This is a genomic window from Curtobacterium flaccumfaciens, from assembly GCF_013359815.1.
GTDB classification, from domain to species: Bacteria; Actinomycetota; Actinomycetes; order Actinomycetales; family Microbacteriaceae; genus Curtobacterium; species Curtobacterium flaccumfaciens.
Genome location: NZ_JABMCF010000040.1, coordinates 57,070 through 112,263 on the forward strand (window position 1 = coordinate 57,070; position 55,194 = coordinate 112,263).

58 protein-coding genes and 1 riboswitch (2 of these 59 cut by a window edge) are annotated in these 55,194 nt (G+C 72.3%); of the genes, 30 read left to right on the forward strand and 28 right to left on the reverse strand.

All coding sequences use genetic code 11. The features are described 5' to 3' along the window. A protein-coding gene (locus tag HP445_RS14035; RefSeq protein WP_128779636.1) for a DEAD/DEAH box helicase crosses the window boundary here: on the reverse strand, positions 1-3,079 show its 5' portion. The gene continues 344 nt to the left of window position 1, outside the view; 3,079 of the gene's 3,423 nt are visible here — the first part of the coding sequence; its start codon is at positions 3,077-3,079; its stop codon lies off the left edge, out of view. 436 nt (positions 3,080-3,515) lie between these two features. On the opposite strand from HP445_RS14035, the gene HP445_RS14040 reads away from it, so the two are divergent. Then, positions 3,516-4,517: an AraC family transcriptional regulator gene (locus HP445_RS14040; protein WP_128779637.1), complete on the forward strand. Its 1,002-nt coding sequence runs from the start codon at positions 3,516-3,518 to the stop codon at positions 4,515-4,517. Positions 4,518-4,563: 46 nt separating this feature from the next. Here HP445_RS14040 and HP445_RS14045 read toward each other — a convergent pair whose 3' ends face one another. Continuing rightward, on the reverse strand, positions 4,564-5,976 hold the full coding sequence (locus tag HP445_RS14045) for an amino acid permease (protein ID WP_110865115.1): 1,413 nt from the start codon (positions 5,974-5,976) through the stop codon (positions 4,564-4,566). A gap of 168 nt (positions 5,977-6,144) precedes the next feature. On the opposite strand from HP445_RS14045, the gene HP445_RS14050 reads away from it, so the two are divergent. Continuing rightward, positions 6,145-6,645, forward strand: coding sequence for a DUF427 domain-containing protein (locus HP445_RS14050; RefSeq protein WP_071247210.1), 501 nt, complete (start codon positions 6,145-6,147; stop codon positions 6,643-6,645). A gap of 93 nt (positions 6,646-6,738) precedes the next feature. Here HP445_RS14050 and HP445_RS14055 read toward each other — a convergent pair whose 3' ends face one another. Continuing rightward, complete coding sequence (locus tag HP445_RS14055; RefSeq protein WP_128779638.1) at positions 6,739-7,071, reverse strand: hypothetical protein; 333 nt, start codon at positions 7,069-7,071, stop codon at positions 6,739-6,741. A gap of 90 nt (positions 7,072-7,161) precedes the next feature. On the opposite strand from HP445_RS14055, the gene HP445_RS14060 reads away from it, so the two are divergent. From HP445_RS14060 to HP445_RS14070, 3 genes are all read left to right on the forward strand, one after another. After that, positions 7,162-7,542 (forward strand): DoxX family protein, encoded by a 381-nt coding sequence (locus tag HP445_RS14060; protein ID WP_128779639.1) that lies wholly within the window; start codon positions 7,162-7,164, stop codon positions 7,540-7,542. Beyond that, positions 7,542-8,012, forward strand: coding sequence for a DUF6264 family protein (locus tag HP445_RS14065; RefSeq protein ID WP_241660337.1), 471 nt, complete (start codon positions 7,542-7,544; stop codon positions 8,010-8,012). Before HP445_RS14060 ends, HP445_RS14065 begins: the two co-directional genes overlap by 1 nt. 96 nt (positions 8,013-8,108) lie before the next feature. Further along, positions 8,109-8,543, forward strand: coding sequence for a hypothetical protein (locus tag HP445_RS14070; RefSeq protein ID WP_128779640.1), 435 nt, complete (start codon positions 8,109-8,111; stop codon positions 8,541-8,543). Positions 8,544-8,547: 4 nt separating this feature from the next. Here the strand turns inward: HP445_RS14070 and HP445_RS14075 are convergent, their stop codons facing one another. Both HP445_RS14075 and HP445_RS14080 read right to left on the reverse strand, forming a co-directional pair. Further along, positions 8,548-9,168, reverse strand: a complete 621-nt coding sequence (locus HP445_RS14075; RefSeq protein ID WP_128779641.1) for a hypothetical protein — start codon at positions 9,166-9,168, stop codon at positions 8,548-8,550. A gap of 305 nt (positions 9,169-9,473) precedes the next feature. After that, the gene (locus tag HP445_RS14080; RefSeq protein WP_071404196.1) at positions 9,474-10,928 is read right to left on the reverse strand and encodes an APC family permease; all 1,455 of its coding nucleotides are present in this window, start codon (positions 10,926-10,928) and stop codon (positions 9,474-9,476) included. 97 nt (positions 10,929-11,025) lie between these two features. Here HP445_RS14080 and HP445_RS14085 point away from each other — a divergent pair, with 97 nt between their 5' ends. Next, positions 11,026-11,454, forward strand: coding sequence for a DUF6892 domain-containing protein (locus HP445_RS14085; protein WP_111023826.1), 429 nt, complete (start codon positions 11,026-11,028; stop codon positions 11,452-11,454). Positions 11,455-11,503: 49 nt separating this feature from the next. Here the strand turns inward: HP445_RS14085 and HP445_RS14090 are convergent, their stop codons facing one another. After that, positions 11,504-12,115, reverse strand: a complete 612-nt coding sequence (locus HP445_RS14090; RefSeq protein ID WP_128779642.1) for a uracil-DNA glycosylase — start codon at positions 12,113-12,115, stop codon at positions 11,504-11,506. After that, positions 12,112-13,314, reverse strand: coding sequence for a glycosyltransferase (locus tag HP445_RS14095; RefSeq protein WP_111030293.1), 1,203 nt, complete (start codon positions 13,312-13,314; stop codon positions 12,112-12,114). The genes HP445_RS14090 and HP445_RS14095 overlap by 4 nt, the downstream gene beginning before the upstream one ends. A gap of 110 nt (positions 13,315-13,424) precedes the next feature. On the opposite strand from HP445_RS14095, the gene HP445_RS14100 reads away from it, so the two are divergent. Beyond that, on the forward strand, positions 13,425-13,616 hold the full coding sequence (locus tag HP445_RS14100; protein ID WP_146245006.1) for an antitoxin VbhA family protein: 192 nt from the start codon (positions 13,425-13,427) through the stop codon (positions 13,614-13,616). Then, positions 13,613-14,212 (forward strand): Fic/DOC family protein, encoded by a 600-nt coding sequence (locus HP445_RS14105; RefSeq protein WP_163343783.1) that lies wholly within the window; start codon positions 13,613-13,615, stop codon positions 14,210-14,212. The genes HP445_RS14100 and HP445_RS14105 overlap by 4 nt, the downstream gene beginning before the upstream one ends. A gap of 14 nt (positions 14,213-14,226) precedes the next feature. On the opposite strand, the gene HP445_RS14110 is transcribed toward HP445_RS14105, so the two are convergent. Beyond that, the gene (locus tag HP445_RS14110) at positions 14,227-15,051 is read right to left on the reverse strand and encodes a DUF429 domain-containing protein (RefSeq protein ID WP_175330819.1); all 825 of its coding nucleotides are present in this window, start codon (positions 15,049-15,051) and stop codon (positions 14,227-14,229) included. 124 nt (positions 15,052-15,175) lie between these two features. Between HP445_RS14110 and HP445_RS14115 the strand changes: the two genes are divergently transcribed. After that, positions 15,176-15,841, forward strand: a complete 666-nt coding sequence (locus tag HP445_RS14115) for a G5 domain-containing protein (protein ID WP_128779645.1) — start codon at positions 15,176-15,178, stop codon at positions 15,839-15,841. Positions 15,842-15,979: 138 nt separating this feature from the next. Next, complete coding sequence (gene ligD / locus HP445_RS14120; RefSeq protein ID WP_128779646.1) at positions 15,980-17,002, forward strand: non-homologous end-joining DNA ligase; 1,023 nt, start codon at positions 15,980-15,982, stop codon at positions 17,000-17,002. A gap of 17 nt (positions 17,003-17,019) precedes the next feature. Here ligD and HP445_RS14125 read toward each other — a convergent pair whose 3' ends face one another. The 3 genes from HP445_RS14125 to HP445_RS14135 all read right to left on the reverse strand — a co-directional run bounded on the left by HP445_RS14125 (position 17,020) and on the right by HP445_RS14135 (position 18,508). Beyond that, a complete protein-coding gene (locus HP445_RS14125; protein WP_155896788.1) occupies positions 17,020-17,163 on the reverse strand; it encodes a hypothetical protein in 144 nt (47 codons plus the stop codon). After that, positions 17,160-17,321, reverse strand: a complete 162-nt coding sequence (locus HP445_RS14130) for a hypothetical protein (protein WP_163343780.1) — start codon at positions 17,319-17,321, stop codon at positions 17,160-17,162. Before HP445_RS14130 ends, HP445_RS14125 begins: the two co-directional genes overlap by 4 nt. Positions 17,322-17,464: 143 nt before the next feature. Further along, on the reverse strand, positions 17,465-18,508 hold the full coding sequence (locus tag HP445_RS14135; RefSeq protein ID WP_128779647.1) for an ATP-dependent DNA ligase: 1,044 nt from the start codon (positions 18,506-18,508) through the stop codon (positions 17,465-17,467). Between the two features lie 157 nt (positions 18,509-18,665). Here HP445_RS14135 and HP445_RS14140 point away from each other — a divergent pair, with 157 nt between their 5' ends. Beyond that, positions 18,666-19,709, forward strand: coding sequence for an MBL fold metallo-hydrolase (locus tag HP445_RS14140; protein ID WP_164941083.1), 1,044 nt, complete (start codon positions 18,666-18,668; stop codon positions 19,707-19,709). Between the two features lie 21 nt (positions 19,710-19,730). Here the strand turns inward: HP445_RS14140 and HP445_RS14145 are convergent, their stop codons facing one another. The 4 genes from HP445_RS14145 to HP445_RS14160 all read right to left on the reverse strand — a co-directional run bounded on the left by HP445_RS14145 (position 19,731) and on the right by HP445_RS14160 (position 25,293). Then, the gene (locus HP445_RS14145; RefSeq protein ID WP_111039496.1) at positions 19,731-20,363 is read right to left on the reverse strand and encodes an FMN-dependent NADH-azoreductase; all 633 of its coding nucleotides are present in this window, start codon (positions 20,361-20,363) and stop codon (positions 19,731-19,733) included. A gap of 141 nt (positions 20,364-20,504) precedes the next feature. After that, positions 20,505-22,115 carry a putative Ig domain-containing protein gene (locus HP445_RS14150; RefSeq protein WP_128779649.1) on the reverse strand — a complete coding sequence of 537 codons (1,611 nt, stop codon included), beginning with the start codon at positions 22,113-22,115 and terminating at the stop codon, positions 20,505-20,507. Between the two features lie 253 nt (positions 22,116-22,368). Beyond that, entirely contained in the window at positions 22,369-24,210 is a 1,842-nt protein-coding gene (locus HP445_RS14155; protein WP_128779650.1) for a hypothetical protein, read from the reverse strand. A gap of 180 nt (positions 24,211-24,390) precedes the next feature. Beyond that, positions 24,391-25,293, reverse strand: coding sequence for a LysR substrate-binding domain-containing protein (locus HP445_RS14160; RefSeq protein WP_111047392.1), 903 nt, complete (start codon positions 25,291-25,293; stop codon positions 24,391-24,393). A 105-nt stretch (positions 25,294-25,398) separates the two neighbouring features. Here HP445_RS14160 and HP445_RS14165 point away from each other — a divergent pair, with 105 nt between their 5' ends. Both HP445_RS14165 and HP445_RS14170 read left to right on the forward strand, forming a co-directional pair. Next, positions 25,399-28,881 (forward strand): proline dehydrogenase family protein, encoded by a 3,483-nt coding sequence (locus HP445_RS14165; protein WP_128779651.1) that lies wholly within the window; start codon positions 25,399-25,401, stop codon positions 28,879-28,881. Between the two features lie 224 nt (positions 28,882-29,105). Further along, a complete protein-coding gene (locus HP445_RS14170; protein ID WP_128779652.1) occupies positions 29,106-29,546 on the forward strand; it encodes a VOC family protein in 441 nt (146 codons plus the stop codon). A gap of 5 nt (positions 29,547-29,551) precedes the next feature. Here the strand turns inward: HP445_RS14170 and HP445_RS14175 are convergent, their stop codons facing one another. Then, positions 29,552-29,995 carry an acyl-CoA thioesterase gene (locus HP445_RS14175; protein ID WP_111023777.1) on the reverse strand — a complete coding sequence of 148 codons (444 nt, stop codon included), beginning with the start codon at positions 29,993-29,995 and terminating at the stop codon, positions 29,552-29,554. Continuing rightward, positions 29,992-30,600, reverse strand: coding sequence for a QsdR family transcriptional regulator (locus tag HP445_RS14180; RefSeq protein WP_128779653.1), 609 nt, complete (start codon positions 30,598-30,600; stop codon positions 29,992-29,994). Before HP445_RS14180 ends, HP445_RS14175 begins: the two co-directional genes overlap by 4 nt. Before the next feature lie 59 nt (positions 30,601-30,659). On the opposite strand from HP445_RS14180, the gene HP445_RS14185 reads away from it, so the two are divergent. Continuing rightward, positions 30,660-31,841 carry an acyl-CoA dehydrogenase family protein gene (locus HP445_RS14185; protein ID WP_128780113.1) on the forward strand — a complete coding sequence of 394 codons (1,182 nt, stop codon included), beginning with the start codon at positions 30,660-30,662 and terminating at the stop codon, positions 31,839-31,841. A 21-nt stretch (positions 31,842-31,862) separates the two neighbouring features. Here the strand turns inward: HP445_RS14185 and HP445_RS14190 are convergent, their stop codons facing one another. Together HP445_RS14190 and HP445_RS14195 are read right to left on the reverse strand one after the other, a co-directional pair. Then, positions 31,863-33,941 (reverse strand): S9 family peptidase, encoded by a 2,079-nt coding sequence (locus tag HP445_RS14190; protein WP_128779654.1) that lies wholly within the window; start codon positions 33,939-33,941, stop codon positions 31,863-31,865. After that, complete coding sequence (locus tag HP445_RS14195) at positions 33,938-34,834, reverse strand: patatin-like phospholipase family protein (RefSeq protein ID WP_128779655.1); 897 nt, start codon at positions 34,832-34,834, stop codon at positions 33,938-33,940. The genes HP445_RS14190 and HP445_RS14195 overlap by 4 nt, the downstream gene beginning before the upstream one ends. 113 nt (positions 34,835-34,947) lie before the next feature. Here HP445_RS14195 and HP445_RS14200 point away from each other — a divergent pair, with 113 nt between their 5' ends. Both HP445_RS14200 and HP445_RS14205 read left to right on the forward strand, forming a co-directional pair. After that, entirely contained in the window at positions 34,948-35,757 is an 810-nt protein-coding gene (locus tag HP445_RS14200) for a GAF domain-containing protein (RefSeq protein WP_128779656.1), read from the forward strand. A 41-nt stretch (positions 35,758-35,798) separates the two neighbouring features. Next, positions 35,799-35,984, forward strand: a complete 186-nt coding sequence (locus HP445_RS14205; protein WP_027465208.1) for a hypothetical protein — start codon at positions 35,799-35,801, stop codon at positions 35,982-35,984. Positions 35,985-36,093: 109 nt separating this feature from the next. Here the strand turns inward: HP445_RS14205 and HP445_RS14210 are convergent, their stop codons facing one another. Together HP445_RS14210 and HP445_RS14215 are read right to left on the reverse strand one after the other, a co-directional pair. Beyond that, complete coding sequence (locus HP445_RS14210) at positions 36,094-37,125, reverse strand: NADPH:quinone reductase (RefSeq protein WP_128779657.1); 1,032 nt, start codon at positions 37,123-37,125, stop codon at positions 36,094-36,096. A 50-nt stretch (positions 37,126-37,175) separates the two neighbouring features. After that, the gene (locus tag HP445_RS14215) at positions 37,176-37,538 is read right to left on the reverse strand and encodes a winged helix-turn-helix transcriptional regulator (protein ID WP_071247254.1); all 363 of its coding nucleotides are present in this window, start codon (positions 37,536-37,538) and stop codon (positions 37,176-37,178) included. A gap of 108 nt (positions 37,539-37,646) precedes the next feature. Here HP445_RS14215 and HP445_RS14220 point away from each other — a divergent pair, with 108 nt between their 5' ends. Then, a complete protein-coding gene (locus HP445_RS14220) occupies positions 37,647-38,294 on the forward strand; it encodes an NAD(P)-dependent oxidoreductase (protein ID WP_111033793.1) in 648 nt (215 codons plus the stop codon). A gap of 177 nt (positions 38,295-38,471) precedes the next feature. On the opposite strand, the gene HP445_RS14225 is transcribed toward HP445_RS14220, so the two are convergent. Continuing rightward, the gene (locus tag HP445_RS14225) at positions 38,472-39,794 is read right to left on the reverse strand and encodes an MFS transporter (RefSeq protein ID WP_128779658.1); all 1,323 of its coding nucleotides are present in this window, start codon (positions 39,792-39,794) and stop codon (positions 38,472-38,474) included. Between the two features lie 136 nt (positions 39,795-39,930). Here HP445_RS14225 and HP445_RS14230 point away from each other — a divergent pair, with 136 nt between their 5' ends. Continuing rightward, entirely contained in the window at positions 39,931-40,788 is an 858-nt protein-coding gene (locus HP445_RS14230; protein WP_017886578.1) for a LysR substrate-binding domain-containing protein, read from the forward strand. 168 nt (positions 40,789-40,956) lie between these two features. On the opposite strand, the gene HP445_RS14235 is transcribed toward HP445_RS14230, so the two are convergent. After that, entirely contained in the window at positions 40,957-42,207 is a 1,251-nt protein-coding gene (locus HP445_RS14235; RefSeq protein WP_128779659.1) for a hypothetical protein, read from the reverse strand. Between the two features lie 97 nt (positions 42,208-42,304). On the opposite strand from HP445_RS14235, the gene HP445_RS14240 reads away from it, so the two are divergent. Then, complete coding sequence (locus tag HP445_RS14240; RefSeq protein ID WP_111023756.1) at positions 42,305-43,273, forward strand: aldo/keto reductase; 969 nt, start codon at positions 42,305-42,307, stop codon at positions 43,271-43,273. 142 nt (positions 43,274-43,415) lie between these two features. Here HP445_RS14240 and HP445_RS14245 read toward each other — a convergent pair whose 3' ends face one another. Then, a complete protein-coding gene (locus tag HP445_RS14245) occupies positions 43,416-44,051 on the reverse strand; it encodes an NADPH-dependent F420 reductase (RefSeq protein ID WP_128779660.1) in 636 nt (211 codons plus the stop codon). Between the two features lie 75 nt (positions 44,052-44,126). Here HP445_RS14245 and HP445_RS14250 point away from each other — a divergent pair, with 75 nt between their 5' ends. The 4 genes from HP445_RS14250 (at position 44,127) to HP445_RS14265 (ending at position 45,966) form a co-directional block, all read left to right on the forward strand. Beyond that, entirely contained in the window at positions 44,127-44,423 is a 297-nt protein-coding gene (locus tag HP445_RS14250; RefSeq protein WP_111023751.1) for a GNAT family N-acetyltransferase, read from the forward strand. A 21-nt stretch (positions 44,424-44,444) separates the two neighbouring features. Further along, positions 44,445-44,906 carry a VOC family protein gene (locus HP445_RS14255; RefSeq protein WP_128779661.1) on the forward strand — a complete coding sequence of 154 codons (462 nt, stop codon included), beginning with the start codon at positions 44,445-44,447 and terminating at the stop codon, positions 44,904-44,906. A gap of 83 nt (positions 44,907-44,989) precedes the next feature. Beyond that, positions 44,990-45,460: a MarR family winged helix-turn-helix transcriptional regulator gene (locus tag HP445_RS14260; protein ID WP_051596672.1), complete on the forward strand. Its 471-nt coding sequence runs from the start codon at positions 44,990-44,992 to the stop codon at positions 45,458-45,460. Then, positions 45,457-45,966, forward strand: a complete 510-nt coding sequence (locus tag HP445_RS14265) for a metallophosphoesterase family protein (RefSeq protein ID WP_128779662.1) — start codon at positions 45,457-45,459, stop codon at positions 45,964-45,966. Before HP445_RS14260 ends, HP445_RS14265 begins: the two co-directional genes overlap by 4 nt. 104 nt (positions 45,967-46,070) lie before the next feature. Here the strand turns inward: HP445_RS14265 and thiD are convergent, their stop codons facing one another. The 3 genes from thiD to thiM all read right to left on the reverse strand — a co-directional run bounded on the left by thiD (position 46,071) and on the right by thiM (position 49,239). Continuing rightward, complete coding sequence (gene thiD, locus HP445_RS14270) at positions 46,071-47,633, reverse strand: bifunctional hydroxymethylpyrimidine kinase/phosphomethylpyrimidine kinase (RefSeq protein WP_128779663.1); 1,563 nt, start codon at positions 47,631-47,633, stop codon at positions 46,071-46,073. After that, positions 47,630-48,376: a thiamine phosphate synthase gene (thiE, locus tag HP445_RS14275; protein ID WP_128779664.1), complete on the reverse strand. Its 747-nt coding sequence runs from the start codon at positions 48,374-48,376 to the stop codon at positions 47,630-47,632. The genes thiD and thiE overlap by 4 nt, the downstream gene beginning before the upstream one ends. Further along, positions 48,373-49,239 carry a hydroxyethylthiazole kinase gene (thiM, locus tag HP445_RS14280; protein WP_175330822.1) on the reverse strand — a complete coding sequence of 289 codons (867 nt, stop codon included), beginning with the start codon at positions 49,237-49,239 and terminating at the stop codon, positions 48,373-48,375. The genes thiE and thiM overlap by 4 nt, the downstream gene beginning before the upstream one ends. Next, a riboswitch (TPP riboswitch) is annotated at positions 49,228-49,323 on the reverse strand. It overlaps the preceding gene by 12 nt. A 68-nt stretch (positions 49,324-49,391) precedes the next feature. Here thiM and HP445_RS14285 point away from each other — a divergent pair. From HP445_RS14285 to HP445_RS14305, 5 genes are all read left to right on the forward strand, one after another. Continuing rightward, the gene (locus HP445_RS14285) at positions 49,392-50,288 is read left to right on the forward strand and encodes an NUDIX domain-containing protein (protein WP_128779665.1); all 897 of its coding nucleotides are present in this window, start codon (positions 49,392-49,394) and stop codon (positions 50,286-50,288) included. Between the two features lie 103 nt (positions 50,289-50,391). Further along, positions 50,392-51,138 (forward strand): phosphotransferase enzyme family protein, encoded by a 747-nt coding sequence (locus HP445_RS14290; protein ID WP_027465222.1) that lies wholly within the window; start codon positions 50,392-50,394, stop codon positions 51,136-51,138. Continuing rightward, positions 51,135-52,211 (forward strand): winged helix DNA-binding domain-containing protein, encoded by a 1,077-nt coding sequence (locus tag HP445_RS14295; protein ID WP_128779666.1) that lies wholly within the window; start codon positions 51,135-51,137, stop codon positions 52,209-52,211. Before HP445_RS14290 ends, HP445_RS14295 begins: the two co-directional genes overlap by 4 nt. Positions 52,212-52,322: 111 nt before the next feature. Next, positions 52,323-53,252, forward strand: a complete 930-nt coding sequence (locus HP445_RS14300; RefSeq protein WP_111040227.1) for a J domain-containing protein — start codon at positions 52,323-52,325, stop codon at positions 53,250-53,252. Between the two features lie 100 nt (positions 53,253-53,352). After that, the gene (locus HP445_RS14305) at positions 53,353-53,730 is read left to right on the forward strand and encodes a hypothetical protein (protein ID WP_175330823.1); all 378 of its coding nucleotides are present in this window, start codon (positions 53,353-53,355) and stop codon (positions 53,728-53,730) included. On the opposite strand, the gene HP445_RS14310 is transcribed toward HP445_RS14305, so the two are convergent. After that, positions 53,724-54,086 carry an RNA-binding S4 domain-containing protein gene (locus tag HP445_RS14310; RefSeq protein WP_071405402.1) on the reverse strand — a complete coding sequence of 121 codons (363 nt, stop codon included), beginning with the start codon at positions 54,084-54,086 and terminating at the stop codon, positions 53,724-53,726. The genes HP445_RS14305 and HP445_RS14310 overlap by 7 nt on opposite strands. A gap of 33 nt (positions 54,087-54,119) precedes the next feature. On the opposite strand from HP445_RS14310, the gene HP445_RS14315 reads away from it, so the two are divergent. After that, positions 54,120-54,377 carry a hypothetical protein gene (locus HP445_RS14315; protein WP_241660338.1) on the forward strand — a complete coding sequence of 86 codons (258 nt, stop codon included), beginning with the start codon at positions 54,120-54,122 and terminating at the stop codon, positions 54,375-54,377. A gap of 421 nt (positions 54,378-54,798) precedes the next feature. Then, positions 54,799-55,194, forward strand: partial view of a hypothetical protein gene (locus HP445_RS14320; protein ID WP_128779667.1) — the beginning only. It continues 762 nt past the right edge of the window; 396 of the gene's 1,158 nt are visible here — the first part of the coding sequence; its start codon is at positions 54,799-54,801; its stop codon lies beyond the right edge, outside the window.

Below are 55,194 nucleotides of genomic sequence, written 5' to 3' on the forward strand. Positions count from 1 at the left end.
TGCGGGTGGAGCCGTCGAGGTACTCGTAGCCGATGCCCCGGGCGTCGAGGGCGTCGGACACCATCCGCAGGAACGAGGTGAACTGGCTGAACACCAGGGCGCGACGCCCCTCTGCCGCGAGCTGTTCGAGTTCGTCGAGCAGCAGGTCGAGCTTGGCGGAGGGGATCGGGGTCGAGCCCGACGTGACGTCCGAGTCCGACGACGACGACCCGGACGACACCAGCGCCGGCGACAGCGCGAGCATCCGCAGCAGCGTCAGCGACCGGAACACGATCATCCGGTTCTTCGACAGGTCGTCGATCAGGTCGAGGACCTTCAAGCGCTCCCGGTTCAGCGTGCGCTCGTACAGCTCCCGGTGCGCGGGGTCGAGCGTGACCCGGACGACCTGCTCCTGCTTCGGCGGCAGGTCGGCCGCGACGGCTTCCTTCGTGCGGCGGAGCATGAGCGGCCGGATCCGTCGGCGCAGCCGCCCGGTGAGCTCCTGCCGGGCCTCGCCGCGGAGTTCGGGCGAGGCGAGGGGCTTCACGTAGTCGTCGCCGAACCGGGTCCAGGTGGACAGCAGCCCGGGCGCGACGATGTGGAACAGCGCCCACAGGTCCGTCAGCCCGTTCTCGAGCGGGGTGCCGGTGATCGCGAACTTCACCGGTGCCTGCAGCTCCGAGGCCACGCGGTGGGTCTGGGACTGCGGGTTCTTCACGAACTGGGCCTCGTCGAGCACCAGCGCCGACCACGGCAGGTCGGTCCAGGCGCGGGCGTCGAGTCGGAGCAGCGCGTACGAGGTGACGACGATGTCCGACGCTGCGGCGGTCCGGGCGACGAGCCCCGGGTCCTTCAACGACGTCGAGGTCACCGTCGCGACCCGCAGCGACGGCACGAACTTCGCTGCCTCGGCGGCCCAGTTGCCGACGACCGAGGTCGGGGCGACGACCAGGAACGGGGGCGCGTCGGGCTCCGCGTCACGACGGGCGGCGACCATCGCGAGCACCTGCAGCGTCTTGCCGAGGCCCATGTCGTCGGCGAGTACCCCACCGATGCCGTGCGTCACCAGGAACGACAGCCACGCGTACCCGGCGTGCTGGTACGGCCGCAGGTCGGCGTGCACGGTGTCCGGCACGGGGACGTCACCCGGGGGAGTCGCCCCGAGCAGCCCCGAGGTGATCGCCTGCCACCGCTCGTCGTGCGAGGTCTCGTCGGCCAGCAGGTCGAACTCGGTCCACAGCCCGGCGTGCAGCGGTGTGACGGCGATCGGCTGGTCGGGCTCCCACTCGTCCAGGTCGCGGGCCTCGTCGATGAGCTCCTTGAGCCGGTCGAACGCGGGGTCGGCCAGCGACAGGTACGAGTTGTCGACGAGCTTGAGCCGTCGCTGCCGACCCGCGAGCGCGGTGAGCAGCGGCGTGAAGGGGATCTGCTTGCCGTTGACGCTGACGATGATGCCGAGGTCGAACCAGTCGTGCTTGTCCGACGGCATCGTCGTGACACGGATGTGCGGCCGCCCGCTCAACCGCTCGTAGTCGAGCCGCTCGCCCTGCACGACCGTGCGGACGCCGTGCGACGGCAGCTCGGGCAGGAACTCGTTCGCGAACACCGCGACGTCGGCCCCGTCGACGGTGCCGTCCTGGAACCAGTCCAGCCCGCCACCGGGTCCGGCAGTGCGGACGGGAGGCCCGGCCTGCGTCGCGTCGTCGGCCGGCGTCGTCGACGCGGTCGGCTCCACCGCCACGGCCGGGTCCGCGACGGGATAGTCGCCGGTGCCCGTCGGATCGTCGGCGGCACGGAGCCCGGACAGGTCGGGGAGCGGGCCGTGCAGGGACACCGGGTCCTTCCGGCCGTCGACGTGCCAGCGCCAGTGCAGGTGCACGCGGTCGTCGGTGCGCGGGGCGCGGGCCGGCTCGAAGGTCGCGGTGAGCACGAGCTCCGGCGGGGTGCGCTCCGGCAGCTCCACCGAGCCGTCGGAGCTGACCAGGCCGAGGGCACCACGCAGCCGGGGTGACCAGTCGGCCAGGAACTCGTCGACCTCGGCGGTCGGCACGGTGATCCGGGTGCCCTCGACGAGCATGCGGCGCTGGTCCTCGGGCACCGGTGCCGGGGTCGGGGCGACGGCCACTGTGAACTCGGGGCTCTCGCGGAACACGTAGACGCCGTGGTCGCCGATCATCCGCGCCGCTCCGGGCACCACGGGCCGGCCGTCGAGCACGGCACTCGCGCCGATCACCACGGCGTCGTCATGCCGGGCGACGTCGAGCAGCACCTGGGCCTGCGTGCCGAGCACCGCACCGCCCTCGCGCTTGCCGGTGACGAACTCGATGTCGAGCGCCGCGGCCTGCTGCAGGAGCGGCCAGAGCAGGGGGCTCCGGAAGTCGTCGAGGTGCAGCCAGTCGCTCTCACCCGGCAGGCCCGCGAGCTGCCCGGCGCGGTGCAGGGCGGCGAGCTGGAGGAACCAGGCGTGCTGCTCGGCACCGACGCCGAGCCGGTTCTGCGAGTAGGGGAGCGTGCCCCAGGTCAGCTGCCCGCGCACCCAGTTGCCGGCGTCGCTGCGGGTCACCGGACGGACCCCGAGCCGCACGCTGCGGGACGGCGCCGGCAGGGCGCGGCCGGCGGCACGGGCGCGCGAGGCGAGCTTGGCGGGGACCGCGTCACGCAACTCGAACTGCAGTCCCATCCGGGTGCCCTGCGGGGTGGGCGCCCGCTCGTCGTCACCGGCGAGGCGGGCGAGGTCGTGCCTCCAGTCCGAGGGCGGCGGAGCCGGCGTTTCCGGGCGTGGGCCGGCGTTCGCGGCGAGGGCGCGGGCGTTGATGGTGAGGAGCGCGGCCGCGACGTGCTTGCAGTCGCCGCCGAGCGGGCAGCTGCAGGTGCTGCGGACCGGGCGGACGAAGTCGCCGCGCGCCGGGGTGGTGTCGACGCGGAGTTCGTACGGGTCGTCGGCGGTGCCGGACACGACCGCGGTGACCGTGCCGTCGTCGTCGTGCCAGGTGGCGTCGTCGACCAGGCCGGCGCGGACGACGTCGCGTGCGCGGCCGAAGGTCTGCGGCCCCACGAAGCGGATGACGTCGACGGCGTCGATCATCGGGGCAGCAGGCACGGGACCATCGTGCCAGTCGCCACCGACGATCCGGGCCGCCACCCTGTGCGACGGACATCTGACAGGACTACCGTCCAACTCGGAGCGCGACGACTGTGGTCCAAGGAACCGATTGGAAACGCATGCCGGACCGACTGCGGTGGGTACGCGACTCAGCCGACCACTGGAACGGATGGATCGACGCCGAGGTCGTGTGCGACATCACCCGGACGGACACGTACACCGTCGATTCCCCGGACCACTCGTTGACCGGCGGGCACTCGTCCTTCGAGAGCGCCGCCGCTCAAGTGCACGGCTGGGTTCGCTGGACCGGCCGTTAGGCCGCAGAGCGCAACCCGGTTGTACGTCCACCCACTGCTCCCTAGCGTGAGAGGGCAGGCCGGGGACCACCCGGAGGTGACCACACCGCTCTGCTCCAGGAGAGAGAGGTGTTCCCATGACCGACACGACGGAGTCGCAGGCGCCCGCTCCGGGTTCCGATCCTGCTGCACGGCCCGCCCAGCCACGTTCGCTCGTCGCCGTGGCCGGCCAAGACACCGACGAAGCCATCAGCTCGCTCGCCGGCATGTACGCGGGCAAGGCCTGGTACTCCCGAGCCCTCGACCAGGACTACTGGTTCAAGTACGTCGGTGTCGGTGACGAACGGCTGAGCGTCCGCCGTTCCCAGATGCACGGCTACCTGCGCGGTGACGTCGCCACCGAGGGCGAGGTCGTCGTCCAGTGGCTCGAACGCGGCGAGGCCCGCGTCGACGTCGGCCGCGACGAGGTCCGCATGCAGCCCGGCGTCCCGACGCTGTTCCCCGTCGAGCGCCGCTTCGAGATGGAGTACCAGGACTGGGACCAGCGCCTGGTGCACCTGCGCCGTGACCTGGTGCTCGACGTCGCCGCCGAGGACCACCTGGTCGACGGCACCATGGCGTTCGACACCACGGCCGCGCCGAACCTGACCGCCGTCGGCCTGTGGCGGACCGCCGTGTCCGGCGCGCTCCGTGCGCTGCGCGAGGAGGGCGACGAGTCCCTCGCCTGGCACGAGGCGCAGCGTGACGTCGCCCGGGCCCTGTTCCGCATGTACCCGCTGCAGGCCGAGCGGTTCCCCGCGGGCTACGGCACCCGGAGTGACGGACGGCTCCGTGCAGCGGTCGAGTTCATCCAGGCACACGCCCACGAACCGCTCACCGTCGCCGACATCGCGCAGGCCGCGGGGCTGAGCATCCGAGGGATCCAGGAGTCGTTCCAGCGGGCGTTCGAGCGCTCGCCGATGACGTACCTGCGCGAGGTGCGGCTCGGACGGGTGCACGAGGAACTGCGGATCCTGGACCCGCAGGCCACCTCGGTGGCGGACGTCGCCCGGCGGTGGGGCTTCGCGCACATGGGGCGGTTCGCCTCGGTGTACGCGAACCGGTTCGGGGAGTACCCGCGGGACACGTTGCGGCGCTGAGGGGCGTGGGCGTGGGCGTGGGCGCTGCCGGCGTCGGCTGCCGCGCTCAGCGCTTCGCTGGCTCGGCCAGCTTGCTGTGCTTCCGCGAGTACCCGAAGTACACGCCGAGCCCGATCGCGAACCAGATCGCGAACCGCACCCACGTCTCCCACTGCAGGAACGTGACGAGCCACAGCGACGCGATGACGCCGATGATCGGGATGACCGGCATGAACGGCAGCCGGAACTGGCGGTCCAGGTCAGGCTGCCGATAGCGCAGCACCACCACAGCCGAGCACACCACCACGAACGCGAGCAGGATGCCGATGTTCGTGAGCTCCGCGACGACACCGATCGGCAGCACCCCGGCCAGGATCGCCGACGCGATGCCGAGGATCCACGTCACCCGGGTCGGCACGTGCCGCTTCGGGTCGGTCTTCGCGAACCACTTCGGCATCAGGCCGTCACGGCTCATCGAGAACCAGACGCGCGAGGCACCGAGCATGAACGTCACCAGCACCGTGACGATGCCGACGATGGCACCGATCGCGATGACGTTGGCGACACCGCCGAGCCCGACCGACGCGAACGCCGACGAGAAGCCCGACGCCGGGTCGATGTCGGTGTACTTCTGCATCCCGGTGAGCACGAGCGTCGCCAGGACGTACAGCACCATCGAGATGCCGAGGGACAGCAGGATCGCCTTCGGCATGTGCTTGCGGGCGTCGGTGGACTCCTCGGCCGCGGTGGACATGGCGTCGTAGCCGAACACGGCGAAGAACACGGTCGCGGCACCGGTCATCACGCCGCCGAAGCCGAACGGGAAGTACGGGGAGTAGTTCGCGCTGTTGATGTGGAACACGCCGAGCACGACGATGAGCACGACGAGCGCCACCTTGATGCCGACGGCGACGAACTCGAACCGGGCGGCGCTCCGGATGCCGCGCGTGAGCACGAACGCGGTGAGCAGGCACAGCGCGATCGCGAAGACGTCGATCACGTGGCCGTCACCGGTACCGGGTGCGCCGAGCATCCAGGCCGGCAGGTCGATGCCGAACTGACCGACCAGGAACCCGACGTAGCCGGAGATGCCGATCGCGACCACCGCCACGATCGCGGTGTACTCGAGCAGCAGGTCCCAGCCGATGAACCACCCGACGATCTCGCCGAGCACCGCGTAGCCGTACGTGTACGCGCTGCCGGCCTTCGGGATGAGCCCGGCGAACTCGGCGTACGACAACGCGGCGGCGGCGCTCGCGACCCCGGCGACCAGGAAGCTGATCAGCACCGCGGGTCCGGCGACGCCGTTCGCGACGGTGCCGGCGAGGGTGAAGATGCCGGCGCCGATGATGCCGCCGATGCCGATCGCGGTGAGCTGCCACAGGCCGAGGTGCCGTTTCAGGCCGCCCTCGCCCCCGGCCTCGTCATCGATCGTGTCGATGGGCTTCCGTCGGAACAGGGTGCGTGTCGTCGTCGTCACCCGCCCATGGTGCACCCGGAGACGATCGTGCGCACGGGCGACGTTTCGCGCTGGGCGACACTTCCCGCGCCGCCGGACCCGCGAACTGTCGCTCAGCGCGAAAGAACGGCCCGACCCGCCCGCGCACGCACGCGGCTGCACCGCAGGCACCGGGCGTACACCTGGAGCATGCGCCACCCGAAGAGGACCGAGCCTGGCCCCGGCCAGGAGTCCGTCTGGGACTATCCCCGCCCGCCCGCCGTCGAGCGGGTCACCGCACGCGTCGTCGTCCGTCTCGGCGGTACGGTCGTCGCCGACACGACCGACGCCGTCCGCGTGCTCGAGACCTCGCACCCGCCGGTCTACTACCTGCCGATGGCCGACCTGGCCGAGGGTGCGTTGGTCAAGGCACCGGGTTCGAGCATGTGCGAGTTCAAGGGCCTGGCGCGCTACTTCGACGTCGTCGGCGGTGACGGGACGGTCGCGAGCCGCGCCGCCTGGAACTACCCGACGCCCGTGCCCGGCTACGAGTCGCTGCGGGAACGCGTCGCGATCTACCCGTCGGCGATGGACTCGTGCGAGGTCGGTGGCGAACGGGTCCAGGCGCAGGACGGCGACTTCTACGGCGGCTGGATCACGGCGGACATCGTCGGACCGTTCAAGGGCGCGCCCGGCACGCTCGGCTGGTGACCCGGCGTCGTCGGGCGGGGCGGCCCTGACCCGGACCGACCCGTTCCGCGCGCGACGGGGCGGACCCGACCCGGGCCTCCCGGCCGGACCGCGTCAGCGGTTGGCGTACGGCGACCAGAACGGCGGCGGGAACGTGCCCCCGGTCACGATCACCAGCACCTGCCAGATGAGCATGACGAGCCCGACGCTCCCGATCACGATGCCGATCCACGACCACACCTGCACGGCCCGGCGACGACCGGCGATCCGGATCGCCCGCCAGCCACTGAGCACGCAGACCAGCCCGAACACCGCACCGAGCAACACGTGCTGCACGGTCGACTGCGCGGGCACGATGATGCCGAGGTAGAACGCGACCGGTCCGAGCACCACCGCGAAGGTCGCCGGAGCTGCCGGCGGTTCGTGGTCTCGAGCGACTGCTCCCATGGACCGCATGTTAGCGAGTGAACCTCGCTTCGAACACGTCCGAGTCGCGCAGCGCGGGCACCCGGTCGCGGGAACGGGCACCATGGAGGCATGCGTTCCTTCTTCCGCGTCCTGCTCGGCCTGGCCCTCGTCGTCGCGGGCACGAGTCACCTCACCTTCGCGCGCAAGGAGTTCACGGCGCAGGTGCCCGAGTTCGTCCCGCTGGACGACGACACGACGGTGCTCGCGTCGGGGGTCGCGGAGATCACGCTCGGCTCGGCCCTGGTGCTCGCCCCGAAGCCGGCCCGCCGCTTCGTCGGCTCGGTCGCGGCGCTGTTCTTCACGGTGATCTTCCCCGGCAACCTGTCGCAGTGGGTCAACCGTCGCGACGCCTTCGGTCTGGATAGCGACGCGAAGCGCTTCGTCCGCCTGTTCGGTCAGCCCGTCCTCATCGCGCTCGCCCTCTGGTCGACGCGCGGCCGGCGCTCCTGATGGGCGCGCCCGCGCGGCAGACCGGCCCGGCCCCCGGGACGGGTCCTGGGGCGGGTCCTGCGTCGGGTCCCGATCCGCTCGGGTCCGGCCCGGCGCGCTTCGGTCGGGAGGCCCGGCACCCCCTGGCAGGACGCGCTCGCGTCGCGGACGTGGTCGCGTCCACCGCGCTGCTCGTCGTGCTCACGGTCGGTGCGTTGGCAGCGGGGTGGGGGATCAGGCTCATGTCGCTGGCGTTCGTGTCGTGCGCGGCGCCGGGCAACACCTGCAACGAGACGCTGGGTGACTCGGTCGTCGTCGTGGGACCGATCATCGTGGCTGCGGTGCTGGTCGCGACGATCGCGGTCTGCGTCCTGCGGCTCGTGCGACGTCGGCTGACCTGGCCGGTGGTGCTCGTCGGCATGGCGGCGATCGTCGCGGTGTTCTTCGCCTCGCTGCTGCTCGTCGACAGCTCGGTCACGCACGGCATCTGAGGGACTCTTCCCTCACAGGCTGGGTTCGTGGAGCGGCTCTCCACAGACCCCGGACCGCGCCTCGGGCGGTGGCTTCCGGTTCGCCACGCTGGAGCCATGCCTGACACCGAGATGCTCGACCGCCTGATCCGTGAACCCGTCCGCACCGACGACGACGTCGTCCGACTCGTCGAAGCCGTCGTCGAACGGCCGCTGCGCCCACAGTGCTGGGTGCTGTTCCTCGACGACCGCGGGATGTCGATCCCGTTCCTGCTGCCGATCGCCGACCTGCCGTACTCCCCGGACGAACACGTCGACGACTTCGCGGCCCTGATCGCCGACATCGTGGCGCAGCTCGGGGCCGTCGACGTCGTGCTCGTGTGGGAACGCCCCGACGCCGACCGGCTCTACCCGGTGGACTGGGAGTGGGTCGACGCCTGCGCATGTGCCCTCGACGAGCAGTCGGTCCGGCTCCGGGCCCAGGTCGTCGTGCACTCCGGGGGAGCCGCGATCGTCGAGTTCGACGAGGAGACGCAGGCGGTGGCCTCGTGAGCGGTCAGCCCTGGGGAGCGGCGTCCGGCACGTCCTGGCCGGTGAGCTCCTCGACGATCGCCTTCGCCTGCGGCCACGACTTCGCGTAGTGGTCCGGGTCGGAGTTGATCTGCACCGCGTGCGCCATCTGCGTCGGGCTCATCGTCTTCCAGCCGGGGACCTTCACGAGCTTCGTGTAGAACATCGTCGCGGCCTTGTACGGGTCCATCCGCTGCTCGTACGTGCCCCAGGCGCCGTTGTCGCGCTGCTGGAACAGGCCGCGGCTGTCCGGGCCCGCGGCGTCGCCGTGGTCCAGGTTCACCAGGCTCGACTCGCCGATCGCGGTCATCACCCCGACGGCCTGCGTGTGGGGGCCGATGCCGAGCGCCTGGGCGGCTTCGATCACGTGTGCGGCGTTCACCAGGCGGTCCTGGCAGAAGCCGCCGACGGGGCCGGCCGGCACGACCATCCCGCCGATCGTCTTCGAGGCGACGGCCGGGCACGCGGGCGTCGGGGTGGCGGCGCTCGACTTCGCGATGCCGGCGAGCGAGTTGACCGCGATCACCACGAGGACGACCACGCCGATGCCGACCGCCACGATCCCGGCGCCGAACACCGAGGCGAGGGTGATGCCGACACGGCGCATGACGGGACCTCTCGAGGGGCTGGGCGGGTGCTGGGCGGGCGGAGCGGGAAGAGCAGCACGAGCGTACGGGCGCCTCCTGGGAAGCCTGCGGCGGCCCGCCGTGATCGCACGCTTCACCAGTGACGGTTCTGGTGCACGAAGCGGGGGCTTCGCGAACCAGAACCGTCACGGGTCGTTCGTGCACCGCAGTCAGCGCTCGCGTCGACCGTCCTGCCGACCCCGACGCAGGCGCCAGCCTCCGGCGGACAGGGACAGCGCGGCGATCACCGCGATGACGACGGTCCAGATGACACTGGTCGCGTCCATCAGACGTCGCGGTGGTCGTGCGGCGGGCGCTGCACCTTCGTCGGCTCCGTCACGAGTCCGGTCGGGGCCTTCTCGGCCTGCTTCCGTCCGTGGGTGAACCAGGTCAGGATCCAGAGCAGCACGCCCAGGGCCAGCAGCGCGCCGGCGATCTGGTACTGCTGCGGGTCACGACCGGACGAGAACGGCAGGACGAGCCAGAGGCACGTGATGATGCCGATGACCGGGATGATGACGCCCGCGCGGAAGTGCTTGTGGTCGACCTTGTCGCGGCGCAGCACGAGCACGGTCACGTTCACGACGGCGAACACCGTCAGCAGCAACAGCGAGGTTGTGCCACCGAGGACGACGACGATGGGGGAGTCGGGGTCGAGCGAGACCCACCCGATCAGCAGCAGCGAGATGAGCGTGGTGAAGACGATCGCGGTCGACGGGGTGCGACGGGCGGGGGAGATGCGGGACAGGAAGCCCGGCAGCACGCCCTGCTTGCTCATGCCGTAGAGCAGGCGCGACGCCATCATCATGTTGATCAGGGCCGTGTTGGCGACGGCGAACATCGAGATGAAGGGCAGCAGGTCGGCGATCGGGAAGTCCGGCGCGGCGGTCTGCACGACGGTGACGAGCGGGGTCTCGTTGCCGGCCAGCTCACCGATCGGCACGACGGCCACGGCGCAGATCGACACGAGGACGTAGATCACCGCGGTGATGCCGAGGCCGGTGAGCATGATCTTCGGGAAGATGCGCGAGGGGTCCTTGGTCTCCTCGGCCATGTTGACCGAGTCCTCGAACCCGACCATCGCGAAGAACGCCAGCGACGTCGCGGTGCTGATCGACAGCAGCAGGGACTTGTCCTCCGGCGTCTCGAACATCACGACCCGCGAGAAGTCCGCGTTGCCGCCCGCGATCGCCCAGAACCCGATCAGGATCACCATGACGAGACCGGACAGCTCGACGAGGGTCAGCACGACGTTCGTCTTGACGCTCTCGCTCACCCCGCGGAAGTTGATGAACATCACCGCGAGCATGAAGCCCATCGCGATGAGCATCACCACGCCGTTCGGCAGCTCGATGCCGAACCCGGCGCCGAGGTTCGCCGCGAACGCCCGCGATGCCGTCGACGCCGACGTGATCCCGGAACACATCACGATGAACGTCACGATGAAGGTGACGAAGTGGATGCCGAACGCCTTGTGCACGTAGAGCGCGGCACCGGCGGTCTGGGGGTACTTCGTCACGAGTTCGAGGTACGAGAACGCCGTCAGCAGCGCGACCGCGAACGCGATGAGGAAGGGGAGCCACGCTGCCCCGCCGACCTCGGCCGCGACCTGGCCGGTGAGCGCGTAGACACCCGTGCCGAGGATGTCGCCGACGATGAAGAGCAGCAGGAGCTTGGGACCGATGACCCGGCGGAGCTCGTGCTGCTCCTGCTGTGGGCGGTCCGTCTTGGTGGTGGCCATGCGTCACCCTTGCGCGCTGGATGCCTTTCTGTCCAGTCCCACAGGAAGGTTTCTCGCGATCGCAACACGGTCCCTCGGCGACGGATACGCTCCGGCCATGGACCAGCAGTCGAACACCACCGAGGAGCCCATCGAGTTCGCGGACTTCAACGCGAAGCTCCTGGTGCTCGACGTCCTCTGCTACGACCTCGACGTCCTCGACCCCTACGACCCGGACGCCGAGGACGAGACCGACGAGGACCTCGACGTCGACGGGCAGGACGACCGAGCGCGCGAGTACTACGACGACCTCGACCTGCTGCCGTCGCACCTGTCGCTCGTCACCGAGATCACCGTGGACTCCGACCTCGAGGTCCTGCAGGACGTCCACCCCGGCTGGGACGGCTCGGACGACCGCTTCGACCCGCAGAACTGGGACGACCTGCTCGACCTGCCGGAACTCCGCACCGTGTACGCCGCCGCACCACTGCCCGCCCACGTCGCCGAGCGGCTCGCGACCAAGGGCATCGAGGTCCGCTCCGCCTGACCGGGACGCGACCGGGACGCGACCTGGACGCACCGGGGCGGACGGACGGCTAGCGGTCCAGCACCCGCAGCTGCTCGGTGAACTGCGTCGCGCCGCCCTGCGCCGGGTGCCGCACGGCGGTCGCCGCGATGCCGGCCAAGGCGAGTGCTCCCTGCGCCTTGCGACCGACGGCGACCACCCGGACCCGCTCCACGCCGCCGAGGGCTTCCAGCAGCGCGAGGGCGACGGGCGCGCCCGAGCGGACCTCGGCGGGTCGGGGCGTCCGGTTCGTCAGCCGGTCCGGGGCCACGAAGGGGTGGTGCGGGAAGATCGCCCACGCCACCGGGAGAGCACCGCGCCAGCCGTCCAGCGCAGCGTGCACGACGCGCGACGAGGCCTCCCACGGTGCCGTCGGCTCCGGTGGCACGCCGTACTCGGGTCCGAGTTCGCGCATGTTCGTGAACGGGACACCCGTGTTCGTCATCCCGCGCCACCCCGGGGCCTCGGCCACGAGCAACGTGTCGGCCCCCGGCCCGGACTGCTCCAGGTACCGCGTGAGGTTCGCCCGGCGGAGTCGTCCCTCGGCCGATCCGACGTCGTAGAGCGCCTCGGCGTCCGACTCGACGGGCACGGCGTCGAGCGCCGCCCAGAACGCGGCGAACCGGCCGCCCGTCCCGCTCACGAGCGCCCGAGCACCCGGCGGTAGACGTCCTCGAGTCCCGCGGCCGACCGCTCCCAGCTCAGGCGCTCCGCGTGCTCCCGACCCGCAGCGGCGAGCCCGGCGGCGTACGGCGCATCCGTCAGGATCCGCTCGATCTCGGCTGCCCACTCCTGCGGGTCACGGGACTCGAGCACGACGCCCGTCTCCCCGTCGACCACGGCCTCACGCAGGCCCCCGGCAGCCGCGGCCACGACCGGCACCCCGGAAGCGGAACCCTCGAGCGCGACGAGCCCGTACGTCTCGGAGTGTGACGGCACGAGCACGGCTGCCGCGCCACGGAACAGGAACGCCAGGTCGGCACGCGACTGCGGCCCGATGAAGGTGACGTGGTCGGCGATGCCCCGCGCATCGGCGAGCCGACGCAGTTCGTCCACGTAGTCGCCCGCCTCACTCGAGACGTCGCCCGCGATGACCAGGGTGGGGCGGGCCTCCAGGCTGATGTCCGCGATCGCCTCGATCGCCAGGTCCAGGCCCTTGAGGGGCTGCACGCGCGCCGCTGCGACCACGTAGGGGGTGGCGGCGCGGCGCGCGCCGACGGCGGCGGGGCGGAAGACGGAGCCGTCGACCCCCGGCGGCACGATCCAGATGCGGGCGTCGTCGCCGCCGAGCCGGGTGCGCACGGTCGAGGCCTCTGCCTCGGACACCACGACGACGGCGTCCGACTCGCGTGCGAGCAGTTCCTCGCCGGCGATGCGGCCGGCGGACTCGGGTCGTTCGCCCTCGGACAGCGGCGTGGCCGGATCGGCGGCGATGGAGTGGAACGACTGCACGTGGGGGATGCCGCGCTCGCGGGCGACGGGCAGCGCGGCCGCGCCGGAGAACCAGTGGTGCGAGTGCAGGACGTCGAACGGCCCGAGCTGCTCCAGCTCGTGGCGGAACGGTTCGATGAACGCGTCGTGCTCGCCCTTCGGCACCGGCTCGGCCGGCCCGGCGGACAGGAACCGCAGGCACACGCCCGGCACGAGCGACACCGAGTCCGGCTGCGTCGGGGCGGACCGGCGCGTGATGATGTCCACGTGGTGGCCCAGATCGGCCAGTGCCTCGGCCTGGTGCCGGACGACGACGTTCATGCCGCCGACCTCGCCCGAACCGGGTTCGTCTCCGGGGGAGGTGTGCAGCGACACCAGCCCGATGTGCAGGGGTTCGGTCGTCGTGCTCACCGCTCAACCCTAGCCGCGCGGCCTCCGCTGCGACGGGCGCGCGGGCGCCACCACGACGGGCCGTCCTGGCGGGTCTGGAACACGTGCGCGCCCCGGCGTAGCATTGGTGCATGCCCAAGCGAATGGTTCGGACCGTCTCCGGCTCGGAGCGCGTCAAGCGGACGCGCGCCGTCGCTGCGGTGATCCACTCCGGGCGACTCGAAGGCTTCAAGGACAACCCCGAGTGGATCCGGTACATGGACCGCTTCGCGAAGGGCGAGATCAGTCGCGAGGAGCTCCGGGCTTTCGCGCACCGTCGGTGAGTCCTCGACCCGACGGCGGGTACTACGACGACCAGTACGTCCTCCGCAACAAGTTCGGGGCCACGAGCCGTGATCAGCTCGCGGAACTCGAGGTCCCTGAGGTGCAGGACCGAGAGTTGGACCTCCTGCTCGGTGAGGTTCCCGGACTCGCGGGGCTCCTGCCATCGGAACGGGTGCGCCGTATCCACGCCCATCTCTTCCAGGACGTCTACGTCTGGGCAGGTGAGTACCGGCTCGACGGCATTGCGAAGAACCCTGACGAACCGTTCCTGGCACCTGAACTGATCCCCGCACGGATGGCCCGACTGGACGATGAGCTCGCTTCGCCCCGGATGCCGGAGCGCCCTCTGGACTTCTTGACCGAGCAGTTCGCGACGCTCAACTACATCCATCCCTTCATGGAGGGCAACGGGCGAACCCAGCGGGAGTTCTGGCGCGAGTACGCGGCCGAGCGCGGTGTCGTGCTCGACTGGCGGAGGGTCACGACGAATGAGAACCATCACGCCGCCCGCCGGTCGATGCTCGGTGACTTGCAACCCCTTCGCGAACTCCTCACGAAGGTGATCTGCACGGCGGCAGCAACGGGCGAGATCTGATCCTTCTCGCGCCGTCAACGCTGCGACGGGCGCGCGGGCGCCACCACGACGGGCCGGCGGCCCGCCTCGTCCAGCGGGTCGTTGGGGAGGCCCGGATCACCTCCCAGGATCTGCACGCGCTGGTCGCCGTGTCGCTCCCAGAACGCCGCCGTCCACGCGCACAGCGCCCCGTCGAGCAGGTCCTCGCGGTGCTTGTGCGTCGGACCGTGCAGCACCGACCGGTCGGCGAGCCGCTGCGTCAGCGGGTGGGAGTCGAGCAGCAGTGGCGGGTCGAGCGGGGTCTCGCGCAGCCGCCGGACCAGTTCGTCGAAGGCCTCGGCGCGACGGGCACGGGCCTCGGCGGCGGGGATCCGCAGGTCGAGTCGCTTGTAGCGGGGGCGTTCGACGTCGTAGCCGAGTTCCTCCACCCCCACCAGCGTCGTGTACGGGTAGCACTCGAACATCGCTGGACCGGTCCGTGCCCGCATGGCGTCCGTGTCGGAGACATAGTCGACGCCCAGCTCGGTCAGCCGGTCGAGCAACGCCGAGCCGGCGCTCGCCGCAGACGCCTGGTTGGTCGGGTTCGCCGCGACCTTCCACCGGCCGTACCGCTGCCCGACCTGCCGCTCGGACTCGCGGATGCCCGTCGGGTTCGTCACGACGAGCGAGGCGTCCACGGCGATCAGGGATCGTGGCCCGAGGTGCTCGGCGATCCAGTCCGTGACGGCGTCGACCCCGCGGGCCCACCCGGCGTCGGTGATCGTGCCGTCGTGGTCCATCGCCATCAGCCCGGTCTCGTTCGCGGCCTTCCGCTCGGAGCCGAGCCCCCACGCCAGGTCGATGCCGAGGTACGCGTTCACTCGCCCATCCTGCCCGGCGGCCGGTTCATCCTCACAGCGCGGCTGCCCCGGAGTGGGGGTGCAGCGGTCGACGGAGCACGGGGCACCCTGGACCGTCGTACCGAACACGAGGGGATGTCGCAGGATGCGCTGGTCAGCACTACCGACGAAGGCGAAGGCTTCGGTCGTCGTCGCGATCGCAGCAGTGATCTGGGTCGGGGGCGTGGGCACCGCCGGTGCTGTGGTGGGCGCCGCCGTGACGAGTGCGAGCCAGGACTCTGCTTCTCCGCGAGCCGTCGCCGACGTCGCCACGACCCCCACACCCATTGCGACGCCGACCCCGACCCCGACGCCGACCCCGGTCGTCGAGGTGTCGGAGGTCTCGAAGGACTTCCCGATCCACTTCCGGAAGACCACCATCGACGATCCGACCCTGGCGAAGGGGCAGACGCGGCTGCAGACGGCGGGTGTCGACGGCGTGCTCACCCGCACGTACCGCGTGACCACCACCGACGGCGTCGAGACGGACCGAGTCCAGGTGTCCAGGACCGTGTCGACGGCACCGGTGCCCGAGGTGACCGCGGTCGGGTCGTACGTCGAGCCGGCTCCGGCTCCCGCGCCTGCGCCAGCTGCTCCTGCTCCCGCGCCCGTCGAGCAGGCGCCGGCACCGTCGCAGGACTTCATCACGCCCGGGGCGTTCTGCGCCGATGCGCAGGCCGGTGTCGTCGCGCAGGCGGCGAACGGCAATTCGTACACCTGCGGCGGCAAGGGTCCTGACGCGAACGGTCACCTGCACTGGAACGTCATGTGAGTGCTGCCCGCACGACACCGGTGTCCGCGCGCTGAACACCGGCGTGCGCGTGTTCGACCAGGGAACACCGGTGTCTTGCGGGAACAAGAGCGGTCCCGGCTGCGGGCGGGCGGCCGCCACGCGTGTACGGTCCGCTGCATGGCGAGCGAAGCGACAATGGTGCGGGTGCCGGGGCCCGACGGTGACCGTGAGGTCCGGATCAGCAGCCCCTCGCGGGTGCTCTGGCCCAAGGCGGGCATCACGAAGCTCGACCTCGCGGAGTACCTCGTGACGGTGGGCGACGCCTTCGTCCGGGCGAACGGGGACCGGCCGATCTCGCTGCAGCGGTTCCCCGGCGGCGTCGACGGCGAGCAGTTCTTCTCGAAGAACCCGCCCAAGGGTGCGCCCGACTACGTCCGCTCGGTGACGGTGACCTACCCGAGTGCCCGGTCGCACCCGCAGCTCGTGATCGACGAGCCGGCCGTGGCGGTGTGGGCCGCGCAGATGAACACGGTGGTGTTCCACCCGTGGGCCTCTCGTGCCGAGGACAGCGACCACCCGGACCAGCTCCGCATCGACCTCGACCCGCAGCCCGGGACCGATTTCGGCGACACCGTGCCGGTGGCCGAGGAGCTGCGGAAGGTCCTCGACGAGGTCGGCCTGAGCACCTGGATCAAGACGAGCGGCAACCGCGGCCTGCACGTGTTCGCGCCGATCCGCCCCGAGCACGAGTTCCTCGAGGTCCGGCACGCGGTGATCGCCGCGGCTCGCGAGCTCGAACGCCGGATGCCCGACCGGGTCACGACGGCGTGGTGGAAGGAGGAGCGAGGACAGCGGATCTTCGTCGACTTCAACCAGGCGAACCGCGACCGCACGATGGCGGGCGCCTACAGCCCCCGAGCTCTCGCACACGCTTCGGTGTCGACGCCGATCACCTGGGACGAACTGCGCACCGCGGACCCGACGACCTTCACGATCCGCACGGTGCCGGAGCGGCTGCGGACCACCGGCGACCCGTGGGAGTCGATGGGGGAGCAGCCGGGCAGCATCGCGCCGCTGCTCGAGTGGTGGGAGCGTGACCTGGCGAACGGCGAAGGGGAGCTGCCGTTCCCGCCGGACTTCCCGAAGATGCCGGGGGAGCCACCGCGCGTGCAGCCCTCGCGGGCGAAGAAGCCGGGCTGAGGCCCAGCGGCCGAACCTCAGGCTGCGGAGGAGACGTCCCGCTGACGATCCGGGTCCTCGACGCGCGTGGTGTGCGTCGGCAGCCCGATGCTGGCGGTGTGCAGGCGGGTGAGCCGCGACCAGGTGCCGCGGTGCACGTCGGTGATGCCGTCGACGATCACGAGCCGAGTCCGACCGTGACGAGTGCGAGCGCCGTGGCGGTCACGCCGGCGATGGCGCTGATGACCGCGCTGAGCTGCAGGACGCGCTGGCGCCGTGCCTCTCGGACTTCTGTGAAGGGGCTCCGCCGAGGGTGGCGGACAAGCGTGCTGGTGCTCATGTCGACCGCTTTCGATCCGGGCGCCCGGACTGGACGCCTCGTGCTGCTGAGATCATCCTGGCACGGCATCGCTAGTTCGGCTAACTACTTTTCCCCGAACGTGACAGAACAGCGACAAACGGACACCGCAGTGCGTTCCGTCGTCAGGACAGCACGTCGTTCAGGTCGTACGCACTCGGCACCTCGAGCTGCTCGAACCCGCACGACGTCGCGTCGCGGTCGGGCCGCCACCGCTCGAACTGCACCGTGTGCCGGAACCGGTCGCCCTCCATCTGGTCGTACCGGACCTCGAGCACCAGCTCCGGCGCCAGCCGGACGAACGACGTGTCGCGACCCGACGAGAACCGCGACCGTTCCCCGTCACCGGTGACGGGCCTCCCGTCCGCATCGCGGATCACGACGGGCTCGAGCTCGTCGATCAACGCGGCCCGGCGCTTGTCGGAGAAGGCGGAGACGCCGCCGACCTGGCGCAGCTCGCCGTCCGCGTCGTACAGGCCGACCAGCAGGGACCCGACGCCGGAGCCGCTCTTGTGCACGCGGTAGCCGATGGCGACGACGTCGGCGGTGCGGTGGTGCTTGATCTTGAGCATCGAGCGCTTGTTCGGTTCGTACGGCCGCGCTCGCGGCTTCGCGACGACGCCGTCGAGCCCGGCGCCCTCGAACGTGGTGAGCCACTCGCGCGCCTGCTCGACGTCGAGCGTGGTGCGGGTGACGAAGAGCGGGTCGGTCATCGCGTCGCCGAGCTGCTCCAGGCGCTCGCGACGCTCGTCGAAGGGGCGGTCCACCAGCTCCTCGCCGTCCGCCGCCAGCAGGTCGAAGGCCACGAACTGCGCCGGCGTCTCGACGCTGAGCTTGGCGATCCGTGAGGCCGCCGGGTGGATGCGCTGCGACAGCGCCTCCCAGTCGAGGCGCTCGGCACCGGGCTCACCGGAACGCAGGATCACCTCGCCGTCCAGGACGACCGGGTGGTCGCGGCCGCCGAACTGCGCGCGGATCGCCTCGACGAGCTCGGGGAAGTACCGGGTGAGCGGCTTGGCGCCGCGGCTGCCGATCTCGACGTCGTCACCGTCGATGGTCACGATGCCGCGGAAGCCGTCCCACTTCGGTTCGTACCGCAGCCCGCCCTTCGTGCTGTCCGGGTCGGGGACGGTGGCGACGGCCTTGGCGAGCATCGGTGCGATCTCCATGGGTCCTGTCTACTCGCGCGCGTCGGCGGGGCTGCGCACTTCGTGAGCAGGAATGGTCGGGTTCGGCTCGACGACCCGACATCTTCTGCTCACGATGCGCGGCCGGGAGGCCCGGATTACCCCGGGCAGGTCGGCCAGCGTCGGTAGGGTGGCCGGCGTGACGACCGTGCCTCCGCCGGCAGCGCCGGCCCCGGAACCGATCAGCCCCATGCAGGCCGCCGCGCTCCGCGACGGCGTCCTGCCACCCGTCGAGCAGGTCCGGCCAGGCATCTGGACCCTCGCGGTGCCGTTCCGCTTCGGGGTGCCCGACGCGACCCTGGTCTACGTCGTCGAGGCGGCGGACGGCTCGCTCGCGGTGATCGATCCCGGGTGGTCTGCCGACGGTGGGCTCGCCGAGCTGCGGGACGGGCTCGCCGCGATCGGACGGAACCTGGACGACGTGTCGCTCGTGGCCGTGACGCACCTGCACGCCGACCACCTGGGTGCCGCGGCGGCCATCCGGCGGGCGACGGGAGCACGCGTGGCGATGCACAGCCTCGAGGTCCGGGCGCTCGAACGGGAACGCGCCGACGCCGAGCGGAACGACGCGGACATCGCGACGTGGGGGCTGCCCGAGCACCTGCAGGCCGGGGTCGTCGAGGCGTGGGGCAGCGGACGCCGGATCGGGATGGGCCGGATCGAGGCGCCGTACGCCGACGTGCTGCTCGAGGACGGCGACCTGCTGCCGATCCCCGGTCGGACGATCCGCGCGCTGTGGACCCCGGGGCACACGAGCGGGCACGTGTGCTTCCTCGACGAGGCCGACGGCCTGCTGTTCTCCGGCGACCACGTGCTGCCGCGGATCAACTCCGGCATCGGACTCGGCGGCCGGACCGGGACGAACCCGCTCGGCGACTACCTGGCGTCCCTCGCGCGGCTCGACCCGTACGCCGACCTCGAGGTCTGCCCGGGGCACGAGTACCGGTTCCGCGACGTCGTCACCCGCGCGCAGACCCTGGCCCGGCACCGGGAGGAACGCTCGCGCCACGTTGCCGCGGCCCTCGACGCACTGGACCGTCCGACGCTGTTCGAGGTCGCCGCCCGGGTGCCCTTCAGCGGCGGGATCGAGTCGATGACCGGGTTCCTGCTCGCGAGCGCGCTGACGCAGACGGCCTTCCACGCGGACCTGCTCGGGCGGGCCGGCGAGATCCGGCCCGCCTGACGAGCGCCGCGGACGCGCGGGTCAGCCGAGCGTCGTCGCCAGGCGCTCGATCGTCGTCTTCGCGTCGGCGAACTCCGCGGCGGCGTGGTCGGCCAGCGGTGCGAGGTCCGGCAGCCGGTCGGCCAGGGTCGCGCTGACGGTGATCGGGTACAGCTTCATGCCGAGCGCAGTGCCGAGCACGATGTGCAGGACGGGGGAGCCGTGGTCCCAGCCCTCGGTCGGGGTGCCGGCGTCGTAGGTCGCGCCGCGGCTCACCACGGTGACGACGGGTCGTCCGGCCAGGGGCTGCACGCCGCCGGTCAGGATGCCGGGGACGTGGATGCGGTCGATCCAGGCCTTCAGGGTCGACGGCACGGTGTAGTTGTACAGCGGTGCACCCACCACGACGACGTCGGCGGCCAGGAGCTCGTCGATGACCTCTTGCCGCAGTGCGTCGGCTTCGGGCGCGACGGTCTCCTCGGCGGTGCGGTCGGCGGCGGCCCAGTGCAGCGCCGAGCTCTCCAGGTGGGGGAGCTGGTCGACGTGCAGGTCCCGCCGGACGACCGTGTACTCCGGGCCGCGGGCGCGCCAGGCGTCGGCGAAGGCCGCGGTCAGTGCGCGCGAGCGGGAGTGGGACAGGTCGGCCGAGGAGTCGATGTGCAGCAGCGTGGGCATGTCGCCAACGCTACCGGCGCGGACCCGGCCGGGCGCGGATGCGAAACGGCCCCGCCTGCTCCGGTGCGGGAGCAGGCGGGGCCGTCACGGGCCTCCCGTCCACCGCGCGGGCACGCGACGGACGGGAGACGTCTCAGGGTGTCAGCGCTGGGCGCGACGACGACGCGCGAAGCGGGCGCCGATGAGGCCGGCACCGGCGACGAGCAGGCCGAGGGCCCACGGCAGTGCGTCGGTGGTGTCCGAACCGGTGTAGGCGAGCTGGCCGCCGGTGTTGACCGGGGCGACCGGGGCCGCTGCCGGCGCGACCGGGGTCGGGTCGGCGATGCCGGCGACCGCGGTCGGCTGGACGTCCACGGCGAACGAGGTGGCGAAATCGCCGGCGGCGACCGTGAGGTTGTGGATCGAGGCGTGCGGGAACGTGACGCCGATGAAGCCGAACTCACCGATCTCGGGGTCTGCGGCGATGACGTCGGTCGAGACGTCCGACGTCACGGTGGGCGTGATCGACTCGTCGTCCTCGCCCAGGACCTCGTTGCCGAACCGATCGACGACCGTGCCGGTCACGATGAGCGTCCCACCCTGCTTGATCGTGGGGCGACCGCCGTCGACCTCGGTGCCGACCTGGCCACCGTCGCCGTCACCCTGCGTGATGACGGTGTAGACCTTGCCGTCCGGGTCGATGATCCACGTGGTGCGCTTCTTGGTGTCGTTCTCGTCGAAGTCGAAGGCTCCGGCGCGGTCGGTCGTGTAGACGAACAGGCCGAGCGGCGCACCGGCCTCGACGTTGAGCGAAACGTACTGCGTGGTCGTCTCGGTGCCACTGGTTGCCGTGACGGCGAAGGTCCAGTCCCACGCCTCGGTGGTGACGCCACTGAGCTCACCGGTCGAGGCGTCGAAGGTCAGACCGTAGGGGAGCTGGTCCGCGGGGGACATCTCATCCTCCGGGAACTCCTCGGCGTACTCGGCGTCGTCCTCGTCGAACCAGGCGAGGCTGTACTTCGGCTCCGGGAAGCCCTGCGCGCGGAAGGTGTGCGAGAAGGCGTCACCGGCGGCGGTGCTCAGCTCGAGCGGGCTGTCCTGCGTGGCACCGGCCTTGGTGGGCTGGCCGTCCTCACCGAGGAACGCCGGGGTCTGCGTCACGGCGGCGGTGGCCTCGGACTCGACCGTGGAGGTCTCGGTCGCGCCGGGCAGCGTGCCCGTGACGGCGACCGTGATGGTCTTGCGGACGTCGGTCGGGTCGACGACGTAGCTCGCGGCCTTCGACAGGACGTTGCCGTCCTGGTCGGTCCACGAGTACTTGTACCCCGCCTCGTCGTCGAAGCCGGTGACGACGGCGACGAGTCGGGTGCCGACCTTGGCCGTGCCCTCGATGGTGACGGTGGCGTCGGCGGCCTTGGTCGTGACGTCCGGCTTCGGGGTCTCGGTCGGCTTCGGAGCCTCGGTGGCGGCGGGCTCGGTGGTCTCCGGCGCGGCGGGCTCGGTGGCCTCGGGGGTGGGCGCCGGGGCTTCCTCGGCCGGAGCCGGGGTCTCGGGCGCGGTCTCGACGGGCGGGTTCGTCGGCGTGGGCGTCTCGCTGCCCTCGGCCGGGGTCGGGGCCGGCGTCTCGGCGGCCACGATCGGCTGCGTGGTGTCGAGCGTCTCGGCGTTGGCGGCCGTCGCGGTCATGATGCCGAGGCCGGTGGTCAGGCCGACCAGGGCGACGGTGGTGCCGACGGCGCAGGCGCGACGGACAGTGGAGGTGCTGCGGTGCACGGGACCCCCCAGGGATTCGGTCCGGGCTCATCGCCCAGATCATGTGAATTTGCCGAGAATGTCGGCGTTCTCGGATCGTAGCGGGATGACGTTGCCGGGCTGTGACGATTCACCGGAATGTGACCCGGGTTGGGGGTGCGTGCGGGAAACCGCCGGACCCCCGCACGCGCGGCGCGCCCTGGGGGTGCGGCAGGACGGACGGGAGGCGCGGTGCGGGCCCGCACCGCGCCTCCCGTCCGTCCGGGGCCGCGTCTCAGGCGCGACGGCGACGCAGACGGTGGACCAGCAGACCGCCGCCGGCGGCGAGCAGGCCCAGCGCCCACGCGAGCGGCCCGGAGGCGTCAGCGCCCGTGTAGGCGAGGTGCCCACCGCCGCCGGCCGTCGGGGTCGTGTCGCCGACGGTCGCGACCGACGGCCGCACGTCCACGTCGAACGTGGTCGAGACGTCACCGAGGGCGACCGTGATGGTGTGCGGCGAGGCGTGCGGGAACCCGACGCGGGGCGCCCACTCGCCGTACGGCATCGTCACTTCGTCGCTGGCCACGCTGCTCGTCACGACGGGCTGCGCGCCGTCGGACTCCTTCGTGCTGTTCCCGAACGCGTCGAGGGCCGTCACCCGGACGACCATCGTCGCCCCCTGGGCCACCGGGACGGCGTCGACCGGGATCGACTTCGGGCTCTCCGCGAAGATCTCGCGCAGGCCCTCGGCGTCACGGAGCCATCCCTTCGGGGACCCGATCGTGCCGACGAGCAGGCTGAGTTCCTTCGTCTCGGCGGGACGGATGGACAGGTGGACGTACTGGGTGGCAGCGCGGGACCCGTTCATGGCCATGACCTGGAAGTCGTACTCGCCGGCCACCGTCGGGGCGCCGCTCAGGATCCCGCTCGTGTCGCCGACGGCGAGGCCGAGCGGTGCGATCGGGTGTTCGTTGCCCGGGACGGGGAACGCCGTCGGGCCGGTCAGCAGGACGTAGTGCAGCTCCGTCGACGACCCCGTCGCGGTGAAGGTGCGCTCGATCTGCTCGCCCGCGGTGGTCTCGATGCGGATGGGGGACTCGGGCGTCGAGGGCTCGGTGAACGTGATGGTGTCCGGGGCGGCGGGTTCGTCGGTGTCCTCGGCGCCGACCACGACCTCGAACGACGTGGCGACGCCCCCTTCGGAGACCGTCACGGTCCGGGTGCCGGTGCCGCCGAAGGTCACGGTGTTCGAGGAGTCCCCGTCGTTCCACACCGCCGAGTCGGAGTCGTCCGTGCTCGTGACGGTCGACCGGGGGTAGTCCGGACCCGGCGTGGTCCGGTTGCCGTACGCGTCGACTGCGAGGCCGGCGAGCGTGAGGGGGGTGTCCTCAGCGACGGGGATGCTCGGCACGATGCGGACGCGGCCCTGACCGGCGGCCTGCTCCCAGATCGTGCCGTCGGTCTCGACCTGCCACAGCCCGTCGTAGTTCGGGGTGGCGACGCCGAACGTCACGCCCACGGGGTCACCGGGAGCGACCGTCAGCTCGACGTACTGGGTGATCTCGGTCGAGCCGCTCAGGGCGACGACCTGGAACCGGAAGGTCCCGGCCTCCTTCGGGTCGCCGCTCAGGACGCCGGTGTCGACGTTGACCCAGTAGTCGGAGGACGGCGCATCCTGGATGGCGTAGCCGACGGTGCCGTCGCCGCCGGTGGTCTCGAAGGTGCGAGTGAAGGGCGTGCCGCTGGTGGCGGTGAGCTCGATCGGGTCCTCGGCGGTCGACGGTTCCGTGAAGGCGAGGTCGCTGCCGTCGTCGGCCGCGGGTGCCGCGGGTGCCGCAGGTGCCGCAGGTGTCGCCGGTGCGGCGGGTGCCGTGGGCTCTGGTGCCGCCGTTTCCGGGACCGCAGTCGGCGTCGGGTCGGTGGACGGGCCTCCCGGCTGCTCGTCGGTGTCGACCGTCGTGACGGGCGCGGCGGCCTCGGCCGGCGTACCGGGTGTCGCCGTGCTCGTGGCGGTCGTGGGCTCGGCGGCGACGGCGGTCGCGGCGCCGATGCCGAACGCCGACGACGCGGTGACGATGGCGACGGCTGCGCCGATGGCAGCGACCCGTCGCGTGGTGGAGGTGCAGGGCTGGTTCATGGGATCCCCCTCGGATGCCGGTCGGGGCACCGGGAGGTGCCCTCATCCAGGAGATGTCTGCGTCGACGAGATCCTGACGGATGCCCAGGTCTCGATCCGGTCACGGTGCCGTCTCGCGTGCGCGGTGGCTGATGTGCGCGCCGGATGGCGTGCGCGCCGGATGACGTGCGCGCCGACGGATCAGTCGCCGACGGCCGCCGCCGCACGCTCGAGCGCGTCACGGAGTGCACGCACCGCCGGGGAGGACGACCCCGCGGACCGCACCACGGTGAAGATCGTGCGTCGCGGGCCCTCCGGCAGCTCGAGCAGCCGACAGGTCGTCGTCCGACCGGTCCACATCAGGTCCGGCATCAGGCTCACCGCGTTGCCCGACTCGACCAGGCGGATCTGCGTCTGCAGGTCGGCGGTCTCGTACCGGACGTCGGGCTCGAAGCCCCAGCGCCGACAGACCTGCTCGGCGAAGTGCCGCGACGCGGTGCCGCGGGGTTCCATCACCCAGGGCATGGTGCGGGCGTCCTCGAGCGACGACACCGGGCGTAGGGCCGTGTCGAGCGGGGGCAGGGCGAGCCGGACGGCGTCGGTCGTCAGGTCGGAGCGGTCGAGCCCGGGCAGGTGCGGAGCGGCGTGGGCCGGGTACTGCTCGGCGATGACCATGTCGAAGTCACGAGCCCACGTCTCGTTCAGTGCGGTCTCCGGTTCCCGCTGGACCATCTCGACCCGGACGTCGGGGTGTTCCGTGGCCATCTCGTGCAGGGCGCTCGGCATCAGGGCGAGGGCCGCGGACTGGAACACCGCGACCCGCACACGCCCCTGCACGGACGACAGGGTGTCCTCGACCTGTGACTGCGCGTGCTCGAGGACGTCGAGCACCTGGCCCGCCGCGGCCACGAGCACCTCGGCCTGCGGGGTGAGCTGGAGCCGTCGCCCGGCCTTGCGGAGGAGCTGCACGCCGGCCTCCCGCTCCAGGGCACTCAGCTGCTGCGAGACCGCCGACGGGGTGAAGTTCACGGCCTCGGCGACGGCCGCGATCGTGCCGCGGATGGACAGCTCACGGAGGAGCACGAGACGGCGGACGTCGAGCATGGTCCGACGCTAGCCGGGCCGGGCCAAGAACGGTAGCGCAACTGAACGGTATCCATCAGGAACGCTCACTTCCGCTACCGCATCCCGAACCTCCACACTGAACCCATGACGACGCTGCACGAGGACTCCGCCATCGACCACGACGCCCTGGCGGACCAGTCCGTCGCGCTCGTCCGACAGTGGCTGGCCGAGGCCGAGACCTACCCGGTCGACGGCTCCGCGAAGCAGCTCGCCGGCGTGCTCGCCGACCCCGCCGGCCTCGACTTCGCCGTCGGGTTCGTCGACGGGGTCGTGCGACCGGAAGACCTCGCCGTCGCCGCCCGCAAGCTCCGCCAGATCGCCCCCGATGCCCCCGGGTTCCTGCCCGCCGCGCTCCGCGGACTCGTCCGGCTCGGCGGCGGCATGGCTCCGATGCTGCCGAACGTCGTCGTCCCCATCGCTCGACGCGTCCTCCGCAACATGGTCGGCCACCTGATCGTCGACGCCACCGACTCCAAGCTCGGCCCGGCGATCGCCGGCATCAAGCGCGACGGCGTCCGCCTCAACGTCAACCTGCTCGGCGAGGCCGTCCTGGGCGAGCGCGAAGCCGCCCGCCGGCTCGAGGGCACGCACAAGCTCCTGGCCCGCGACGACGTCGACTACGTCTCCATCAAGGTGTCCTCGACGGTGCACCCGCACTCGCCGTGGGCGTTCGGCCACGCGGTCGACGACATCGTCGAACAGCTCCGACCGCTCTTCCAGCGCGCCGCAGCCGCCACCCCGGCCAAGTTCATCAACCTCGACATGGAGGAGTACAAGGACCTCGACCTCACCATCGCGGTCTTCACGAAGCTCCTCGACGAGCCGGAGTTCCTCGGGCTCGAAGCCGGCATCGTGCTGCAGGCGTACCTGCCCGACGCGCTCGCCGCGATGCAGGAGCTGCAGGAGTGGTCCGCCGCCCGCCGTGCCCGCGGTGGTGCCGGCATCAAGGTCCGTCTGGTCAAGGGCGCGAACCTGCCGATGGAGCAGGTCGAGGCCTCGGTCCACGGTTGGCCGCTCGCCACCTGGCACACCAAGCAGGACTCGGACACCAACTACAAGCGCGTGCTCGACTGGGCGCTCACCCCGTCGCGCGTCGAGAACGTCCGCGTCGGTGTCGCCGGGCACAACCTGTTCGACGTCGCCCACGCCTGGCTGCTCGCCGGTGAGCGCGGCGTGCGGGACGGCATCGAGTTCGAGATGCTGCTCGGCATGGCGCAGGGGCAGGCGTCGGCCGTGAAGAACACCGTCGGTTCGCTCCTGCTCTACACGCCGGTCGTGCACCCGGGCGAGTTCGACGTCGCGATCGCCTACCTGATCCGCCGTCTCGAAGAGGGCGCGTCGCAGGACAACTTCATGTCCGCGGTCTTCTCGCTGGTGTCCTCGCCGCCGCTGTTCGCCCGTGAAGAGGAGCGCTTCCGCGCCTCCCTGGTGCCGCTCGCGACGCCCGAGGGCCTCGAAGCACCGGCCTCACACCGGGTCGCCGACCGCTACGCCGCCGTCGGCCGCCCCGGCCCCGGCCACTTCGAGAACACCCCGGACAGCGACCCGTCAGTCGGCGCCGTCCGCGCCTGGGGCGACGCCATCACCGCACGGGTCGCCTCGTCGACGCTCGGCGTCCGCGCCGTCCAGGAGGCCCGGGTCGACTCCGCCACGGCCCTCGACTCCGCGCTCGGCCGCGCCAGGGCCGCCGGTGCGGTCTGGGGGACCTGGTCCGGTGGTGCGCGTGGCGCCGTGCTGCACGCCGTCGGCGACGCACTCGAGGCGAACCGCGCCGCCCTCATCGAGGTCATGGCGTCGGAGACCGGCAAGACCATCGACCAGGCCGACCCCGAGGTGTCCGAGGCGATCGACTTCGCGCACTTCTACGGCACCCTGGCGTCCTCGCTCGACGACGTCGACGGTGCGACCTTCACGCCCGCGGCGCTGACCCTGGTCGCGCCACCGTGGAACTTCCCCGTCGCGATCCCCGCCGGATCGACCCTCGCCGCGCTGGCGGCCGGGTCCGCCGTCGTGCTGAAGCCCGCGCCGCCCGCCGAGCGCTCCGGCGCCGTGCTCGCCTCGATCATCGAGACCGCGCTCGACGCCCACGGGGCCCCGGCCGACGTGCTCGCGTTCCTGCAGGTGTCCGAGAGCGACCTCGGACAGCAGCTCATCGCGTCGCCGATGGTCGACCAGGTCATCCTCACCGGTGCGTACGAGACGGCCGAGCTCTTCCGCTCGTTCCGCCCCGACTTGCCGCTGCTCGCCGAGACCTCGGGCAAGAACGCCGTGATCGTCACGCCGTCGTCGGACCTCGACCTCGCCGTGAAGGACGTCGTCGCGTCGGCGTTCGGGCACGCCGGCCAGAAGTGCTCAGCCGCGTCCCTCGTCGTCATGGTGGGCTCGGTCGCGAAGTCGAAGCGCTTCCGGAACCAGCTGCTCGACGCGGTGGCCTCGCTCACGGTGGGCTACCCGACCGACGCCGCGACGCAGATGGGTCCCGTCATCGAGCCGGCCTCGGGCAAGCTGCTCGACGGCCTGACGAAGCTCGGGGCGGGGGAGTCCTGGGCCGTCGAGCCGAAGCAGCTCGACGAGACCGGCAAGCTCTGGAGCCCGGGTGTCCGACAGGGCGTCCGCCGTGGCTCGGAGTTCCACCGCACCGAGTACTTCGGCCCGATCCTCGGCATGATGACCGCGGGCTCGCTCGACGAGGCGATCGACATCGTGAACGAGGTCGACTACGGCCTGACCTCGGGCCTGCACTCGCTCGACCCGGCCGAGATCGGCACGTGGCTGTCGCGGATCCAGGCGGGCAACCTCTACGTCAACCGCGGCATCACGGGCGCCATCGTCCGCCGCCAGCCGTTCGGCGGGTGGAAGAAGTCGGCGGTCGGCGCCGGCACGAAGGCCGGTGGGCTGAACTACCTGCTCGGGCTCGGGTCGTGGACGCCGGCGCCGGCGGCCGCTGCGTCCGGTGTCGCCGTGTCGGGTCCGGTCTCGGCGTTCGCCCGGGCTGCCGAGGTGTCCTCGCCGGTGCTCGACCGTGCGCTGGGGTCCGACGAGCAGGCATGGTCGACGCTGTTCGGCACCGCGACCGACGTCTCCGCGCTCTCCGCCGAGCGGAACATCGCCCGGTACCTGCCGTTCCCGTCGGTGCAGGTGCGGCTGGCCGCGGTCGCCGACTCGGACACGGACGCTGACGCTTCGGTGATCGAGCTCGTCCGCGTCGTCGCCGCTGCGCTCCGTGCCGGCACGACGATCGAGGTCTCCACGGCCGCGACGCTGCCGTCGTCCGTCGCCGCGGCGATCCGTTCGCTGCCGATCGTCCGCTCGCTGTCGCAGACGGTGTCCGACGAGGCGTTCGCGAGCTCGGTCGCCTCGGGGCCCTCGACCCGGGTGCGGCTCATCGGCGGCGACACCTCGGCGCTGCACTCGGCCGTCGGTGGTCGTCCGGACGTCGCGGTCTACGGCGGCCCCGTGACCGAGGCCGGGCGGCTCGAGATCCTGCCGTTCGTCCGCGAGCAGGCGGTGTCGATCACCGCGCACCGCTTCGGCACGCCGAACCACCTGACCGACGACCTGATCTGACCCCGGACTGCGGCGCTGGCGTTCGGGTCCAGCGCCGCTTGCACGACCGAAGTGCCCCCGAACCGCGCGATCGCGTGGTTCGGGGGCACTTCGGTTGTGTGGGGTGCGGAACGTCGTCCACGGGGCTGTCCGGTCGCCGCACGCCCTCGGGTGCTTCGGAGGGACCGAGCGTTGCCTCGGGTGCGCGTCGCAACCACGGCGCGCAACCCCTGAGGAGCTCCACCATGACCGAGCCGTTCGCACGCCCGACCGCCCTGGCCCACGTCCGTGTCACCGTGACCGACATCCACCGGAGCAAGGCCTTCTACCAGCTGCTGCTCGGCACGGATCCGGCGATCGACTTCAGCGACCAGGTCGACGAGCCGGGTGTCCGCGAGGACCGCGAGCGTTTCTACGGCGGATCGGTGTTCCGGCTCGGTGACCAGGTGTTCGGACTCCGTCCGGTCGCTCCCGCGGGGCAGACGTTCGATCCGGACACCGTCGGCCTCGACCACGTGAGCTTCGTCGTGGGTTCGGTCGACGAGCTGCACGAGGCGGCCGTCCGACTCGATGCCGCGGGTGTCGAACACGGCGAGGTCACCGACCTCGGCGACGCCGGCATGGTGATCCTGTCCGTGCAGGACCCCGACGACATCAACCTCGAGCTGGCTGCACTGAAGGGCTGAGGTCGTCAGTCGGCGACGGCGGCCTGCTGCGCGACCATCGAGCCGGTCACGAGCGCGCGGAGCTCGGTGGGCAGCGGGATCGGTCGGCGGGCGCCCTCGCGGTCGATGATGACGTGCACGAACTCACCGGTGGCGAGCAGGGCGCCGTCGGACTGGCGGAACAGGCCGAACTCCCACGACAGGCTCGTGGTGCCGAGGTGCTTCGAGCGCATCCCGACCTCGATGACGTCCGGCCAGACGGCGGACTCGACGAACCGGCAGCTCGACGACACCAGCACGGCGATCCACTCCGACGAGAACGGGTCGAGCCCGGCGACCTCGCGGAACCAGTACGTCGACGCGTTGTCCATCGCCGAGTAGTAGATCGTGTTGTTGACGTGCCCGAACATGTCGTTGTCGTTCCACCTGGTGGGATACGAGCGGCGGAACGGGTACTCGTCGATGGTCATCGGTCTCCGATCGGTGGTGCGGGTGTGGCGTGCACCGCGTCGGGCCGCAGGACGTACTCGAACGCCGCACGTGCTCGGTCGGGATCAGGGGTCTCACCGGAGATGAACTCGGCGTAGGTGAACGACTCGGAGATCCGGACGAGCAGCCGTGCGAGCTCCTCAGCCGACAACGGTGCCGGATCGAACGTACCGGACGACTCCTGCTGCTCGATGAGTGCGGTGACCCGGGCGACGAACCGGCTCTGCACGTCGCTGTCCGAGGTGGTGAGCAGACGCATCGCCCGAGCGGGTTCGCGCGTCAGGAACGCCCGGAAGTACGGGGCGTCGATCAGGTCGGCGGTGAACCGGTCGAGCACGACGACGAGCCGGGCTGCTCCGGTCGCCCCGATCTCGTCGGCGGCGTGGGTGGCTCCGTCGAGGGTCGGGACTGCGAGGGACCACAGGATCTCGGACAGCAACCGGTCACGGTTGCCGACCCACCGGAACAGCGACGTGCGGTCGACGCCGAGTGCGGCAGCCAACGCCCCCATGTCGATCCGTGAGCCGGCGATGAAGGTGTGACGGGCCTCCCGGAAGGCGCCCAGCGCAGAGTCCGATGTGTACACGCGATCCTCTCTTGCAACGTTTTCGAGAATGATGCATCGTGGTTCCCATGTCAACGACGATGCCCGCGACGCCCCTGCTCGAATCGGACTTCTACGGCTTCCAGCAACAGCTCACCGAGCAGGAGCGCGCATCGCTCGGGCAGCTCCGGCAGTACCTCGAGCGCGAGGTCGCGCCCATCGCCGACGCGTACTGGGCGCGCGCCGAGTTCCCGATGCAGGTGATCGCGCCGCTCGCCGAGCTCGGCATGTACGGGCCCGGCGTCCCGCTCGTGCGGCAGTTCGAGAACTCGGCCGTGTACCGCGGCTGGGCGGCCCTCGAACTCGGACGCGTGGACGCGAGCGTCGCCACCTTCATCGGCGTGCAGTCCGGCCTGGCGATGAACTCGATCGCGGTCGCCGGCAGCGACGAACAGCAGCGCGAGTGGCTCCCGCGGATGGCCACAGGTGAGATCGTCGGGGCGTTCGGGCTCACCGAGCCGTACTCCGGCAGCGACTCCGCGAAGGGCCTGCGCACCACCGCCCGGCGCGAGGGCAACGCGTGGGTGCTCGACGGCGAGAAGCGCTGGATCGGCAACGCCACCTTCGCCGACGTCGTCGTGATCTGGGCGAAGGACGTCGCCGACGGTCAGGTCAAGGGCTTCCTCGTCACCACCGACACCGCGGGCTTCACCGCGACGAAGATCGAGGACAAGATCGCGCTGCGCGGCGTGCAGAACGCCGACATCGTCATGCAGGACGTCCGGGTGCCCGAGTCGCGTCGGCTGCAGAACGCGACGTCGTTCCGCTCGACCGCCGAGGTGCTCCGACTGACCCGCACCGAGGTCGCCTGGCAGGCCGTCGGCATCGCGGTCGGGGCGTACGAGGCCGCGCTCGCCTACGCCCGCGAGCGGATCCAGTTCGGCAAGCCGATCGCCGCCCACCAGCTCGTGCAGGACCTGCTCGTCAAGTCGCTGTCGAACATCACGGCCTCGATCGCACTGTGCACGCAGGCCTCGGCCATGCAGGACGCCGGGGTCGGTGGCGACGAGCACTCGGCGTTGGCCAAGGCGTTCGCCACCGCGAAGATGCGGGAGACCGTCGCCTGGTGCCGCGAGGTGCAGGGCGGCAACGGCATCGTGCTCGACAAGGGCGTGGCCCGGTTCTTCGCCGATGCCGAGGCGATCTACTCGTACGAGGGCACGCGCGAGGTCAACACCCTGATCGTGGGGCGGGCGATCACCGGGCAGGCCGCGTTCGTCTAGCGGCCAGCCCGGCCCGCCGCGCTACCCGAGCAGCGCCGGCCGCTCCCACTCCTGGTCGAGCACGTGCTGCCCGAGGAACGCGAACACCGTCTCGTACCAGACCACGGCGTGCTGCGGAGCGAGCACCCAGTGGTTCTCGTCCGGGAAGTACAGGAACCGGTGCGGCATCGAGCCGTCCGGTGCCGCGTGGTGCTCCGCGAGCTCGGACCAGAGCCGCAGCCCCTCGCCGATCGGCACCCGGTAGTCCTTGTCGCCGTGGATGACGAGCATCGGTGACGTGATGTCCCCCACGAACCGGTGCGGGTCGTTCGCCGCGATCCCGTCGGCGTCGAAGATCGACGACCAGTACTGCGACGAGTCCGTCGTGCCGTTGAACTGGTCGAGCGCCCACAGGCTCGCGTGGGTGACGATCGCGCGGAACCGGTCGGTGTGCCCGGCGACCCAGTTCGCCATGTACCCGCCGAACGACCCACCCATCGCGGCGGTGCGGGTCGCGTCGATGTCCGCCCGCGCCTCGACCACGTCGGTGATCGCCATCAGGTCGGTGTACGGCGCCTGGCCCCAGGCGTTCCAGCCGCGGTTCACGAAGTCGAGTCCGTAGCCGGTGGACAACGCGGGGTCCGGCAGCAGGACGGCGTAGCCCCGGGCCGCGAGCAGCATCGGGTTCCAGCGCCAGGACCACTGGTTCCACGAGTTGAGCGGTCCGCCGTGGATCCACAGGACGAGCGGATGCGGCCCGTCGCCCTCGGGGACGACCAGCCAGCCGCGCACGCGGGCGCCGTCGGCCGCGGTCGTCTCGACCTCTTCCAGGTGGGCGGGCACGTCCGGCAGGGGCGCCGGCGTCGCCAACGGGGTCACCGTGCCGTCCGTCGCGATCCGCACCGGGTGCAGCGGGGCCGCCCAGGAGGCCCGGAGCGCCACGACCACGCCCGTCGCCGCCGCCACGCGCAGGCTCGAGTACGCCCAGTCGTCGTGCGTCAGCTGCTCGACGGCGCCGCCGTCGAGGGGGATGCGGAAGACCGGCGCGCGGCCGTCCTGGTCGGCGACCGCCAGGAGCGCGCGGTCGCCGTGCTCGAACACGAGCTGGCTCGGCCAGCGGTCCCAGTCGGTCGCGACGCGGCGGGCGTCGGAGCCGTCGATGCCGGCGACCCAGACCTCCTGCTGGTTCGCGCCGGCCGGGGTGGAGCGGACGGTCCGGACCCAGGCGATCGTCCGGCCGTCGTGGCTGAGCGCCGGCATCTCGTGGTCGACGTCGACGTCGTCGAACAGCACCGTGCGGTGGCCGCTGGACAGGTCGATGGTGACGAGCGTCGAGCGGTCTCCACGGGCCTCCCGGACGCCGACGGATGCCAGCAGGACCGAGCCGTCGGGCGTGAGCGCCCCGCTGACGTGGTCGAGCGAGCGGCCGGGGGTCGGTGTGCGGTCGACGGGCTGGACGGGCTCGGCGCTGGCGCCGACGGCGTCGCTGCCGGTGTCGCTGTCGCTGTCGGCCGTGTCGAGCGTCAGCACGTGCGTCTGGGCCGGCCCGAGGTCGTGGTCCCAGTACCGGACCGGGTAGGTCTCGTGCAGGATCGCGCGGACCTGCTTGTCCTTCCGGCTCTTCCGGAGCTCCGCGTCGGCCTCGAGCACGGTCGCGGGGTCGGAGCCGGCCCCCGGCAGCAGGTCGGCGGTCAGCGCCACGACGTCCGACGAGGCCGCGGTGGCCAGGACCCCACCGACGCCGCCGGCCAGGCGGGTGAGCGGACGGGCCTCGCCACCGGTCGCGGGCAGCACCCAGAGCTGGGCGGCCTCGAGGTCGGTGGCGTCGGCGTCGGGCCGGGCGGAGACGAAGAGCAGGTCGCCGGTGCGGGTGAAGGCGATGCCGCCCTCGCCCTTGGCGGAGCGCGTGAGGCGGACCGGGCGTGCGGCGGGTGTCCCGGCGTCGTCCGCGTCCTCGGCCGGGGCTGCTGGTACCTGCCAGATCGACCGGCGGTACCCGGTGCCGTCGGGGTCGAGGGCACTGACCGTCAGGGCGACGCGGGTGCCGTCGGGGCTGATGTCGATGCCGTCGACGCGGGGGAGCGCGACGTACTGGTCGAGGTCGGAGAACGGGGTGCTCATGCGTGCACGCTCGCCAGGTCCTCGGCCCAGAAGGCGGCGACCTGCTCGGCGACCGCGGTGCCCTGGGCGTGGCCGGCCTCGGCCGACGGTGCCTGGGTGGCGAGCGAGAGCGAGTTCGTGCCGAAGGCCTGCTGGGAGGCACTGTCCGCCACGACGACCTCGACCGACGAACCACCGGCGCGCAGGGCCTCGACGGCGACGTCGAGCCACGGCCCGCACGGGGACGGGCCCTCGGGGCCGCAGGCGATGACGAGCACGCGCTCGTACCCGGCGGCGGCATCGGCGTTGGTGCCCGAGCGGACGCCCCCGTCGACGTACGGGCGGCCGTCGATGGCGACCGGTGTCCAGACGAAGGGCACCGAGCAGCTCGCGGCGACCGCACGGGGGAGCGGCACGTTGTCGGCCGCCGTCAGCAGGCGGAAGGTGCCGTCGGTGGCGTCGACCGCAGTGACGGCGAGCGGCTTCTCCGGCCACTCGGTGGACGGGAGCGTCTCGCCGAAGGTCGCCGTGCGCTCGTCGTCGCTCTGACCACCGACGACCTGCTGGGCGGCCTGACCGAGTCGAGCCCGGGCGTCCTGTTCGCCGGTCGCACCCTGCAGTGCTGCGCCGATGTGCTGCTGCACGGCCTCGACGTCGATGGGGGCCGGCTCTTGGTAGGTGGTCGGCGCCGGGGTGTGCTGCTGGTCGTAGGCCTGCTGGACGGCGCCGTTCCGGACGAACGCGCCGACGACGCTGCCGGCGCTGGTGCCGACGACGAGGTCAGCGGCGTCGAGGTCGACGCCGGCTTCCTGCAGGGCGACGAGGACGCCGACTTCCCACGCGATGCCGGCGACACCTCCGCCACCGAGGACGAGGGCTCTGGATCCGGGAACGGGCGTGCTGACGTCGGTCATGGGTCCTGCTTACCAGCTGCGTGCGACGGGCCGGTGGAGGCCGGTGCGTCCTGTGGAGAACCCGCCTGTGGACAACTCCGTCCGCGTCGGTGGCGTGACCTAGCGTCGTGGTCATGGGGAACCAGCGTTCAGGACGGGTCAGCACGGTCGTGTGGCCGATCGTGGTGGCTGCTGCGCCCACCGCGGCGTTCCAGCTGCCGAACCTGTTCGTCACGCCGGCGGTCCGACTGTCGCTCGTCGCGTTCGGGCTCGTCGTGCTCGTCGGCGCCGTGACCGTGCAGGTGGTCCGGACCCGGCGCAGCGACGCCGCTCGGTCGGTGGCCGAGGACAACGCCACCGCGGCGGAGCTCGAGCAGTCGACGGCGGTCCGGTACGCGTTCGGCCAGATCGCCACCCGGCTCGTCCGGTTCACCGAGCTGCCCCGGTCCGATCGCCACGGCGAGCTCTCGGTCGTCGCCGACCGCGTCGCCGTGGCCCTGGCGTTCTACCTGCTGCCGAAGGTGCCCGACGTCCGCGCGAACGTGTACCAGCTGTCCACCGATCTGCGTGCCCTCGAGCCGATCGGTCACGGTGGGGCCGGCGACACCGCCGGGGTCTTCCGAGCGGGCACGCCCTACGGCGACCGCAACCTCGAGTGGGTGCTCGTCGGGGGATCACCCCGGATCGTCGGCGACCGCTCGGCCGACGTCGACGTCGACCAGGACCTGCCGGGCTTCGAGCCGCGGTACACCTCGTACGTCTCGGTGGTGATCCGGTCCGACCAGTACTCGTTCGGCATGCTCACCGTCGACTCTCCGGTCCCCGACGCCTTCACCGAACTCGACGCCAAGAACATCGCGATGATGGCGTCGTTCATGGCCGTCGCGTTCTCGTTGACCTACTCGTTCCCCGAGCGCGACCGCAATCCAAGGAAAGGCCCGTGATGCTCACACGCTCTGTCGGACGCTCGACGTACGATGCCCCCATGACGACCGTGAACCCTGCTCCGCCGTCGTTCGGGCGTGCCCGGATCTCCTCGCCGAACTGGAACGACACGACCACCGACGCCGACTACGAAGACCTCGACGTCATCGCCGCCAACATCGAACGCGAGCGCGTTGCAGCCCGGCTCCGGGTCACCGCAGCGATCGCCGCGCGACTGGGTCGCTGACCCCTCCCGCAACGTCCACGACGAACGGCTCCCACGCGTGCGTGGGAGCCGTTCGTCGTCCGAGGAGCCCGAGCCCGAGCCCGAGCCGGGGCCGGCTCCGGCGCCGCAGCTACGGCGCCTCGGTCACGTCGATGAGCACCTTGCCGACCGTGTCCTGCTCGACCGCGTCGTGCGCCTGGGCGGTCTGCTCGAGCGCGAACCGGGTGAGCGGGAGTCCGGCGTCCTCGCCGACCGGCAGCACACCGTCGTGCAGCGCCTCGGTGACGTCCTCGGCCGCCGCGGACAGCGCCTCGTCGCCGATCGTGTAGAGCAGCAGGAACTGGTAGCGGGCGTTCACGCTCATGTTCGGGCGGATCGGCAAGCTCGCCTCGTCGCCGCCGTTGTTCGCGTAGATCGACACGACACCGTGGTTCGCCAGCACGTCGGCGACCAGCGCGGCGTTCTGCGGGATCGACACCTCGACGACGATGTCGACACCGTCCGGCGCGATCGACCGGATGCGCTCGGCGGCGTCCTCCTCGCGGTAGTTCACGACGTGGTGGGCGCCGGCCGCCGTGGCGAGGGCTGCCTTCGCGTCCGAGCTGATCGTCGTGATGACGGTCGCTCCGGCCCAGCGGGCGAGCTGGATCGCGGCGTGCCCCACGACACCGGCGCCGCCGGCGACGAGCACGGTGAAGCCGTCGAGGGCTCCGGGCCCCAGTCGTGCGGGGCCGTCCTCGTGGGTGGTGAGCGCTCGGTGCGCCGTCATCGCGGGGACGCCGAGCGAGGCACCGACGTCGAACGAGACGCCGTCAGGCAGCGGGACCACGCGCGACTCGGGTACGACCGTGTACTCCTGTGCCGTGCCGGTCGGCCGTGACGCCGCCGCCATGAACAGCCAGACGGCGTCGCCGACGGCCAGCCCGTCGACTCCGGGGCCGACGGCGTCGACGACGCCTGCGCCGTCCTGGTTCGGCGTGATCTCGGGGAACGGCAGTCCGTCACCGTACGTGCCGCCGGCACGGGCCTTCCAGTCGGTCGGGTTGACGCCGGAGACGACGACGCGGACGCGGACCTCACCGGCTCCGGGCTCCGGGATCTCCCGCTCGACGAGTTCGAGGACGCTGCTGGCACCGGGCTTCGTGTAGACGATCGATCGCATGTCCCCAGGCAACCACTCGTCGCCGTCGGGGATTCCGAGTGCGGGGTCGCTCAGCGCGCGTCGTACCCCTCGCGCGCCTCGGCGACGTCGGGCATGTGCGAGGTGGCCCAGTCCTCCAGCGGCACGAGCACCGTGCGCAGCGATCGCCCGAGCTCGGTCAGTTCGTACTCCACGTGCGGCGGGATCTCGGGGAACACCGTCCGCGTCACCATGCCGTCGCGCTCGAGGGCCCGCAGCGTCTGGGTGAGCATCTTCTGGGAGACCCCCTGCACCCGGGCCGCCACCGCCGAGTACCGTGCGGGACCGTCGGCGAGGGCGCCGATCGTCAGCACGCTCCACCGGTCGCCGATGCGGTCGAGCAGCTGCCGGCTGGGGCAGTCCGCCGCGTAGGGGCTGTACTCGAGTGCTGACATGGTGTCCTCCGTAACGCACCGCCAGGTGCCTACTTACTCAAAGAGAGTAACTCTTGTACGGTGACTGTCAACGTCACCGACGCCCAGCACGTCCACGAAGGGAACACCATGACAAACATCGTCGTCTTCGGAGGCACCGGCTACGCCGGCTCCGCCATCACCCACGAGGCACTCTCCCGCGGCATCGCCGTCACCGCGGTCGCCCGCGACACGAGCAAGCTCGAGCCGGCCGAGGGCCTCACCCTGGCGCAGGGTGACGCGTTCGACGCCGACTTCGTGTCCGAGGTCACCAAGGGTGCCGACGTCGTCATCGTCTCGCTCCACGCCGTGCAGGCCGACGGCAGCGAGCTGAAGGACAAGTTCCAGCACTTCGTCGACGCCGCCGCTGCAGCCGGTGCGCGGCTCGGCATCGTCGGCGGTGCCGGCTCGATGCGCGTGTCCGAGGACGGCCCCCGCCTCTTCGACACCGACGGCTTCCCGGACGCCTTCAAGGGCGAGGCGAAGAGCCACGCGCAGATCCTCGACGCCCTCCGTGCGTCGGACACCGAGGTCGACTGGTTCTACGTGAGCCCCGCCGCGGCCTTCGGCAGCTACAACCCGGGCGAGCGTCGCGGCACCTACCGCGCCTCGGACGAGGTCCTGCTCGCCGACGCCGAGGGCAACTCGGACATCTCCGGCGCCGACTACGCGATCGCGTTCGTCGACGAGATCGTCACCCCGGCGCACCACCAGACGCGTTTCGGCGTCGCCTACTGAGGCACGGCCCCTCGCAAGACACCGGTGTTCACGCAACACACCGCGGGATCCCGCGGCGTCGAGCGTGAACACCGGTGTTTTGCGCACCGCCCGGCGCGACCAAGGGGCGGACGGGAGGCGCGGGGCAGGGCCGCCACGGGCCTCCAGGCCGGCGGGCGGTCACCGCCAGGGCCCGCGTCAGTGCGCGACGATCGCCGGCACCGGCAGGTGGTGGCGCATCCGCACCGCCAGGTGCAGGCCGCCCCGGCGGGCGAGCACGAGCGCGATCACGGCGGCGGCAGCAGCCGGCACGCCTCCGGCGACCATCATCCCCACGTGCGCACCGAAGCGGTCGACGATCTGGCCCATCAGCGGCCCGCCGATCGCCTGTCCGCCGAGCAGCACGAGGACGTAGAGCGACATCACCCGGCCGCGGATCGCCACGTTCGACGACAGCTGCACGAGCGAGTTCGACGCGGTCTGGAACAGCAGCTGCGACATCCCGACAGCAACCAGCGCGACGGTGAACGGTGCGATCGCCGGGATCGACCCCGAGACGACGAGCAGCACACCCGTCCAGAACACCCCGCCGACGATGGTGCGGAGCCGGACGACGGCCCTCCGGGTGGAGAGCAGCGCACCGACCAGGGCGCCGATCGCCACGGCGGAGTTGAACACCCCGTAGCCGCCGGCGCCGACGTCGTACACCTGTGACGCGAAGGCGGACAGCAGCACGGGCATCGTCAGCGCGAACACCGAGAAGAACGCGACGAGGATCACCGGCACGATGATCGTCGGCTTGTGCACGGCGTAGCGGAGGCCCTCCACGAGCTGCCCCTTGCTGCGGGGCGCCGGTGGTGTGCGGTGCAGTTCGGAGACCTTCAGGAACCCGAGCGTCACGACGACGGCGACGCAGGCGATCGCGTTCACGCCGAACGACCACCCCGCCCCGACCGCGACGAGCAGGGCCCCGGACAGCGCCGGACCGATCATGCCGCCCAGCTGGAACACCGACGAGTTCACGCTGATGGCGTTCCGCAGGTGCTTGTGCCCGACGATCTCGGTGACGAACACCTGCCGTGCCGGGTTGTCGATGACGGTGACCATGCCGACCAGGAACGCGATCACCCAGATGTGCCACGCCTCGACGACGCCGGCGAGCGTCAGGACGGCGAGCAGCGCGGACAGCACCGCGAAGGCTCCCTGGGTGATCATCATGAGCGCGCGCTTCGAGAACCGGTCGACCAGGACGCCCCCGAGCAGCCCGAACAGCAGCATCGGCGCGAACTGGCAGGCGACCGTGATGCCGACCTGCGCGACCGACCCGGTCAGCTGCAGCACGAGCCAGTCCTGCGCGATGCGCTGCATCCAGCCGGCGGTCATCGCCACCAGGTTGGTCGCCGTGAACAGCCGGAAGTTCGGCACGGACAGGGCGATGAGCGTGTGGCGCCACGGCGGTCGCGTGGCCTGGATCGGGAGCGGTTCGGTGGGCGGGGGGAGGGTCGTCGGTGACGCGCTCACGGTGCGGGGTTCTCCGGACGTCGGTGTGGATCTGGTACCCCAACGAAACTACGTGGCGCCGGGCCATTCGATACCCCTATGGTGGCTATCACTCCATTGCGATGTCGAATGAGGTCGCACCGACGGAAGGCGCGACGTGCTCGATCCGGTCCTGTTGCAGACGTTCCTGGCCGTGGCGGAGACCGGCAGCTTCACGCAGGCCGGCACCCGGCTCGGCATCAGCCAGCCGACGGTGTCCCAGCACGTCCGGCGCCTGGAGACCGCGGTGGCGCGCACCCTGGTCGCCCGGGACACCCGCGGCGTCGCCCTGACCGACAACGGGGACGCGATGGCCGGGTTCGCACGGACGATCCTCGCCGCGCACGCCACCGCCGACGCCTACTTCTCCGGCGCGGCCACCCGCGGACGCCTGCGGTTCGGGGCGGCGGACGACCTCGCCATCACCCAGCTGCCGCGGATCCTGCGGGACTTCCGACGACTGCACCCGCAGGTGAACCTCGAGCTCACGGTGAACCAGTCGTCACCCCTGCTCCGCCGGGTGCACGCCGGCCAGCTCGACCTGGTGTTCATCAAGCAGACGGCGGGGGAGTCCGCCGAGGGCACCCGGGTCGCCACCGACCAGATGGTGTGGATGGCGCAGGACGGCATCGCCCTGGAACCCGGCGAACCCGTCCCGCTCATCGCGTACCAGGCGCCGAGCATCAGCCGGCAGATGGCGATCGACGCCCTCGAGGCAGCCGGCCGCACCTGGCGGATCACCTGCAACACCCGCGACGTCAACGGGGTGCTCGCCGCGGTGCGCGCGGGCATCGGCGTCGCGGTGTTCCCGCACTCGCTGATCCCGGCCGACCTGGTGAAGGTCTCGCAGCGGCTCGGGCTGCCGGACCTGCCGGCGGTGGACTACGTCCTCATCGCGAACCCGACGGTGCAGCGGGAGCCGATCGACGCACTGACGAACGCGATCCTGTCCCGCGGGGTCGTCCGCGCCGTCTGAGCGCGTGCATCGGCGGCGAGACGCCGGCGTGTTCGGGCTGGTGTCCGCGGCAAGACGCCGGCGTGTTGTCTCGACACCGCCGAGCCGCCGAGACGCCGCGACTTTCGGGGGCGTCTCGACGTCGACGCGGCGTCCTGCCGAGACGACGGCGTCTGAGCGCTCGCGGCGCTACGGGGCGAGCGTCGGGGTCGTGCCGGTGCCGGTGACGTCCGGCAACGTCACGCCCGCGAGCGGCAGCAGCGCCGCCGCGACCGCCCACAGCAGCACGACCGTGCCGACGCCACCGAGCACGGCGCCGAGCAGGGCGACCGGTCGCTGCCACGTGGTCGTGCGGTCGCGCAGCGTTACGATCGAGAGCACCAGCGCGAGCAGTCCGAGCACCACGCCGACGCCGTGCACGGTCGCGGGAGCGGAGAACCACCAGGCCGCCAGACCGATCGTCGCGATCCCGGCGACGGCACCGAGCACCGCGCCGAGCGCACGGCGGGGCTCCGGCACGGCGGCTGCGGTCACGGGCTGGTCGAGCAGTTCGGTCGGGAGGCCCGCCTCGCCCCCGCCGGCACCCTGCGGCACCGGGGCGGGGGCGACCAGGGCCGCGGTCGCGTCGGCGTTCCGGGTCGCGACGACAGGGCTGCCGGGAGCGGCGGCTGGCGCCGCGTGCAGCACGGCGTCGAACGACCGCACGGATGCGGGTGCTGGTGCGGCCGACCGTGCAGCGGCCTGCTGGTGGGCGAAGCGACGGGGCGTCCGGTAGCCGATCGGGCCGACGGGCTCGGGTTCGGTGCCCTCGACGACCACGTGTTCGAGGCCGGGCACCGAGAACCGGGGCTGTCCGGCGACGGGCACGGCGGGTGCGGCGGACGGCGGTGCCGGGGAGGCCTCCGGCGAGGGGGTGGTGAGCGGCGAGGGGGTGGTGAGCGGCGCGACGAGCGGTGTCGCGTCCGCCGACGCGGGTGCGGCGGCGACCGGGGAGACCGGCACCACGAGCCCGGAGGCGGGGACGACCGACGATGGCGGCACCGCGGGCGTCTCGAACGGCACGGTGTGCACGTTCGGCGACGTCGGGGCCGGGGGCAGCAGTTCCTGCTGCGGCGGGAAGTCGGGCACCGGGGCGTCGGCCTCGACCAGTGCGGCGATCGACGCGGGCTCGGACGTCGGTGCGTGCGCGGCCGGCGCATGCGCGGCGGGTGCCTGCTCAGCCGCGGCGTTCCCTGCCGCGGCGACCGTGGTCGGTGGGACCGGCGCCGCGTGGGCGGCGCGTGGCGAGGCGGGGGTGGGGCGGGCCTCCCGGCCGGAGGCGTTCACGTGACCGGCGGCGGCGACCCGCTCGGGCGCGACCTCGTCGACGGGCGGCGCGGTCACCCAGGCCGGGACGGGCCGACGGGGCCGGTCCGATTCGGGCATGCGATGCGCTGCCACTGCGGCGCTCCTTCCGTCGACTGATCCATGCTCAGTTGTAGCGGCAACCGCTGTGTGGATCGCAGCCCCAGTTCGGGGTCGCCGGTACGTTCGGGTGATGACCGGAATCGAACACCGTCCCCTGGGCCCCTCGGGGCTCGTCGTCTCCACCGTCGGCCTCGGCTGCAACAACTTCGGGCGGCGGGGAACCGCGTCCGAGTCGCAGGAGGGCACCGACGCCGTCGTCGCCGCGGCCCTGGACGCCGGGGTGACGCTCTTCGACACCGCGGACATCTACGGCGGCGTGCCGGGCATGTCCGAAGAGATGCTCGGACGCTCGATCCGCGGCCGCCGCGACGAGATCGTCCTCGCCACGAAGTTCGGCATGGACATGCAGGGCGCGAACGGGCCGGACTGGGGCGTCCGCGGGTCCCGCCGGTACGTGCGGCTCGCGGTCGAGTCGTCGCTCCGCCGCCTCGGCACGGACTGGATCGACCTGTACCAGATGCACCGGCCCGACGAGGTGACGCCGATCGAGGAGACCCTGTCGGTCCTCGACGACCTGGTCCGCGAGGGCAAGATCCGGTACGTCGGGCACTCGAACTTCGCGGGGTGGCAGATCGCCGAGGCCGAACTCACGGCGTCGATCGCCGGGACCACCGCGTTCGTGTCCGCGCAGAACGAGTACAGCCCGCTCGCCCGGGATGCCGAGGCCGAGGTCCTGCCGGCCGTGCGGGCGTACGCGCTCGGGTTCCTGCCGTTCTTCCCGCTGTACAACGGGCTGCTCACCGGCAAGTACACGAAGGCGGGCGGCCCGGCCGACGGTCGGCTGACGACCTCGAAGCCGCAGGTGCTCGAGGACGCCCCGTGGGACGTGCTCGACGACTACCAGCGGTTCTGCGACGACCGGGGCGTGACGATGCTGCAGGCGACGTTCGCGTGGCTCCTGGCGCAGCCGGGGCTGTCGAGCGTCATCGCGGGGGCGACGAAGCCGGAGCAGATAACGCAGAACGTCGAGGCCGGCACCACCTGGGCGCCGACCGAGGACGACATCGCCGACATGACGACGATCTTCGACCGGGCCTGAGCGGGCGCGCTCGTTCCGCGCCGAGTTGTTTCGCGCCGGTTTGTTTCGCGCTGAGCGACAGGTCACGGGGTGCGGAGCCCGTGGGGTGTCGCTCAGCGCGAAACGTCGGCGGTGCGGCGGCCGCGCGGCGCGGCGCTGCGGACTAGCGCGTCGCGGCGGCCAGGGCGTCGCGCAGCTCGGCGGCGGTCATCCGCGGGCCGTAGCCGGGGGTGTCCCGCTGGATGCGCCAGCCCTCGGCGAGCGGTCCGGCGTCGACGACGTCGAAGCCGAACGCGTCGATGAGCTCGGCGACGGTCTGCTTGGCGGAGTCGTCGTCGCCGGCGATGACGAGGGCACGACGGTCCGGGGTGCCGGCGGGCGTCGCGTGGCCGGTCAGGTCGTCGGCGCCGATGTGGTTGAACGCCTTCACGACACGGGCGCCGGGCAGGTGGTCCTGCAGCATCTCGGCCGTTGTCGTGGACTGGTCGTCGAGGGCGGCGATGTGGCCGTCGCGCTCCCAGTAGTAGTTGTTCGTGTCGATGACGACCTTGCCGACGAGGGGCTCGACGGGGATCGTCTCGATCGCGGCGAGCGGCACCGTCACGACGACGGTCTCGCCAGCTGCGGCTGCCTCGTCGCGGGTCGCTGCGCGTGCGTCGTCGCCGAGTTCCGTGACCAGGTCGGTCAGGGTCTCCGGGCCGCGGGAGTTCGCGATGACGACCTGGTGGCCGTTCCGTACCGCGAGTCGAGCGAGCTGGGATCCGATGTTGCCGGCGCCGATGATTCCGATGGTTGTCATGGTGTCCCTGCAACGCTGCCCGCCGTCGTGCATTCCCCGGGGGCGCGAACGCCCCGCCGGGAGCATGATGGCGGCATGGACCCCGAGTTCCGCGACGAGACCGACCAGGACCGCTACGCGATGTACGTCGGCGGCGAGCTCGTGAGCGTGCTCGACTACCGGGTGAACGGTGACGCGGTGGCGTTCCCGCACACCTACACGGTCCCGAAGCACCGCGGCCACGGCTACGCGGCGCAACTCGTCGAGTACGCCGTCGCCGACGTCGAGTCGTCGACCACGAAGCGCATCGTCCCGATGTGCTGGTTCGTCGGCAAGTGGTTCGACGAACACCCCGAGAAAGCCGACCTGCTCAGCCGCAGCGCCGCGGACTGAGCACCGAACGAAGGGGCTCCCGTGCCCACCATCACCCCGTTCCTCTGGTACGACGACCAGGCCGAGCAAGCGGCCGAGTACTACGTCGGACTGTTCCCCGACAGCCGCGTCGACAGCGTCAGCCGGATGCCCGACGGCCGTGCCCTGGTCGTGGAGTTCACGTTGCTCGGCGCCCCGTACCGCGCGATGAACGGCGGCCCCGGGCACCCGCACACCGACGCGGTCTCGTTCCAGATCGACGTGGACACGCAGGAGGAGCTCGACCGGCTGTGGGACGCCCTGCTCGCCGACGGCGGGAGCCCGACGGCGTGCGGGTGGTTGACCGACCGCTGGGGTCTGGCGTGGCAGGTGACCCCGTCGATGCTGGGGGAGCTGATGAGCGGATCGGGTGATCCGGAGGCCAACGCCCGCGTCTTCGAGGCCATGATGCAGATGGTCAAGCTCGACATCCCCGCACTGCAGGCCGCGGCCTCCGGTCACTGACCCCACTCTCCGCGGACCCGCCGGTAGTGTGACCGGACGAGAAGACCGCCGGCCGGCGCCGGCGCAGACAGGCTGGAGCCACCATGGACCACCCGAGTTCGAGGGTCCGCAACAGCGACATCAGCCGGGCGTACACCGAGCTCGCCCGCATCACCCGTCGGGCGAGCATCCGTGCCCGCGGCTCCGACCAGGTGTTGAGCGTCGTCGACCAGTCCCTCGTCGACTTCGTCGTCCAGCACCCGGGCTGCATGGCCATCGACATCGCCCGCTACCTGCGGCTGAACCGGTCGACGATCTCGCGGCAGCTGTCCGGGCTCCTCGCGACCGGACTGGTGCGGACGACCGACGGCGGCAGCGGCAACGCGAAGCCGCTCGAGGCGACCGACGCCGGCCGCGCGGCGCTCGAGCGGTCGGTGCAGCTGCACCGCGACGCGCTCGACGAACGGCTCGCTGACTGGTCGGACGACGACATCGCGCTGCTCGCCGGGCTGCTGGAGCGCCTCGGTGCCTCGGACGAGGCCGGGCTCCCGATGCCGGCACCCACCGAGTCGTGACGACGTCGTTCGTCCTGCTGTCCGACACACACCTGCCGAAGCGCGCGAAGGACCTGCCGCCCGGGCTGTGGGCCGACGTCGACGCGGCCGACCTCGTGGTGCACGCGGGGGACTGGGTCGACCTGGCCACCCTGGACGCCGTGCAGGCGCGGTCCCGCCGGTTCGAGGGCGTGCGGGGCAACAACGACGGTCCGGAGTTCGACGACCGGCTGCCGCTCGTCGCCCGGTTCGGTGTCGAGGACCTGCGGTTCGCCCTGGTGCACGAGACCGGGGCGTCGACCGGTCGGGAGCGCCGGATGGACGCCGAGTACCGGGACACCGACGTGCTCGTCTTCGGCCACTCGCACATCCCGTGGGACACCGTGGCGCCGTCGGGGATGCGCCTGCTGAACCCCGGTTCGCCGACCGACCGCCGTCGCCAGCCCGACCACACGTGGATGCGCGGCACGGTCAACGGCGCCGACCTGTCCGTCGAACTGGTGCGGCTGCCGCCGGTCGCTCGCTAGCCCGGGTCGTCGGCCTGTGTCGGCGGCCCCCCGTTCCGGAAAGCGACAGATCCCTGCGGAACTTCTCCGGACATCTGTCGCTTTCGCGGGGTGTTCGACGGCCGTCAGCGCAGCAGTGTCGCTTCGGCGGCACCGACCGCGTCGCCCACAGCCGCGGCGGCACCGACCGCACCGCCCGCCGTGACCGCGTCGCCCGCAGCCGCGGTGGCCCCGGCACCAGCAGCCCCTGCCGTCGGCATCCGGAAGAACGCGAGCTCCCACTCCGTCGAACGCCGGAACGCCCGCGCCATCCGCCCCCGCTCGTCGGGCGTCGCCGCACGGGCCAGCTCCTCGACGAGCCGGGTCGCCTCGGCGCTCGACGCTGCGAACCCCGGGTCCCCGTACGCCGTGATCCAGTCCGCGAAGGCGTGCCCGTCCGGAGCGACCCCGAGCTGCGACCCGACCCAGGCGTAGACCCGGAAGCACGGCAGCACCGCGGCGGCGAGCACCGCACGGGAGCCGGAGTCGGCGGCCTCCTGCAGGTGCGCGAGGTACCCGGCGCACGTGGGGTGCACGGGGTCGTCGGCGTGCGAACCGGCCAGACGACGGTGGTGCAGGTCGCGCGCCTCGTCGGCACACCCCTGCGCAGCCGCCGCCCAGAACGCAGCAGCACCGCCAGCACCAGCACCAGCACCGACCCCGAGCGCCGCCAGGTGCCGCTCGTACGCCCGCAGGTAGTGGACGTCCTGCGCCAGGTAGCCCGCGAACACCTCCGGCTCGAGCGTCCCGTCCCGGAGCCCCACCAGGAACGCGCAGTCGATCGTCTCCTGCAGCACCGACGCCGCATCCGCCCACCACACGTCCGTGTACGACAGCGCCGGCAGGGCTGCCCGCGCCTGCGCCCCGTGGTCGACCGGGCCGTTGCCGCTCCCGACCGACAGCGCGTCGGCCCCGCGCAGCGCTGCCGTCAGCCACTCCTTCGCCACCCCGACCGCGAGCTCCCAGTCGCCGTGCCGCGCGGCGACCGTCGCGATCGCACTGGAGAGCGAGCACCCGGTGCCGTGCGTGTTCGTCGTCGCGACTCGGGGACCCGTGAACACCCGCACGGTGCCGTCCGGTGCCACGAGCACGTCGTCCGAGGTCGGCCCCTCGTCGTGCCCACCCTTCGCCAGCACCAGGACGTCCCACCGCGCCGCCACGGCACGCGCGGCATCCAGCGACGACGCCGACGACGACAGTCCGGCCAGCTCCGCCAGCACCACGAGCTCGGCCCGGTTCGGCGTCACCAGGTCGGCGAGCGCGAACAGCGCCCCCATGGCTGCGGCCGCGTCCTCGTCGAGCAACCGGTCCCCGCTCGTCGCCACCATCACCGGGTCGACGACGACCACCGGCGGCCGGTGCTCCCGCAGCCAGTCCGTCACGACCCGCACGACGTCGGCGGTGCCGAGCATCCCGATCTTCACCGCGTCGACCACGACGTCGTCCGACACCGCGTCGAGCTGCTCCCGCAGGAACCCGACGTCCGGCACGTGCACCGATCGCACCCCGTGCGTGTTCTGCGCGACGAGCGCCGTCACGACCCCCATCCCGTACCCGTCGTGCGCGGCGATCGCCTTGAGGTCCGCCTGCATCCCGGCCCCGCCCGTCGGGTCGGTCCCGGCGATGCTCAGCACCCGTGGGACGCTCATGCGTCCGCCCCGTGGTGCGTGGAGGCCGGGAGGACCGGATCACCTTCTGCGAGCCGCCTCACCTCCGTCCCGTGGTCGGGTCCAGGGCCCCACGCGGACACGTACGCCGCCGCCGCGGATCCGGGGTCGGCTGCAGCACAGATGCCCGACACGATCGCGACCCCTGCGGCACCGGCAGCCCGGAGCGGCACGACGTCGTCGAGGGTCACCCCGCCGATCGCCACGCACGGCACGTCGGTCGCGGCGGCCAGCCGGGCGAACCCATCGTGGCCCAGCGCCGGCGGGTGGTCCGCCTTCGTCGCCGTGGGGTGCACGACCCCGACGCCGAGCAGGTCCACGGTGCCGCGGGGGAGCCGTTCGACGGCAGCAAGGTGCGCGAGCGTGTTCGCGGTGAGACCGACGTGGGCGTCCGCTCCGAGCAGGGCACGGGCGGCCGTGACGGGGACGTCGGACTGGCCGAGGTGCACGCCCGCGACCCGGTGTCCCGCGTGCCGTGCGGCGAGGGCGACGTCGAGCCGGTCGTCGACCACCACCGTCGCACGGTCCCCGACGGCGTCGGCGACGGCCGCGGTCAGCGCGAGCAGGTCACGCGCCGAGGCGTCCTTGTCCCGCACCTGCACGATCCGGACCCCGGCGTGCACGGCGGCACGGACGACCCCGAGCACCCCGATGCCGTGCCGGTCGGCCAGGGCGCCGTCGGTCACCAGGTAGACGCCGAACCCGGCGGACTGCAGCCCGCTCATGCCGGCACCGCCCGGGTGTCGACCGCAGGAGCCCTCTCGACCGTGATCCGGGCCTCGCGGACGACGTCCTCCGGAGTCAGCGACGCCAACCGGTCGAGGAACAGCGGCTGGAAGGTCCCCGGCCCGCCGGCGTCCCGCGCCGCGAGTTCCGCGGCGATCGTGTGCACGGCGGTGGCGGCGACGGCAGCGGCGCCCGCGTCCTCCGGCGCGACCGACGTGAACGCGGCGACGACCGCGCCGAGCGCACACCCACCACCGGTGATCCGCGTGAGCAGGTCGGTCCCGTTCGCCACCCGGACCACACCGATGCCCGGCGCGACCAGCAGGTCGACCGCACCCGACACGGCCACCGCGGCCACGAGCCTCCCGTCCGAAGCAGTGACGGACGCGACCCGGGCGTCCTCCGTGCCCACGGTGCTGTCGACCCCGCGGCCACCGGCCGAGTCGCCGAGCAGGGCGAGCACCTCGGAGGCGTTGCCCCGCAGCACCGTCGGGTGCAACGCGAGCAGGTCGCGCGCCAGGGCGGTGCGCACCGGCAGCGAGCCGACCGCCACCGGGTCGAGGACCCACGGAGTGTCCGCGTCCCGGGCGGCGTGCACGGCCTCGAGCGCGGCGACCCGCGGTTCGGCGTGCGGAGTGCCGGTGTTCACCAGCAGGGCATCCGCGACGCGGGCGAACGGCCCCGCCTCGGTCGCCACGTCGACCATCGCGGGCGAGGCCCCGAGTGCGAGCAGCACGTTCGCCGTGACGTTCTGCACGACGGTGTTCGTGATGCACTGCACCAGCGGGGCCCGGGCACGCACGGCCTCGAGCAGTTCGGCGGTTCGGTGGGCCCAGGCAGGGGAGGGCGCAGCGGTTTCCATGGACGATCCCTTCGCGAGTACGAGCTCGAGCAGGTTCGACGGGTGTGATCTCAGCCGCTGGATGCGGCACCCCGTGTCTCGAGCGACACCGTACACGACGCCCGGTGACCACTTCGAGGCCCGCTCCGGGCACCGTGTGCCAGGGTTGGACCGTGCCAGATGCAACGCCCCCCGGGCCCCCACCCGGCCCCCGCGACCCCGGTGACGCCTGGGCGGTCGGCCCCGACGGCACCAAGGCGTGGGGACGCTTCGGCGCCGCAGGCCTGCTCGTCGACGACGGCGCCGGCCGCGTGCTCCTGCAGCACCGCGTCGAGTGGAGCCACCACGGCGGCACCTGGGGCATCCCCGGCGGCGCACGGCACCAGGGCGAAGCAGCGGTGACCGCCGCCCTCCGCGAGTCCGCCGAGGAGGCCGGCGTCCCCGACGACGCGATCGCCCTGCGCCACACGGCGCTGCTCGACCTGGGGTTCTGGACCTACACGACCGTCGTGGGGCGCGCCTCCCGACCCTTCGAACCCGTCATCGCCGACCTCGAGAGCCTCGCGCTGTCGTGGATCCCGATCGACCAGGTCGACGAACTGCCCCTGCACCCCGGCTTCGGCAGGTCGTGGCCGGCGCTCCGCGCCACGATCGCGACCACCCCGCACGTCGTCGTCGACGCCGCGAACGTCGTCGGCAGCGTGCCCGACGGCTGGTGGAAGGACCGAGCCGGCGCCGCATCGCGCCTGCTGGCACAGGTGTCGGCGCTCGCCGAGGGCGGGGTCGCCGCATCGTTGCTCGACCTGCCGTTCGCGCGGTGGTGGCCGCGGTGGACCGTGGTGCTCGAGGGGGAGGCCCGGGCCGCCGCGGACGATGCCGGTACCGGCGCTGTCGACGTCGTCCGTGCTCTGGCTTCCGGCGACGACGCCATCGTCGAGTCCGCGCAGGCCGCGGTGCAGGCCGGCGACGGGCCGGTCGTCGTCGTGACGGCCGACCGCGAGCTCCGCGACCGCGTCGAGGCCCTCGGCGCGGTCGTCCACGGGCCGTCCTGGTTGCGCGACCAGCTGTAGCCGCCTGGACCGCCGTGTTCCGGATGGTGACCGAGCGGCCGTCGGTCGCTGCCGGTACGCTGGCCCTGACGTCAACGGAGACGCAACACGCAGGAGGTTCCCCTTGGAGCGCATCACCAGGGCCGACGACCGAGTCCACCGCCCCGCCGGGCCGTGGACCCCCACGGTGCACCGGCTGCTCGCCCACCTGCACGAGCAGGGGTTCGTCGCAGCCCCCGAACCGATCGCCCTCGGTGACACCCTCGAGACGGTCTCGTTCGTCCCCGGTGTCGCGGGCGAGTACCCCTGGACCGAGGACATCGCCAGCGAGGCCGCCCTCGTCACCAGCGCCCGCCTGCTCCGCCAGTTCCACGACGCCGCCGCCAGCTTCCCGCGCAGCGCCACCGACGACCTCTGGTCCCAGGCCGACCGTGCCCCCGTCGAGACGATCGTGCACGGCGACTTCGCCCCGTACAACTGCGTCTACGACGGCATCGCCGCCGTCGGCCTGATCGACTTCGACACCGCCCACCCCGGGCCACGCGTCTGGGACGTCGCGAGTGCCGTCTACCGGTTCGCACCGTTCACCACCGGCGCTGTCGAGGGATCGACCGCCCCCGACCTCGACGAGCGGCTCGCACGGGCCGCCGAGTTCTGCCGCGCCTACGCCCTCGACGACCGCTCCCGCAGCGTCCTGGCCGAGACGATGATCGCGTCCCTCGTCGCCCTGGTCACGACGATCGAGCACGAGGCCGCCGCCGGCAACCCGAAGTTCGTCAGCGACCTGCAGCACGGCCACGCCGACCTGTACCGCGCCGACGTCGCCTACCTGGAGCAGCACGCCGACGCCGTAACCGCCGCCGTCGCGTGACCACCAGCCCCGCGCGGCTCCGCACGGCGCGGTTCGCGGCGCAGGGCATCGCGGTGCCTGGACTGCGCCCCACCGAGGTCGTCGAGCGGATGCTGGCGGTGCAGGGGCAGGACCTCGGCCAGGTGCTCTGGGCCATCGGGGTCCGCGCTCCCGGATCGTCGCGGGACGACGTCCGTGAGGCCTTCGACCGCGGGGAACTCGTCCGCTCGTGGCCGATGCGCGGCACCCTGCACGCCTTGCGCCCCGACGACCTGCGACTGCTGCTCTCGCTCACCGCCGAACGGACGCTCCGCACGATCGCCCGACGCGCCACCGAGCTCGGCATCGACGACGCCCTGCTCGGCCGGGCCCGGGACGCGACGATCGCGTCCCTGGGCGGTGGTCGTGCGCTGGTCCGGGACGACCTGTTCGCGGCGTACCGCACTGCCGGCATCGACCCGGCCGGAGGCCGCGGCTACCACCTGGTCCTGCAGCTCGCGCAGGAGGGCCTCGTCGCCTGGGGCCCCACCGCCCGCGTCGGGCAGGGGCTCGTGCTGCTCGACGAGTGGGAACCCGCCACCGCTGACCTGCCGGACCGCGACGAAGCCCTCCGCCGGGTCCTGCTCGGGTACCTGCGTGGCCGTGGCCCCGCGACCGAGGCCGACGCCGCGAGCTGGACGAAGCTGCCGCTCGGTGACGTCCGCCGAGCGCGGGCGGCGGCGGGGAACGCGGTGGAGGACCTCGGCGACGGGCTCCTCGACCTCGCCGACCGGCCGGCAGCCGCGCGCGTCCCCACCGGGCACCTGCTCCCCGGCTTCGACGAGTACCTGCTCGGGTACGCCGACCGGTCCGCGCAGCTCGACCCCGCCCACGCCGACCGGGTCGTCCCCGGGGCCAACGGCATGTTCCTGCCGATGGCCGTCGTCCGGGGTCGCGTCGTCGGCACCTGGAAGCGCACCGAGCGCAGGGCCGGGCACCTCGTCACCGTCACACCCTTCGGTGCCCTCGATGCGGCATCGGTCCGCGCGCTCGAGGCGGCGGCCGCGCGGTACGCGGCGTTCCTCGGTGCGCCCGTCGCGACCACGGTGGTCTGACGCGACCACCTGCGGACCGTGTGCCGAGGCTGCCCGGCCGGCGTGGGCCCAGACCGCACCCAGCAACCATGCGGCGGACTCCGACACTGCCTCCGGTAATGTCGCAGGGCCATGACGGACAGCCCGGCCGACGCCACCCCCTACGAAGTCCTCGGCGTCCCCGCGACGGCTGACGACGAAGCGCTCCGCCGCGCCTACCGGCGGGCCGCCCGCGAGACCCACCCCGACCTCGGCGGCGACGCCCAGCGCTTCCGCCAGGTCCAGCTCGCGTGGGAGCGCATCGGCACGCCGGCAGCCCGGCGCGCGTACGACATCGGGTCCCGCGCGTACGGCGCGTCCGGGGCGACCGCCGGCAGGGGTGACACCGGTCGCGACGCCTACGCACCCCCGGCAGCGCGTCGCGACACCCGCCCCCGGGCCCGGTCCCACGGACACCCCGGCGGTCGGTCGCGCGAGGTCTTCCTGCAGGCCGAACGCGAGTGGGTCGGCCTCGGCGACCCCATCGAGGACCCGTACGACCCCACGCTCATCCGCTCCGCGCCCCGGCACATCCGGCGCCTGCTCGCCGAGGCCCTGGCCGAAGAAGCGACCGCCCTGATCGTCTCCGACATGGGGATCGGCGTCACGGTGTGGCACGACCTCGACGCCGGGGCCGAGGGCAAGCTCGACCACGCCGTCCTGACCCCGAGCGGGCTCTGGGCCGTCGAGTCCATCGACTGGGGCGCTCCGGTCCGCGTCGAGCACGGCGAGATCGTCGGCGAGACGCTCGCGCCGGGGGAGCGACCCGTCAAGGAACTCGTCCGCGCCGCCCGTGCCGTGCAGAAGCAGACCCGGGTGCGGTTCTCCGGGCGGCTGCTCGTCGTGCCGGACGCCGCCGTCACCGAGGACGTGCAGCTCGTCGGCTCCCCGAAGAAGCCCACCGCGCTCGTCGTCCGCCGGAGTGCGCTCGCCCAGGTGCTGAACGGCGTCTGGTCGCCGGCCGGTTCCGTCGACGTGTTCGAGATCCGCGACCGCCTGCAGCAGACCGTCCGCTTCGTCTGACCATGACGCCTGCGGCCTGACGCGTGGCGCTGGCCCCGGGCTCGGGGCTCCGGGCTCCGGGCTCCGACCGTCACCGTCCGACGCGTCGTACGATCACGGCATGCGCGAAGAGGTCGTCGTCGTGGTCGGCGGGTGGGAGCACGACTGCTGCGGGCCCGCCTACGAACGGCAGGCCACGGCGGCGTTCACCGCGTACGGAAGGACGCCGCGGTTCGCCGAGTCCCGGCACCACGACGACCCGTTCGGCATCACCGAGTTCCGTGGTCGGGTGGCCGATCTGTTCGTCGTCGCGGAGGACGGCACCCGCATCCCCGTCCACCGCATCCCGTCCGGTCGCGCGCTGGGCGGATCCGATCCGGACGACGACGGGCACCTCGAGGTGCCCTGGACCGGAGAACGGATCGAGGTCGAGTCCGACACGTTCGAGATCGTGGTCGATGTCCACGTGCCCGGGTCCGGGCCCGCGAAACGTCAGTAGCCGCGGAGCTTCTCGAGGTCGCGGCGCTCCCGCTTGCTCGGCCGTCCGGCTCCGCGATCGCGCATCGGGACGAACCCGGCCTCTTCCTTCGACAGCCGCGGCGGGGTCTTGTCCTCGAAGTGCTTCGCGGCCTCGGGGGCGCTCGTCCGCTTCAGGATGATCCCGGTGACCATGACGATGCGGTCGAAGCCGTTCTGGCGCACCCGCACCTCGTCACCGGGGCCGATCGGCTGCGCCGGCTTCGCGCGCTCGCCGTTCACCCGGACGTGACCGGCCTTGCACGCGGCGGTCGCGGCCGACCGGGTCTTGGTGATCCGGACGGCCCAGATCCAGCTGTCGACCCGGGCCTTCTCCATGCCGACACTCTAGGCGGCCCGTACCCTGGGGCGGTGCATGCGGACGAACAGGCGGCGATCGCCCGGGCCCGTGCCCTCGGGGTGCTGCACGACGCCGCGATCGGGGACCGCCTGGTGGTCCGGGCGCACCACGGGGACGGCGCGCAGGACGCCCTCGGTGAGCTGGTCGCCCGGACGCCCGACGCCGTGACGATCGCCACCCGCCGCGGCCCGGTCGAGGTCCGGCTCGCCGACGTCGTCGCCGCGAAGCGCGTCCCGCCGCCCCCGCCCGCGCGGCCCGCTCGGCGCTGACGCGCTCGGCTCGCACCGTGCGGACTTGTCGTGCTGTCGAGCCGGGGTCGCACGGTGCGGACTTCGTCGGCGGGTGCGCCGTCGGAGGCTCGGTGCGGACTTCGTTGGCGAGTGCGTCGTCGGAGGCTCGGTGCGGGGCTGTGGCGCCGCACGGAGCCACCAGCCCCGGACGGTGTGGCGGAGGCGGCACCGTGCGGGATTCGCGGAGCCGGGGTCGCACGGTGCGGACTTCGTCGGCGGGTGCGTCGTCGGAGGCTCGATGCGGGGTTGTGGTGCCGCACGGAGCCACCAACCCCGCACAGGCTGACGAACCTCGCACCGTGCGAACCCGGCGCCCCGCCCCACCCCGCCGCGCACCCGGCCCCGCCCACCCCGGCGAGCCGCAGGCCCCCGCGCCCCGCTCCCGACATACGCTCATCCCATGGCAGTCCCCGTCCCGCTCGGCACCGAGGACCGCACCGCCCGCCTCACCCTCCGCCGCCCGGACTCCTGGCGCCGCGAGGACTCAGCCCAGGCGGACCTGCGCGTCACCGGCGACGACGTCGTCCTCACCGTCCGATCCCGCCCCAGTGACCGCGCGATCGGCGACGAGAACACCGGGCTGCTCGAACGGCTGCCCGGCTCCGTCGAGGGCCTGCTGCTCGTCGGCTGCGACCCGTGGACCACCGCCGGCGCCCCGGCCCGGCTGGTCGAGTACGTCCGGCCCGACGAGCACGGCGACGTCGCCGGCACCCACATGCTCTTCGTCACCGGTCGGCACCGCGTCGACCTGACGATCGAACGCCCGCTCGCCCGGCTGCTCGAGACCGACGACCTC

What these genes read in the sequence shown, in the direction of transcription:
- HP445_RS14040 (WP_128779637.1), top strand. Translation starts at nt 3,516, where the DNA reads ATGACCGACACGACGGAGTCGCAGGCGCCCGCTCCGGGTTCCGATCCT.
- HP445_RS14050 (WP_071247210.1), top strand. Translation starts at nt 6,145, where the DNA reads ATGCGCCACCCGAAGAGGACCGAGCCTGGCCCCGGCCAGGAGTCCGTC.
- HP445_RS14055 (WP_128779638.1), bottom strand. Translation starts at nt 7,071, where the DNA reads ATGGGAGCAGTCGCTCGAGACCACGAACCGCCGGCAGCTCCGGCGACC.
- HP445_RS14060 (WP_128779639.1), top strand. Translation starts at nt 7,162, where the DNA reads ATGCGTTCCTTCTTCCGCGTCCTGCTCGGCCTGGCCCTCGTCGTCGCG.
- HP445_RS14065 (WP_241660337.1), top strand. Translation starts at nt 7,542, where the DNA reads ATGGGCGCGCCCGCGCGGCAGACCGGCCCGGCCCCCGGGACGGGTCCT.
- HP445_RS14070 (WP_128779640.1), top strand. Translation starts at nt 8,109, where the DNA reads ATGCCTGACACCGAGATGCTCGACCGCCTGATCCGTGAACCCGTCCGC.
- HP445_RS14075 (WP_128779641.1), bottom strand. Translation starts at nt 9,168, where the DNA reads ATGCGCCGTGTCGGCATCACCCTCGCCTCGGTGTTCGGCGCCGGGATC.
- HP445_RS14080 (WP_071404196.1), bottom strand. Translation starts at nt 10,928, where the DNA reads ATGGCCACCACCAAGACGGACCGCCCACAGCAGGAGCAGCACGAGCTC.
- HP445_RS14085 (WP_111023826.1), top strand. Translation starts at nt 11,026, where the DNA reads ATGGACCAGCAGTCGAACACCACCGAGGAGCCCATCGAGTTCGCGGAC.
- HP445_RS14100 (WP_146245006.1), top strand. Translation starts at nt 13,425, where the DNA reads ATGCCCAAGCGAATGGTTCGGACCGTCTCCGGCTCGGAGCGCGTCAAG.
- HP445_RS14115 (WP_128779645.1), top strand. Translation starts at nt 15,176, where the DNA reads ATGCGCTGGTCAGCACTACCGACGAAGGCGAAGGCTTCGGTCGTCGTC.
- ligD (WP_128779646.1), top strand. Translation starts at nt 15,980, where the DNA reads ATGGCGAGCGAAGCGACAATGGTGCGGGTGCCGGGGCCCGACGGTGAC.
- HP445_RS14130 (WP_163343780.1), bottom strand. Translation starts at nt 17,321, where the DNA reads ATGAGCACCAGCACGCTTGTCCGCCACCCTCGGCGGAGCCCCTTCACA.
- HP445_RS14135 (WP_128779647.1), bottom strand. Translation starts at nt 18,508, where the DNA reads ATGGAGATCGCACCGATGCTCGCCAAGGCCGTCGCCACCGTCCCCGAC.
- HP445_RS14145 (WP_111039496.1), bottom strand. Translation starts at nt 20,363, where the DNA reads ATGCCCACGCTGCTGCACATCGACTCCTCGGCCGACCTGTCCCACTCC.
- HP445_RS14155 (WP_128779650.1), bottom strand. Translation starts at nt 24,210, where the DNA reads ATGAACCAGCCCTGCACCTCCACCACGCGACGGGTCGCTGCCATCGGC.
- HP445_RS14160 (WP_111047392.1), bottom strand. Translation starts at nt 25,293, where the DNA reads ATGCTCGACGTCCGCCGTCTCGTGCTCCTCCGTGAGCTGTCCATCCGC.
- HP445_RS14165 (WP_128779651.1), top strand. Translation starts at nt 25,399, where the DNA reads ATGACGACGCTGCACGAGGACTCCGCCATCGACCACGACGCCCTGGCG.
- HP445_RS14170 (WP_128779652.1), top strand. Translation starts at nt 29,106, where the DNA reads ATGACCGAGCCGTTCGCACGCCCGACCGCCCTGGCCCACGTCCGTGTC.
- HP445_RS14175 (WP_111023777.1), bottom strand. Translation starts at nt 29,995, where the DNA reads ATGACCATCGACGAGTACCCGTTCCGCCGCTCGTATCCCACCAGGTGG.
- HP445_RS14185 (WP_128780113.1), top strand. Translation starts at nt 30,660, where the DNA reads ATGCCCGCGACGCCCCTGCTCGAATCGGACTTCTACGGCTTCCAGCAA.
- HP445_RS14190 (WP_128779654.1), bottom strand. Translation starts at nt 33,941, where the DNA reads ATGAGCACCCCGTTCTCCGACCTCGACCAGTACGTCGCGCTCCCCCGC.
- HP445_RS14195 (WP_128779655.1), bottom strand. Translation starts at nt 34,834, where the DNA reads ATGACCGACGTCAGCACGCCCGTTCCCGGATCCAGAGCCCTCGTCCTC.
- HP445_RS14200 (WP_128779656.1), top strand. Translation starts at nt 34,948, where the DNA reads ATGGGGAACCAGCGTTCAGGACGGGTCAGCACGGTCGTGTGGCCGATC.
- HP445_RS14205 (WP_027465208.1), top strand. Translation starts at nt 35,799, where the DNA reads ATGACGACCGTGAACCCTGCTCCGCCGTCGTTCGGGCGTGCCCGGATC.
- HP445_RS14210 (WP_128779657.1), bottom strand. Translation starts at nt 37,125, where the DNA reads ATGCGATCGATCGTCTACACGAAGCCCGGTGCCAGCAGCGTCCTCGAA.
- HP445_RS14215 (WP_071247254.1), bottom strand. Translation starts at nt 37,538, where the DNA reads ATGTCAGCACTCGAGTACAGCCCCTACGCGGCGGACTGCCCCAGCCGG.
- HP445_RS14220 (WP_111033793.1), top strand. Translation starts at nt 37,647, where the DNA reads ATGACAAACATCGTCGTCTTCGGAGGCACCGGCTACGCCGGCTCCGCC.
- HP445_RS14240 (WP_111023756.1), top strand. Translation starts at nt 42,305, where the DNA reads ATGACCGGAATCGAACACCGTCCCCTGGGCCCCTCGGGGCTCGTCGTC.
- HP445_RS14245 (WP_128779660.1), bottom strand. Translation starts at nt 44,051, where the DNA reads ATGACAACCATCGGAATCATCGGCGCCGGCAACATCGGATCCCAGCTC.
- HP445_RS14250 (WP_111023751.1), top strand. Translation starts at nt 44,127, where the DNA reads ATGGACCCCGAGTTCCGCGACGAGACCGACCAGGACCGCTACGCGATG.
- HP445_RS14260 (WP_051596672.1), top strand. Translation starts at nt 44,990, where the DNA reads ATGGACCACCCGAGTTCGAGGGTCCGCAACAGCGACATCAGCCGGGCG.
- thiD (WP_128779663.1), bottom strand. Translation starts at nt 47,633, where the DNA reads ATGAGCGTCCCACGGGTGCTGAGCATCGCCGGGACCGACCCGACGGGC.
- thiE (WP_128779664.1), bottom strand. Translation starts at nt 48,376, where the DNA reads ATGAGCGGGCTGCAGTCCGCCGGGTTCGGCGTCTACCTGGTGACCGAC.
- thiM (WP_175330822.1), bottom strand. Translation starts at nt 49,239, where the DNA reads ATGGAAACCGCTGCGCCCTCCCCTGCCTGGGCCCACCGAACCGCCGAA.
- HP445_RS14300 (WP_111040227.1), top strand. Translation starts at nt 52,323, where the DNA reads ATGACGGACAGCCCGGCCGACGCCACCCCCTACGAAGTCCTCGGCGTC.
- HP445_RS14305 (WP_175330823.1), top strand. Translation starts at nt 53,353, where the DNA reads ATGCGCGAAGAGGTCGTCGTCGTGGTCGGCGGGTGGGAGCACGACTGC.
- HP445_RS14310 (WP_071405402.1), bottom strand. Translation starts at nt 54,086, where the DNA reads ATGGAGAAGGCCCGGGTCGACAGCTGGATCTGGGCCGTCCGGATCACC.